Source organism: Rhodococcus sp. H36-A4 (assembly GCF_027158005.1).
In the GTDB taxonomy this organism is placed as follows: Bacteria; Actinomycetota; Actinomycetes; order Mycobacteriales; family Mycobacteriaceae; genus Rhodococcoides.
The window spans coordinates 282,723-340,393 of sequence record NZ_JAPVLQ010000004.1; the positions used below are offsets into that span (position 1 = coordinate 282,723).

52 protein-coding genes and 1 tRNA gene (1 of these 53 only partly in view) are annotated in these 57,671 nt (G+C 61.2%); 36 read left to right on the top strand and 17 right to left on the bottom strand.

All coding sequences use genetic code 11. From position 1 onward, the window contains the following. Nucleotides 1-113 precede the first annotated feature (113 nt). Together O1W68_RS13180 and O1W68_RS13185 are read right to left on the bottom strand one after the other, a co-directional pair. The gene (locus tag O1W68_RS13180) at nucleotides 114-1,241 is read right to left on the bottom strand and encodes an NDMA-dependent alcohol dehydrogenase (RefSeq protein ID WP_269304152.1); all 1,128 of its coding nucleotides are present in this window, start codon (nucleotides 1,239-1,241) and stop codon (nucleotides 114-116) included. 107 nt (nucleotides 1,242-1,348) lie between these two features. Continuing rightward, on the bottom strand, nucleotides 1,349-1,702 hold the full coding sequence (locus tag O1W68_RS13185) for a hemophore-related protein (RefSeq protein ID WP_269304154.1): 354 nt from the start codon (nucleotides 1,700-1,702) through the stop codon (nucleotides 1,349-1,351). Nucleotides 1,703-1,907: 205 nt separating this feature from the next. On the opposite strand from O1W68_RS13185, the gene O1W68_RS13190 reads away from it, so the two are divergent. The 4 genes from O1W68_RS13190 to O1W68_RS13205 all read left to right on the top strand — a co-directional run bounded on the left by O1W68_RS13190 (nucleotide 1,908) and on the right by O1W68_RS13205 (nucleotide 6,276). After that, nucleotides 1,908-4,046: a molybdopterin-dependent oxidoreductase gene (locus tag O1W68_RS13190; protein WP_269304156.1), complete on the top strand. Its 2,139-nt coding sequence runs from the start codon at nucleotides 1,908-1,910 to the stop codon at nucleotides 4,044-4,046. A 68-nt stretch (nucleotides 4,047-4,114) separates the two neighbouring features. Next, nucleotides 4,115-4,188, top strand: a tRNA-Ile gene (locus O1W68_RS13195). A 352-nt stretch (nucleotides 4,189-4,540) separates the two neighbouring features. Continuing rightward, nucleotides 4,541-5,113 (top strand): Ltp family lipoprotein, encoded by a 573-nt coding sequence (locus O1W68_RS13200; RefSeq protein ID WP_269304157.1) that lies wholly within the window; start codon nucleotides 4,541-4,543, stop codon nucleotides 5,111-5,113. Nucleotides 5,114-5,691: 578 nt separating this feature from the next. Continuing rightward, complete coding sequence (locus O1W68_RS13205) at nucleotides 5,692-6,276, top strand: hypothetical protein (protein WP_269304159.1); 585 nt, start codon at nucleotides 5,692-5,694, stop codon at nucleotides 6,274-6,276. 634 nt (nucleotides 6,277-6,910) lie between these two features. Here O1W68_RS13205 and O1W68_RS13210 read toward each other — a convergent pair. Further along, on the bottom strand, nucleotides 6,911-7,186 hold the full coding sequence (locus O1W68_RS13210; RefSeq protein ID WP_269304160.1) for a hypothetical protein: 276 nt from the start codon (nucleotides 7,184-7,186) through the stop codon (nucleotides 6,911-6,913). Nucleotides 7,187-7,460: 274 nt separating this feature from the next. Between O1W68_RS13210 and O1W68_RS13215 the strand changes: the two genes are divergently transcribed. The 3 genes from O1W68_RS13215 to O1W68_RS13225 all read left to right on the top strand — a co-directional run bounded on the left by O1W68_RS13215 (nucleotide 7,461) and on the right by O1W68_RS13225 (nucleotide 9,874). Next, nucleotides 7,461-7,991: a hypothetical protein gene (locus O1W68_RS13215; RefSeq protein ID WP_269304161.1), complete on the top strand. Its 531-nt coding sequence runs from the start codon at nucleotides 7,461-7,463 to the stop codon at nucleotides 7,989-7,991. A gap of 472 nt (nucleotides 7,992-8,463) precedes the next feature. After that, on the top strand, nucleotides 8,464-9,036 hold the full coding sequence (locus O1W68_RS13220; RefSeq protein ID WP_269304164.1) for a DUF3263 domain-containing protein: 573 nt from the start codon (nucleotides 8,464-8,466) through the stop codon (nucleotides 9,034-9,036). A gap of 79 nt (nucleotides 9,037-9,115) precedes the next feature. After that, complete coding sequence (locus tag O1W68_RS13225) at nucleotides 9,116-9,874, top strand: tyrosine-type recombinase/integrase (RefSeq protein ID WP_269304166.1); 759 nt, start codon at nucleotides 9,116-9,118, stop codon at nucleotides 9,872-9,874. A gap of 157 nt (nucleotides 9,875-10,031) precedes the next feature. Here the strand turns inward: O1W68_RS13225 and O1W68_RS13230 are convergent, their stop codons facing one another. Continuing rightward, the gene (locus tag O1W68_RS13230) at nucleotides 10,032-10,433 is read right to left on the bottom strand and encodes a universal stress protein (protein WP_269304532.1); all 402 of its coding nucleotides are present in this window, start codon (nucleotides 10,431-10,433) and stop codon (nucleotides 10,032-10,034) included. 185 nt (nucleotides 10,434-10,618) lie between these two features. Between O1W68_RS13230 and O1W68_RS13235 the strand changes: the two genes are divergently transcribed. Together O1W68_RS13235 and O1W68_RS13240 are read left to right on the top strand one after the other, a co-directional pair. Next, on the top strand, nucleotides 10,619-11,071 hold the full coding sequence (locus O1W68_RS13235; RefSeq protein ID WP_269304168.1) for a cupin domain-containing protein: 453 nt from the start codon (nucleotides 10,619-10,621) through the stop codon (nucleotides 11,069-11,071). 113 nt (nucleotides 11,072-11,184) lie between these two features. Next, on the top strand, nucleotides 11,185-11,925 hold the full coding sequence (locus O1W68_RS13240; protein ID WP_269304170.1) for a GAF and ANTAR domain-containing protein: 741 nt from the start codon (nucleotides 11,185-11,187) through the stop codon (nucleotides 11,923-11,925). 60 nt (nucleotides 11,926-11,985) lie between these two features. Here the strand turns inward: O1W68_RS13240 and O1W68_RS13245 are convergent, their stop codons facing one another. Together O1W68_RS13245 and O1W68_RS13250 are read right to left on the bottom strand one after the other, a co-directional pair. Next, the gene (locus O1W68_RS13245) at nucleotides 11,986-13,473 is read right to left on the bottom strand and encodes an MFS transporter (RefSeq protein WP_269304172.1); all 1,488 of its coding nucleotides are present in this window, start codon (nucleotides 13,471-13,473) and stop codon (nucleotides 11,986-11,988) included. Between the two features lie 20 nt (nucleotides 13,474-13,493). Beyond that, nucleotides 13,494-14,069 carry a PadR family transcriptional regulator gene (locus O1W68_RS13250; RefSeq protein ID WP_269304174.1) on the bottom strand — a complete coding sequence of 192 codons (576 nt, stop codon included), beginning with the start codon at nucleotides 14,067-14,069 and terminating at the stop codon, nucleotides 13,494-13,496. Between the two features lie 137 nt (nucleotides 14,070-14,206). Between O1W68_RS13250 and O1W68_RS13255 the strand changes: the two genes are divergently transcribed. Both O1W68_RS13255 and O1W68_RS13260 read left to right on the top strand, forming a co-directional pair. Continuing rightward, nucleotides 14,207-18,355, top strand: coding sequence for a molybdopterin-dependent oxidoreductase (locus O1W68_RS13255; RefSeq protein WP_442972370.1), 4,149 nt, complete (start codon nucleotides 14,207-14,209; stop codon nucleotides 18,353-18,355). 14 nt (nucleotides 18,356-18,369) lie between these two features. Next, complete coding sequence (locus tag O1W68_RS13260; protein WP_269304176.1) at nucleotides 18,370-18,918, top strand: isochorismatase family protein; 549 nt, start codon at nucleotides 18,370-18,372, stop codon at nucleotides 18,916-18,918. A gap of 17 nt (nucleotides 18,919-18,935) precedes the next feature. Here the strand turns inward: O1W68_RS13260 and O1W68_RS13265 are convergent, their stop codons facing one another. Beyond that, nucleotides 18,936-19,529 carry a cysteine hydrolase family protein gene (locus O1W68_RS13265; protein WP_269304178.1) on the bottom strand — a complete coding sequence of 198 codons (594 nt, stop codon included), beginning with the start codon at nucleotides 19,527-19,529 and terminating at the stop codon, nucleotides 18,936-18,938. Between the two features lie 89 nt (nucleotides 19,530-19,618). Then, nucleotides 19,619-20,461, bottom strand: a complete 843-nt coding sequence (dapA, locus tag O1W68_RS13270) for a 4-hydroxy-tetrahydrodipicolinate synthase (protein ID WP_442972354.1) — start codon at nucleotides 20,459-20,461, stop codon at nucleotides 19,619-19,621. A 241-nt stretch (nucleotides 20,462-20,702) separates the two neighbouring features. Here dapA and O1W68_RS13275 point away from each other — a divergent pair, with 241 nt between their 5' ends. Further along, nucleotides 20,703-21,812, top strand: a complete 1,110-nt coding sequence (locus O1W68_RS13275; protein ID WP_269304538.1) for a class I SAM-dependent methyltransferase — start codon at nucleotides 20,703-20,705, stop codon at nucleotides 21,810-21,812. A gap of 18 nt (nucleotides 21,813-21,830) precedes the next feature. Here the strand turns inward: O1W68_RS13275 and O1W68_RS13280 are convergent, their stop codons facing one another. From O1W68_RS13280 to O1W68_RS13295, 4 genes are all read right to left on the bottom strand, one after another. Then, a complete protein-coding gene (locus O1W68_RS13280; RefSeq protein ID WP_269304180.1) occupies nucleotides 21,831-22,772 on the bottom strand; it encodes a TAXI family TRAP transporter solute-binding subunit in 942 nt (313 codons plus the stop codon). Between the two features lie 25 nt (nucleotides 22,773-22,797). Further along, a complete protein-coding gene (locus O1W68_RS13285; protein ID WP_269304182.1) occupies nucleotides 22,798-24,162 on the bottom strand; it encodes an MFS transporter in 1,365 nt (454 codons plus the stop codon). Between the two features lie 114 nt (nucleotides 24,163-24,276). Next, a complete protein-coding gene (locus tag O1W68_RS13290) occupies nucleotides 24,277-25,668 on the bottom strand; it encodes a sensor histidine kinase (RefSeq protein ID WP_269304184.1) in 1,392 nt (463 codons plus the stop codon). A gap of 1 nt (nucleotide 25,669) precedes the next feature. After that, nucleotides 25,670-26,329, bottom strand: coding sequence for a response regulator transcription factor (locus tag O1W68_RS13295; RefSeq protein WP_269304186.1), 660 nt, complete (start codon nucleotides 26,327-26,329; stop codon nucleotides 25,670-25,672). A gap of 457 nt (nucleotides 26,330-26,786) precedes the next feature. Between O1W68_RS13295 and O1W68_RS13300 the strand changes: the two genes are divergently transcribed. Genes O1W68_RS13300 through O1W68_RS13315 form a run of 4 tightly spaced genes read left to right on the top strand, consistent with a single transcriptional unit; the run spans nucleotide 26,787 to nucleotide 30,526 of the window. Beyond that, nucleotides 26,787-28,043 carry a class I SAM-dependent methyltransferase gene (locus O1W68_RS13300; protein WP_269304189.1) on the top strand — a complete coding sequence of 419 codons (1,257 nt, stop codon included), beginning with the start codon at nucleotides 26,787-26,789 and terminating at the stop codon, nucleotides 28,041-28,043. Further along, entirely contained in the window at nucleotides 28,043-28,837 is a 795-nt protein-coding gene (locus O1W68_RS13305; protein WP_269304191.1) for a glucose-1-phosphate cytidylyltransferase, read from the top strand. Before O1W68_RS13300 ends, O1W68_RS13305 begins: the two co-directional genes overlap by 1 nt. Continuing rightward, complete coding sequence (locus O1W68_RS13310) at nucleotides 28,834-29,484, top strand: PIG-L deacetylase family protein (RefSeq protein WP_269304540.1); 651 nt, start codon at nucleotides 28,834-28,836, stop codon at nucleotides 29,482-29,484. The genes O1W68_RS13305 and O1W68_RS13310 overlap by 4 nt, the downstream gene beginning before the upstream one ends. Before the next feature lies 1 nt (nucleotide 29,485). Further along, nucleotides 29,486-30,526 carry an NAD-dependent epimerase/dehydratase family protein gene (locus O1W68_RS13315; RefSeq protein WP_269304192.1) on the top strand — a complete coding sequence of 347 codons (1,041 nt, stop codon included), beginning with the start codon at nucleotides 29,486-29,488 and terminating at the stop codon, nucleotides 30,524-30,526. A gap of 19 nt (nucleotides 30,527-30,545) precedes the next feature. On the opposite strand, the gene O1W68_RS13320 is transcribed toward O1W68_RS13315, so the two are convergent. Beyond that, nucleotides 30,546-31,118, bottom strand: coding sequence for a dTDP-4-dehydrorhamnose 3,5-epimerase family protein (locus O1W68_RS13320; protein ID WP_269304194.1), 573 nt, complete (start codon nucleotides 31,116-31,118; stop codon nucleotides 30,546-30,548). Between the two features lie 73 nt (nucleotides 31,119-31,191). Here O1W68_RS13320 and O1W68_RS13325 point away from each other — a divergent pair, with 73 nt between their 5' ends. Together O1W68_RS13325 and O1W68_RS13330 are read left to right on the top strand one after the other, a co-directional pair. Beyond that, nucleotides 31,192-32,337, top strand: coding sequence for a transferase (locus tag O1W68_RS13325; RefSeq protein WP_269304196.1), 1,146 nt, complete (start codon nucleotides 31,192-31,194; stop codon nucleotides 32,335-32,337). Beyond that, complete coding sequence (locus O1W68_RS13330) at nucleotides 32,334-33,782, top strand: sugar transferase (protein WP_269304198.1); 1,449 nt, start codon at nucleotides 32,334-32,336, stop codon at nucleotides 33,780-33,782. The genes O1W68_RS13325 and O1W68_RS13330 overlap by 4 nt, the downstream gene beginning before the upstream one ends. A gap of 23 nt (nucleotides 33,783-33,805) precedes the next feature. On the opposite strand, the gene O1W68_RS13335 is transcribed toward O1W68_RS13330, so the two are convergent. After that, a complete protein-coding gene (locus O1W68_RS13335) occupies nucleotides 33,806-34,645 on the bottom strand; it encodes a glycosyltransferase family 2 protein (RefSeq protein ID WP_269304200.1) in 840 nt (279 codons plus the stop codon). Between the two features lie 256 nt (nucleotides 34,646-34,901). Here O1W68_RS13335 and O1W68_RS13340 point away from each other — a divergent pair, with 256 nt between their 5' ends. The 7 genes from O1W68_RS13340 to O1W68_RS13370 are packed head-to-tail and all read left to right on the top strand — an operon-like array spanning nucleotide 34,902 to nucleotide 43,621. Then, entirely contained in the window at nucleotides 34,902-35,963 is a 1,062-nt protein-coding gene (locus tag O1W68_RS13340; RefSeq protein WP_269304202.1) for a glycosyltransferase family 4 protein, read from the top strand. Further along, the gene (locus tag O1W68_RS13345; RefSeq protein WP_269304204.1) at nucleotides 35,960-37,096 is read left to right on the top strand and encodes a glycosyltransferase family 4 protein; all 1,137 of its coding nucleotides are present in this window, start codon (nucleotides 35,960-35,962) and stop codon (nucleotides 37,094-37,096) included. The genes O1W68_RS13340 and O1W68_RS13345 overlap by 4 nt, the downstream gene beginning before the upstream one ends. Continuing rightward, nucleotides 37,093-38,394, top strand: a complete 1,302-nt coding sequence (locus tag O1W68_RS13350; protein WP_442972355.1) for a lipopolysaccharide biosynthesis protein — start codon at nucleotides 37,093-37,095, stop codon at nucleotides 38,392-38,394. Before O1W68_RS13345 ends, O1W68_RS13350 begins: the two co-directional genes overlap by 4 nt. Further along, nucleotides 38,391-39,395, top strand: a complete 1,005-nt coding sequence (locus O1W68_RS13355) for a CgeB family protein (protein ID WP_269304206.1) — start codon at nucleotides 38,391-38,393, stop codon at nucleotides 39,393-39,395. Before O1W68_RS13350 ends, O1W68_RS13355 begins: the two co-directional genes overlap by 4 nt. A 60-nt stretch (nucleotides 39,396-39,455) precedes the next feature. Continuing rightward, on the top strand, nucleotides 39,456-40,850 hold the full coding sequence (locus O1W68_RS13360) for a hypothetical protein (RefSeq protein WP_269304208.1): 1,395 nt from the start codon (nucleotides 39,456-39,458) through the stop codon (nucleotides 40,848-40,850). Nucleotides 40,851-40,853: 3 nt separating this feature from the next. Next, a complete protein-coding gene (locus O1W68_RS13365; protein WP_269304210.1) occupies nucleotides 40,854-42,248 on the top strand; it encodes a Wzz/FepE/Etk N-terminal domain-containing protein in 1,395 nt (464 codons plus the stop codon). Next, nucleotides 42,245-43,621, top strand: a complete 1,377-nt coding sequence (locus O1W68_RS13370; protein ID WP_269304212.1) for a glycosyl hydrolase family 28-related protein — start codon at nucleotides 42,245-42,247, stop codon at nucleotides 43,619-43,621. The genes O1W68_RS13365 and O1W68_RS13370 overlap by 4 nt, the downstream gene beginning before the upstream one ends. A gap of 1 nt (nucleotide 43,622) precedes the next feature. Here the strand turns inward: O1W68_RS13370 and O1W68_RS13375 are convergent, their stop codons facing one another. After that, nucleotides 43,623-44,732 (bottom strand): glycosyltransferase, encoded by a 1,110-nt coding sequence (locus tag O1W68_RS13375; RefSeq protein ID WP_269304544.1) that lies wholly within the window; start codon nucleotides 44,730-44,732, stop codon nucleotides 43,623-43,625. A 397-nt stretch (nucleotides 44,733-45,129) separates the two neighbouring features. On the opposite strand from O1W68_RS13375, the gene O1W68_RS13380 reads away from it, so the two are divergent. Then, nucleotides 45,130-45,828 carry a GNAT family N-acetyltransferase gene (locus O1W68_RS13380; RefSeq protein ID WP_269304214.1) on the top strand — a complete coding sequence of 233 codons (699 nt, stop codon included), beginning with the start codon at nucleotides 45,130-45,132 and terminating at the stop codon, nucleotides 45,826-45,828. On the opposite strand, the gene O1W68_RS13385 is transcribed toward O1W68_RS13380, so the two are convergent. Beyond that, nucleotides 45,770-47,182, bottom strand: a complete 1,413-nt coding sequence (locus O1W68_RS13385; protein WP_269304216.1) for a polysaccharide pyruvyl transferase family protein — start codon at nucleotides 47,180-47,182, stop codon at nucleotides 45,770-45,772. The two genes, O1W68_RS13380 and O1W68_RS13385, sit on opposite strands and share 59 nt — an antisense overlap. Nucleotides 47,183-47,360: 178 nt before the next feature. On the opposite strand from O1W68_RS13385, the gene O1W68_RS13390 reads away from it, so the two are divergent. From O1W68_RS13390 to O1W68_RS13420, 7 genes are all read left to right on the top strand, one after another. After that, a complete protein-coding gene (locus tag O1W68_RS13390) occupies nucleotides 47,361-48,710 on the top strand; it encodes a glutamate-1-semialdehyde 2,1-aminomutase (RefSeq protein ID WP_269304218.1) in 1,350 nt (449 codons plus the stop codon). Between the two features lie 176 nt (nucleotides 48,711-48,886). Beyond that, complete coding sequence (locus O1W68_RS13395) at nucleotides 48,887-49,282, top strand: GntR family transcriptional regulator (RefSeq protein ID WP_084346724.1); 396 nt, start codon at nucleotides 48,887-48,889, stop codon at nucleotides 49,280-49,282. Next, the gene (locus tag O1W68_RS13400; protein WP_269304220.1) at nucleotides 49,282-50,139 is read left to right on the top strand and encodes an ABC transporter ATP-binding protein; all 858 of its coding nucleotides are present in this window, start codon (nucleotides 49,282-49,284) and stop codon (nucleotides 50,137-50,139) included. The genes O1W68_RS13395 and O1W68_RS13400 overlap by 1 nt, the downstream gene beginning before the upstream one ends. Further along, nucleotides 50,136-51,188: an ABC transporter permease gene (locus O1W68_RS13405; protein ID WP_269304222.1), complete on the top strand. Its 1,053-nt coding sequence runs from the start codon at nucleotides 50,136-50,138 to the stop codon at nucleotides 51,186-51,188. Before O1W68_RS13400 ends, O1W68_RS13405 begins: the two co-directional genes overlap by 4 nt. Then, nucleotides 51,185-51,508 carry a hypothetical protein gene (locus tag O1W68_RS13410; protein ID WP_269304224.1) on the top strand — a complete coding sequence of 108 codons (324 nt, stop codon included), beginning with the start codon at nucleotides 51,185-51,187 and terminating at the stop codon, nucleotides 51,506-51,508. The genes O1W68_RS13405 and O1W68_RS13410 overlap by 4 nt, the downstream gene beginning before the upstream one ends. Before the next feature lie 99 nt (nucleotides 51,509-51,607). Further along, nucleotides 51,608-52,246, top strand: coding sequence for a hypothetical protein (locus O1W68_RS13415; RefSeq protein ID WP_269304226.1), 639 nt, complete (start codon nucleotides 51,608-51,610; stop codon nucleotides 52,244-52,246). 94 nt (nucleotides 52,247-52,340) lie between these two features. Then, nucleotides 52,341-53,627 carry a competence/damage-inducible protein A gene (locus tag O1W68_RS13420; RefSeq protein WP_269304228.1) on the top strand — a complete coding sequence of 429 codons (1,287 nt, stop codon included), beginning with the start codon at nucleotides 52,341-52,343 and terminating at the stop codon, nucleotides 53,625-53,627. Nucleotides 53,628-53,709: 82 nt separating this feature from the next. Here the strand turns inward: O1W68_RS13420 and O1W68_RS13425 are convergent, their stop codons facing one another. Continuing rightward, nucleotides 53,710-54,204 (bottom strand): hypothetical protein, encoded by a 495-nt coding sequence (locus tag O1W68_RS13425; protein ID WP_269304230.1) that lies wholly within the window; start codon nucleotides 54,202-54,204, stop codon nucleotides 53,710-53,712. Between the two features lie 344 nt (nucleotides 54,205-54,548). Here O1W68_RS13425 and O1W68_RS13430 point away from each other — a divergent pair, with 344 nt between their 5' ends. From O1W68_RS13430 to O1W68_RS13440, 3 genes are all read left to right on the top strand, one after another. Further along, a complete protein-coding gene (locus O1W68_RS13430) occupies nucleotides 54,549-54,722 on the top strand; it encodes a hypothetical protein (protein WP_269304232.1) in 174 nt (57 codons plus the stop codon). A gap of 623 nt (nucleotides 54,723-55,345) precedes the next feature. Continuing rightward, entirely contained in the window at nucleotides 55,346-56,350 is a 1,005-nt protein-coding gene (locus O1W68_RS13435; protein WP_269304234.1) for a hypothetical protein, read from the top strand. Beyond that, nucleotides 56,335-57,671 carry the beginning of a DEAD/DEAH box helicase gene (locus O1W68_RS13440; RefSeq protein WP_269304236.1) on the top strand. Its footprint extends 2,164 nt past the window's final position, so the window shows 1,337 of its 3,501 coding nt (coding positions 1-1,337); it begins with the start codon at nucleotides 56,335-56,337; the stop codon falls past the right edge of the window. The genes O1W68_RS13435 and O1W68_RS13440 overlap by 16 nt, the downstream gene beginning before the upstream one ends.

The window sequence follows — 57,671 nt, forward strand, 5'->3', positions numbered from 1 at the left end:
GTGGTGTGGGTGGGGGCGTCTGCCCGCACCGACTCGTCTGCCGAGGCCAAGCGCTTGAATGGTCCCGTCAATCCATCTGATCGTATGGATGTGTCATTCAAACGATCCGGTTACTACCGGTCGGCGTCGGTGAACTTGATGACGCCGCGAATGTTCTTCCCTTCGAGCATGTCCTGGTAGCCGGTGTTGATGTCGTCCAGTGCGTAGGTTTTGGTGACCATATCGTCGAGATTGAGCTGGCCGCTCTTGTACATCTTCAACAACAATGGGATGTCGTGACGAGGATTGCCACCGCCGAAGATCGCGCCCTGCAGGTCCTTCTGGAGCATCGTGAACAAGAACAAGTTCAGCTTGACGTCCATGTCCTCCATGCGTCCCATTGCAGTGACGACACAGCGGCCCGCCTTGGCCGTCAGCAAAAGTGCAGCCTCGATATCTTCGCCGGTGATCTCACCGACGGTGATGATGGTCTTGTCCGCCATCAGCCCCCAGGTCAGCTCCATCATCGGCATCAAAGCTTCGGCTGCCGTGGCATAAACGTGGGTGGCGCCGAATTTGAGTGCCTGATCTCGTTTGTACTGGACAGGATCGATCGCAATGATCTTGGATGCACCGGATTGCACGGCACCCTGGAGGGCGCTCATACCCACGCCACCGACACCGATGATCGCGACGGTGTCTCCTGGAGTCACCTTGGCGACGTTCACCGCCGATCCCCAACCCGTCGGTACCCCGCAACCGACCAAAGATGCGACCTCGAACGGGATGTGTTCGTCGATTTTGATGGCCTGGGTCTCGTGCACGGTCATGTACGGAGAGAAGGTGCCCAGCAGGCACATCGGGATCACGTCCTGCCCGCGGGCCTGAATGCGGTAAGTGCCGTCGCTGATGGCCATTCCACTGAGCAGGCCCATGCCGAGGTCGCAAAGGTTCTGGTGCCCGTTGGCGCACGCCGGACAATGCCCACACGAGGGGATGAAGGAGAGAACGACGTGGTCTCCCTCCTTCAATGTCTTCACCTCGGGGCCGGTCTTGATGACGACACCGGACCCCTCGTGTCCACCCATTACCGGGAACGACGGCATCGGCGTCGCACCTGTCACGATGTGGTGATCGGAGTGGCACATCCCCGCAGCCTCCATGCGGATCTGAACCTCGCCGGCCCTTGGGTCACCGATCTCGATTTCTTCTACCGACCATGGCTCGTTGAGGCCCCACAGCACAGCGCCTTTGGTTTTCATCGCGATTCGCCTTTCACACGCCGATAGACCCGATGTTCGGGCCACTTGATGTTGAGTTCGACGATAGTCATACGAACGCGAAATTGGAACACGTTCTAGATTTTTGGTCAGTAATCGACACAGGAAGCAAAGACCGTACGAGCGAGACCGGAACCGGGTCCTCCGAAGAATGCGTTGACCCTGTCGACGATGACTGGCTGCGAGGCAAGAATCGCTTGGCGCTGCCACACTGGTGCGGCCAGGAATGCCGCGAAACTTCCCGCCATCGGTGATGTGGCGAGCGCCGCTCCCTCTTCTTCGTCCTGTGCGTACGTGGCGGCAACGATCTGCGAGAACGAGCACGGTGTGTTGACCACGGTCTCGGCGGGTGTGGCTGTGGCGACGCCTCCGAAGAGCAGAGCTCCGACAGCAGTAGCGCCGAGCACGGTTGCGACCTTGGTTGTGGACGAGCGAGAGATCATGAATTTCCCCAATCGAGGTGAGCGTTGTGGTGGGATCGACAAGTGTTCGACAGCAACGATATCGGCAGGCCAGGCTTCGTGTCGCACTGGAGGACATACTGATAGAACGCCCGAAAACACCTATCTCGACGGGTTATCGGTCGGTTCGGCCGTGAGAGGGACGACTCTCGTCGATACGGTCGAGCCACTAGGGACAGGAGACCCGATGACGATCGCTTACGGCTCGTGCAATCTGTGTGAAGCGATGTGCGGACTCGAATTCACGGTCGAGGAGAATACGGTCACCTCGATTCGAGGCGACAAGCAAGACCCACTCTCTCGCGGGCACATCTGTCCAAAGGCACTGTCCTTGATCGATCTCCACACCGATCCCGATCGGTTGATCAAGCCTGTTCGACGCGAGGGCGCCGACTGGGTGGAGATCGAATGGAGCGAAGCATACGAACTGGTGGTCGACGGACTGGTTACCACCCGTGAGCAGTATGGGTCCAATGCTGTCGGTGTCTATCAGGGGAATCCGAACGTCCACAGCCTCGGTTCGATGACTCACGGAATTCCGTTCACCTCGATGCTGCGCACCCGCAATCGATACTCGGCTACCTCGCTCGACCAACTCCCTCATCAGCTCGTGAATCACCTGCTGTACGGCCACCAACTGGCTCTACCGATCCCAGATATCGACAACACCGACTTCTTTCTCGTCCTCGGCGGCAACCCGATGGCTTCGAACGGCAGCATGATGACCGTGCCGGATTTTGCACGTCGCGCCCACGATCTGCAGGCACGCGGCGGCACTCTCGTGGTGGTCGACCCCCGTAAGACCGAGACCGCGGACATCGCAGACGTTCACCACTTCATCCGGCCGGGTACCGATGCCCTGCTGCTCCTAGCGTTGATCAACGTCGTCACGGCGGACGGGGTGACCCGGGTTGCGAGCTACGTCGACGGCGCCGAGGAGGTGGCGAATCTGGTCCGCGATTTCACTCCCGACGCGGTCGCGCCCGTCGTGGGCATCGCGGCCGCCGACATCGTCTCGCTCGCGACGCAGTTCGCCCATGCGAAATCCGCAGTCGCCTACGGCCGAATGGGTGTGTCGACACAGCAGTTCGGCAGTCTCTGTCAGTGGGCGATTCAAGTACTCAACATCGTGACAGGCAATCTCGACCGGGTCGGTGGTGCACTGCTCACCGACCCGGCCGTAGATCTCATCGCGAAGAAGATCGTCGGCCAAGGGCATTTCGACAAGTGGCGCAGTCGTGTTCGAGATCTGCCCGAGTTCGCGGGTGAATTTCCGTGCTCGACCTTGGTCGACGAGATGACGACCCCCGGCGACGGTCAGATCAGGGCCATGGCGGTGTTTTCCGGCAATCCGGTGCTGTCCATGCCGGGCGGCGCCAGGTTGAACCAGGCCTTCGCCGACTTGGAGTTCATGGTGTCCTTCGACTTCTACATCAACGAGACATCACGGCACGCGAACGTGATTCTTCCGCCCACGATGTCGCTCGAGCGTGATCACTACGACCTCATCTTTCAGTCCTTCGCTGTCCGCAATACGGCGAAGTTCATGCCGGCAATCCTGACGAGAAAGCCTGGTGCGAAATCGGATTGGGAGATCTTCCGTGATCTCGGTATTCGCTATCGGGCACGGCTCGCCGGGTCGTCCATTTTCGACCGCCTTCGTACGCGCCTGACACCGAAATCGCTTGTCGCGGAAGCTCGGCTACGCCTGTCGCCACGACGAACGATCGATCTACTGCTCCGCAGTCACCGCGCCGGACTATCGGTGGCGAAGCTGAAGAAGTCTCCGCACGGCACCGATCTCGGACCGCTCCGCCCCGGATTTCCCGGAAAGCTGCAGACCCGGAACAAGCGAGTAGATCTGTTGCAGGACATCATCATCGCGGAACTACCGGCTCTGCGCGATCTCATGACATCGGCGGCGGTGCCCAGCGGAGACCAACTTCTGATGATCGGCCGACGGCACCTGCGCAGCAACAATTCCTGGATGCACAACTCTGCGAGACTGACGAAGGGCAAACCGCGCCATCAACTCTTGGCACACCCCGAAGATCTGCGTGCGCGCAACATCGAAGACGGTTCCGTGGTGTCGGTGGCCTCGACCGCCGGATCGGTGCAGATAGAGGTACTCGCGACCGACCGCATGATGCCCGGAGTGGTGAGCATGCCGCACGGGTTCGGACACCAACGCCCCGGCGTCGAATTATCTGTGGCGACGACGGTTGTGGGAGCGAGCGCCAACGACGTCACCGACCCACACCGGGTCGACGCGGTCTCGGCCAACGCGATCCTCAATGGAGTGCCCGTCACGATCTCGCCGACATGACCGACCCCGCGGGCACACGTCGGCGATGCTTTGAAGTAGCATTCGTCACGGCTCGCTCGGTGCGAGATGGGGCGGTAGCTCAGTCGGTTAGAGCCGTGGACTCATAATCCATTGGTCGCGGGTTCGAGCCCCGCCCGCCCCACTTGTATCTCTCAGTTCAAAGGCATAATCCAAGTCTCAGCTGATTTGTCGATCGCAATTCTTGTCCACGCTTTGCCCACAGGTACAGATGCTCATGCAGGCAAGGACTGCACTCGCTCTATCGCTTCGATGACGTCGTGGTCGTCCGGGTCGTACTCCCTCGTCGACGATCGCTGCCAGTGCCTCCGCATCCATACCTAATTGGACGGTGATGACACCCGTCCAGTTCCAGGAGTGGCGTGCCTCGATTTCGGGTCAGTCGAACGGATGACTGCGAATCGATCGTGAAATGAATTGTCCGATGGGACTGATATGAATTCCGAGACACTCCAGTCGAACAAAGAAGGTCGGCAATGACAAACCCCAATGATCCGAACCAGCCTTACGGCCAACAGCCCGGTCAGCCCTACGGGGCCCCTCAGGCGCCCGTGAAGAAGAAGCGCAAGTGGCCGTGGATTCTGCTCGCTGTCGTTGTGGTCATCATCGCGATCTCGGCTCTCGCAGGCGGCGGGAGCGACGACTCGGATTCGAAGACCGCGACTGTTGCGACAACAGCGGCCGTTGAGCCGGGCGGGGCCGACGCACCGGTTCCCCCGCCCGCTGAAGAGCCTGCCGCGGAGCCGGAGGCGCCCAAGGAGACCACGTCCCAGCGCAACGCCGTGCGATCTGCCGAGAACTACCTCGACGTCGGACCGTTCTCCCGCCAGGGCCTCATCACCCAGCTCGAGTTCGAGGACTACTCCACCGAAGATGCGACCTACGCAGTCGACAAGATCGCACCGGACTACAACGAGCAGGCCGCGAAGTCGGCTGAGAATTACTTGGACATCAGTGGCTTCTCACGGCAGGCCCTGATCGATCAGTTGGTATTCGAAAATTACACCCAGGAGCAGGCTGCGTTCGGCGCTGACAGCGTCGGTTTGTAAACCACGTGGCAGCTGGACGCAAGAAAGCGCCCCACCTCCCAAGAGGAGGTGGGGCGCTTTTTGTCTAGTGGCAGAAATAGCTATGCAGTCGGCCCACAGGAGATGCAGGCTCGACGGGACATCCTACGGCCATGACATGGTGACACCTCCGTGTGTTGGGGATCTGCTAACACCTTTATTCCGGGATGAGAGGAGGCCCATGCGTCTCGCACATGCGTTCGATTTCTGTTAGCTTGGAAGCAGCGGCACTCGGAGGGAAGCTGGGTCCCGCTTTTGCTTTCAGGAGGCGGCATGGACCACAACCGGCTCACTTTCAACAGCAGAGGCTGGGCGGAGGCGGCGCCGTCGCATTGCGTAAACAGACACGCTCTCGTCGGCGGCCGAATGCTTGTCGGGTCGCATGTCTGCTCGTGCGAGATCCATCATCACCGGACGCATCGTTGCCGCGAATGCGATTAACTCACATATACGCCGCCAATCGGACTGCCGTGTCGAGACAGCGCTTTCGACGGCCGTGGCGTCACGCGCACATAACCCGCCGATGGCCCAATTCGCTGCTTGCGGAATGCTGTCCACTCGTGAATCCAAACACCTTGAACGCCCGCCGTATCCGACGGCGCCCCACCGCTGCCTTTCTTTTCGGACTCTTCGTCGGGATTGGAATCGCCAGCGTGCGGTTGCCCGGCGCCGTGTTGAGGCAGGTGCAGGGATGGGATCTAACGCAACCGCAAGCCACCGCGGCTGCCGGCGCCCTGGCCGTTGTAGCTGCGTCGTTCGCCTATCTGGGAGTGTTGCGGCAGGTTCGAGATGCTCAAGCTCAGCGAGCTTTAGCCAAGGCTTACGCGGAGGTAACCAGGGTACATGTGAAGCTGAGGCCCTTCGTCGCTCAGCTTGGCGTCATCGAAAATATGGCTGCTCAGAGCGCCAAGCCGATCACGGTTGCATCCACCTGGCCGAGAGTTGCGAACGAGCTGGAGATGAAAGCATTTCTTCTGAAGGGGCTCAGGCTGGAGGCGAGCCACGATGTTCTGATTGCCTTCGCCGGACTCCTTCGCATTCAGTCGAAGTTGACGATGGCCAAGATCGACGATGATGCACTTGATCGCGCTGCGCGCGGAGTAATCGAGACCACGATCAGTGATCTGCAGTCGATTGTTAGGTAGCAAACTACTCAGACGCAACCTGCTCCGGGCTTGTGCCCGGGTCGTAGATCAAATCGTCGGAGCCGTCATACCGGTAAGCGCGCTGCCCTGTCGACAAGGGTGACCCAACCGGCTTGACCCTCGTCGGGCGCGGGACGGGACATGGTCGTGCTCGTCGGCCTTACCGTAAGTCTAGGAAGGCTGGATCGGCAGGGAGCACTTCGGGTCGGTTGTGTCGCACACCCACCGGTCTTGAAACTTCGCCACACCGCTGTAGTCGAAGTTGCTCCCCTTGGGCTTGATGCCAATCCGAAACCCGATCGAGTTCCCGCACTCCGCGCATGTCCGGTCCGTTTGCTGATCTGGCATAGCCGCCAGTATCGCAGAAGGCCAATCCTCTCTATGTCCAGTGTTCAATTTCGACCCGGCCCGGGGGGCACAGGCGGAGAATGGGCCGGATGGGAAGAACAATGGGGCGACCCCCTCCGGACGAACTCACGGACGCCGAGTTGATGACCGAACTCAGGTTCTGGCGCGAGAGGCTCCGCGTTGCAGTAGCGCGCAAAGAGCGCGATTACGTGCGCTCCAATAAAGAGGAGGTTGACAAATACGAAGCTGAGGCAAGTCGTCGCGGCTTGGTGTAGATGTACCGCTTTCAGACGCGCGGTTTCCGGTCGTTCGTGAGCCCGAAGATGGTGTCATCCATCGTCATTACGCGACCGTCTGCGGTACGAACTAACCACTCGCCCTTGTCTGCGATCGAGTTGCCAAGCGAGACGGCACCCTCCCGGTTGAACAAATGCAGTCCGTGACCCTTGCGCCACTCGACGATCTCGTCGGCGTTGTTGGCGTCGACGCAAATCGCTTCGACCTCACGCCCCGCGTAACGGTGTAGTTCTCCCTCGATTTCCCACTGCTGCTTTTCGCTCATGCCAAAATCCTTCCATCGCGGTCGGCTCCGAGTGGTCGTTCGAACGAATGAGTGACCGGCTCGCTGCACCCGTCCGTGCAATGATTCCGCTCATGTCGCAGTTGGGTGATCAGTTCCGAAGGCAAGTGAAATATCTGGAGACCTCGTCCCGACTCTTCGATGAAGGCGACGTCGACGAAGCGATGCGGCTGGCCGTGACAATCCGTGTACTCGTGCACGACACACCAAGAGCCATTCGCTGTTGAAGCAAATGGGCGTCAAGGACCAACTTCAGTTGCTTGACACAGCAGTCGTAGGTGAGGTTGAAGTCTTCTGTGGCCCCGTCGTGATGGTCTTGGAGTACGAGACCGAAGACGGTGAGATCAAACAAGCCCCATCCGGGCAAGACGGCCTCGTTGAGGTGGTGCCAGGCGATGACGGAATTTCCCCGGTCATCGTCGCTCCCAAAAGGCTGCGTGGGCACGAGTTGCGCACCGGATTCAACGCTTGGTGGACAAACAAAGTCATTGACTCCGCCGACGGCCATAAGACCTTCTCCCGGAGGCGAGTCGTCCTGGTTATGGCCAACAAGGACGGCGGCGCACACGTCGAACCGACGGGTCCAGATGCCGACTATCTGAAGTTCTCGGCCGATGGGCACGGGGGCATGTTCAGCCTTGACGCATCAGCAGGACTCGAAAGTTCCCAAGGCTTTCAGCCCTACCTGGGCAATGCAGCAGCGGAGACAGTCAGACAGATCGCGTGGGAGCTGACTGAGACCTTCAATGCGGACGACGCCATCGCCGCCTGGCTCGCGATCAACTAGCGGCCAGCATATCGAGTTGATCGCGAACGCGACCACCATCTGTTCCTCTGTCACAGGACGAACACGCTCGTGTCAATCGCCGGAACGAGTGTGGCGGACATAGCGGTCGGCGTGCACACCGTCATCGGTCGGTCGCCGGGTCGTCGTCCCGGTTGTCTTCCACTTTCCGGAACCGAGGGACGTCTCGGCCAGGATGCCGACATCGAAGATTCCCTTTGATCGGGTCCCGCATCGCCCGCACGGATCACGCCGCCACCTGACGCACCCGTGACAGCACCGACGAACGCGGTCGACATCGGTGCAAGGTCCCGAAGCCACTGGTTGAGTTCGTGGATCTTCGCGGAGCGGTCGGGGTCCAAGATTTGATCGGCGTCGGTTGCCCAGCCGTCAGCCGATGTCGTGCGCGGCAGCATTGTCGTCTGCCAAGTCTTGAGTCCTTGTTCGCCGAGGAACCGCCACACGATGATCTGGTTTGCCTTCCATAGAACTCGATCGTCTCGTCTACGTCCTCGCATGGAATCGGTACCGCATCGACGACGAGACCGCCGAAGAATTATGGGTCGACCTACCCACACTCACCACACACGTTCGGAATCACCGACGACGAACACTCATTCATCGACCGAGAACTATCGCGGAGGCAACCGTGACGCCACAACAAATCGAGATTCTTCAATTCGATCCGATGCTCGTCAAACGGCTACGGCGGATCCGCGACAGCCGCGAAACAACGAAGGGCGGGATGATGGCCACCGTTTCGAAATATCAGACCGCCAAAGGCGAGCGCTACCGTGTCCGCTACCGCACTCCAGATGGACGCTCGACAGACAAGCGCGGATTCCAATCCAAGGACGCCGCCGAGAAGTGGGCGAACCACGTCGAGGTCGACATGATGGCGGGCAAGTACGTCTCACCCGCAGCGGGCCTGGTCACCGCCAGGGCAACTCGCGCAGGAGTGGTACGACAGCAAGATCGACGTGAAACCATCCTTGCTGGAGCGATACCGGCAGACGCTCGAGCAACAGATACTCCCCCACTGAGATAACTGGAACGTCTCGAAGCTCACCCCGGCTGGACTTCAAGCGTGGATTAACAAGCTCTCACCAGACCGTGCGCCGTCGACGATGAAGAAGTCGCACCACGCCATGTCGATGATCCTCGACGTCGCGGTGCGTGACAATCGGATCGCGGCCAACCCCGCGGCGAAGCTGAACCTGCCTCGCTCACGACACGACGAGCCGACGTTCCTCACTCGGGACCAGGTGTTCACGCTCGCCGAGAAGGCCGGCCCCGGCGAGCTGGTCGTGTTGACGCTCGGATTCAACGTGCTGCGATGGGGCGAGATGGCGGCGCTCAAGGTTCGGCGGTGGGATGCGGCACGGCGCCGACTCACCGTCGCGGAGTCGGTGACCGAGATCAACGGGACTCCCAATTGGGGAACGCCGAAGACGCACGCCTCACGGACGATTCCTGTGCCGACGTGGCTCGCGGATCGGATCACCGAGAGCGTCGAAGGCAAGGGCCCGGACGATCTCTTGTTCTCGACGCGATCAGGCGGAGTTCTCCGCAACAAGAACGCGCGCAGATATTGGTTCGATCAGGCCGTCGTCGACGCCCGACTGCCGCGGGTCACCCCTCACGATCTGCGGCACACTGCGGCCTCGATTGCGATCTCGGTCGGGGCGAATGTAAAGGCCGTGCAGCGGATGCTCGGGCATGCTTCGGCGGCGATGACGCTCGATCTGTACGCGGGCTTGTTCGAGGATGATCTAAACGATGTCGCGGATCGCATCGAGGGTCCGTCGACTGCCTCGGTGACGGCGTTGCGTGTGGTTCGCGATGCCTTATTTTCTGCCCACATTTTGCCCACAAAAACGAGTTAACAATGGGGGTATAGGGGTAACACCGGTCGGTAAAGTCCCCGCTCACAAGGCATTCGGCGACCTGACCTGCACCCCGGTTCGATCTCATATCCATTGGTCGCGGGTTCGAGCCCCGCCCGCCCCACCATTTCTCGAACCAGCCCTCACTCACAGCGATCTACGGAACCACTGTGACGGGCCAGCGCCCAGTCTTCACCAACCGCACGGCGACAGACCCGAACATCCGGTGTCCTGCATGTTCGGATGCCCCGACGGCAATGGCGTCGACCCGTAGTTCATCCGCGATTGCGACAAGGCCGCTGTAGGGATCCCCCTGTGCGGTACGGAACTCCCATCGAATCGATTCCATCCGCGAGGTCGATTCTTTGATGTAGGCGAGCAGTTCTTCGGCGATCTGTTTGCCCGTCTCGACGAGCGGGATGCCGGTCTGACCCCATCCGGTTGTGAACAACTGCTGAACGTACGCGAGAACCAGCAAGGAGTCCTGGCGTCGCGCCAGGCCCGCGGCGTATGCGGCGGCTCTCCATGCGGAGTCCGACCCGTCGATGCCGGCGAGAATTGCTTTCGGCCCGTCGACACCGTATTCGAAGGCGTGCGCTTTATTACCGCGAGTTTCCGCTGACTCAGCTACGCATGCAGGTTACTCAGCAACACTACGTAACTCGCTGATACCTACACCAGACTCCATTGCCGGGTTCTAGTCTGGACTTCCGCTACCGGCCCGCCGACGAGAGGTTAATTTTCATGTCCAAGATCGTCCGCTCGGCCACGGTCGGGTTCTGCTTCATCGCTGCCGCGACGCTGTCTCCTGCGCTCGCCGATGCCACTCCGCCGTCGGGTGTCACGGCCGAGACGCTGGCACACGTATCTTTTCCGCTCATCCCCGGCAGTGTCGACCTGGCCGGAACCGACTTCACTGCACGCAAGATCACGATCGCGCCCGGTGGCACTACTGGATGGCATTTTCATGACGGCCCGGTCTACGCGTATGTCGAGTCCGGTGTCCTGACCAGAATTCTGACGGATTGCAGCGAGGTGTCGACCCCGGCAGGTAACGTCGTCGCAGAGGATGTCGGGAGCAACCACGTACACGAGGGCATCAATGCCGGGACTGTTCCGGTCGTTCTGTACGCGGCGTACATCGAGCCTCCCGGTAAGCCGTTCGCAGAGGATGCGCCTGCTCCGCCGTGCGCCTGAGCCACCTGACGCTGGATCGGAGCTGTGCGGTCGGTACCCTTGTATGTCGGATGTGGCTCCTCGAGAAACGGGCAGCGCACGGAAAGCATTATTTTTTTTCGAACGGAGTCTAGATGAACGACGACTCGATTCTCGACAAATCGGCCACGGCCGACCCTGCTACGGTCTTCGCCGCACTTGCGGACATCGTCTATCGCGGTCGGGCAGCTGAGGAGGTCTACACGGCCATCTGCGTGGCGGCGACGCTGCTGGTGCCCGGGTGCGATCATGCCAGCCTGATGCTGACCGGTCGGGGCAAGCCGGTGACGGTTGCGGCTTCGGATCAGATCGCACGGGTCGTCGACGATATCGAGCGCGCTACCGGCGAAGGACCCTGTCTCGACGCAATCATCAGTGAGGCAGCCCAGATCGAACCGGACTTCAACACTCCAGGGCCGTGGCCCGCACTTGCCCGCGGGGTCCTTGCGCGGACGCCCGTGCGTGGCGCCATGGGTTTTCGATTGATGCTCGACAGCAAGAAGGTTGGCGCACTCAATCTGTTCAGCGATACCGCCGGCCGATTCGACAGCGACACCGCTGACCGAGCCATCGTGGTCGCAGCGTTCGCGGCTGTCACAGTTGCCGCCATCATCAAAGGCGAACAGGCCGACACTCTGCGTCTCGGTCTCGAGAGCAACAGGGAAATCGGGAAGGCCATCGGCTTGTTGATGGCCATGCACGACGTCACCGACGATCAGGCTTTCGATATGCTGCGCAAGACCTCTCAGGATATGAATGTCAAGATTGCAGCGCTGGCACGATCGGTCATCGAGTCGCACACCCAAAGCCTGCACACCCAGAGCCTGCAGCCCTGAGGGCCTGACCGCTCGGGTTGTGTGCGGCCAGTCGCCGGACTGCACACAACCCCGTGCGGGTTACTCGCTCGGAACCATCGGCCCGGGAGCGTCGACGCGCTTGGGCAACGCAAACACCAGCAGCAGTGCCACTACTCCGAAGGCCGCGCTGACAGACATCGCAATCGACGCCCCGTGCATAAATCCGCTGGCCACAGTGTCGGGTCCGGTGATGGTCAGATTGCCGAACAGAACGCTGCCGATTACCGCGATACCGACGGCGCTGCCGATTCGCTGCATCGTGGCAATGACGCCGCTCGCTGCGCCTGCATCTGCGCGGTCGACGGTTGCCACGATGAATTGAGCGTTCGGCGCGATGAATGCGCCGTTGCCCAGACCGCCGATCAGCATGGGCAGCAACAATTTCCAGTTGGTCAGATCGGCAGCGTCGGTGGTAGCCAAGATGAGCCACATCCAGATCAGGCTGATCGCCACGAACGAGGTACCGATCAACAGAACTGTACGACCGAGCCGCTCTGTGAGCCGGTTGCTCTGGGACGCGGCGATGATGCTGCCGATTGCGAAGGGAAGCATCACGATGCCGGATGACAGCGCAGAGTTTCCGAGCCCGCTCTGCCACAGCAGTGAGATAGTGAAGAAGATGCTGGTGAACGACGCGAAATAGACGAGCGCAAGGATTGTCCCACCGGTGAAGGCGGGGTGCGCGAACAGCTTCGGCGGCACCAACGGGTTGTCGCGACGCTTGGTGTAGAACACTTCCCACGCAGCGAATACTGCGATGAGAACTACACCCGCCACGATCGAGACATAGGTCCACACCGGCCAACCCTGGTCCTGTCCTTCGATGAGCGGGACCAACAGCGCGACCAGACCTGCGGTGATGAGGATTAGTCCGATCCAGTCAATCCCGGTCTTGGCCGCGACCGTTCGGTTCTCCGGGCGTCCTGGAAGCAACAGTGCAGCAGCAACGAGTCCGACGATTCCGATCGGCAGGTTCACCCAGAACACGCCACGCCAGCCGTTTTCATCCCCGAAGGCTTCGATGATGAGACCGCCCGCAATCGGCCCCAAGGCCGTCGAGACACCGATGACTGCCCCCATGATCGCGAAGGCTTTGCCGCGCACCTGAGCTGGGAACAGGAGTTGAATAAAGGCCGTCACGGCGGGGACGAAGATTCCGCCTGCGAGTCCCTGCACGATTCGTGCGATGACCAATTGAAGGTCGTTCTGTGCGAGGCCGCAGGCAAAACTGGCGACGGTGAACAGTGCCAGTCCGGTGAAAAAGACCCACTTGTGGCCGATACGGTCGCCGATTTTTCCTGCGGGAATCAATGCCAGCCCGAAAGCAAGAGCGTATCCGGAGATGATCCACGAAAGAGTTGACTCGGAGGCGTCGAGGCTCGTGCTGATCGTCGGAAGCGCAACGTTGACGATGGTCGTGTCCAGCAATGCCATGAACATCCCGAGCAGCAGGACAATCAGTGCCTGCCATGCGCGACGTGGCACTTCGACGGGAGGCGCCGATACCCGTGAGCTGTTGTCGGTCATCTTGTCTCGCTGTTCTGTGTTCAGGTGGGAAGTGGGGGATGAATTCTATGTCGTTCTTCGGCGAGAATGCCCGGTAGTGCAGCGACGAACCCTTCGTGCCATTCGATCTCTGCCCGCAGACGGTGTTCGCGATGCTCGAGCGCGTAGGTTTCGGTCAACGTCAGATGCGGATGCGCTCGCTCGTTCGCATCGACGGTGGTCCGAAGTAGTTCGTTCAACAGTCGGACCCGTTCCGCGATCACCTCGGGTAGATGGTCGAGCCGGTCAGGGTCGAGCCTGGTCAGAGCCAAGTCGAACGGGTCGGGGCGAAGCACGAAATTGGACAGGCCCTCGCTTTGCAAGGCTCGCAGCTGCTCGCGCCCACGATTGGTGATCGCATACACCTGCCTGGCCGGGAAGTTTCCATCCTGCTCGGTCCGCACATCCTCGATCAGACCCTCGGCATGAAGTCTCTTCAGCGCACCGTAGAGGCCCCCCACCGAAATATCTGTCCACATCTGCACATGTTCTTCTTCGGCCAAGAGACGGAGTTGGTGACCATGCATCTCGCCTCGTTGCGCGAACGAGCCGAGAATGAACAATCGGATCGAAGACACGCGAGTACTCTTGCACGAGTACTTATTGGTGTCAAAATCCGCTTCACGATCACTGCACCGTCTCTGTGAGGACAACGTCACGTCGGGCTAACTGATGCGTCATCGACGTGAATCGTCCAATGCGCATCGTGGGAGTCGTGTTACCGACGCCCATCGATATCTCCCCAATCGATATCTCAGTAGTCACGCGCACCGTCAAGACGGTGTGCGCGTATTGCGGCGTCGGTTGCGGGATGAAACTCGAGATCGAACAACGCCAGAACCAACCGTCCACAGTCACCACATCGGTCGGCGACAAGTCCCACCCTGCCAATTTCGGGCGTCTCTGCACCAAGGGCTCGACGACGTCGGACATGCTCGCTGCGCCCGGACGCCTCGACGCCGCGCGTGTACGGGCCAATCGCGGCGATGATCCGCAACCGGCGGACACGAGAAAAACGATCGAGCGAACGGCGCGGAAGCTGCGCGCGCTGATCGACGAGCACGGTCCCGACGCTTTTGCGCTGTATGTCTCGGGGCAGATGTCCATCGAGGCGCAGTATCTCTCCAACAAGTTGGCCAAGGGTTTCATCGGAACCAATCAGATCGAATCGAACTCTCGCCTCTGCATGGCGAGCGCGGGCACCGGTTACAAGCTCTCGCTCGGTGCCGACGGGCCGCCCGGGTCGTACGAGGATTTCGATCATGCCGATGTCTTTCTGGTGACCGGGGCGAATATGGCCGACTGTCATCCGATTTTGTTTCTGCGAATGATGGACCGCGTCAAGCGCGGCGCGAAGTTGATCGTCGTCGACCCTCGGCGGAACGCGACTGCCGACAAAGCCGATCTTCACCTGAAGCTCGCTCCGGGGACGGACTTGGACCTGCTCAACGGAGTGCTGCACATCCTGCTCGCGGAGGGGCTCACCGACGACCGGTTCATCGCCGAGTTCACCGACGGCTGGGACGTTATGGGGGACTTCCTGGCCGACTACACACCGTCTCGCGTGAGTGCCAAGACGGGTATTCCCGAGGCCGATCTGTACACGGTCGCGCGGTGGATCGGCGAGGCAGAGAACTGGATGAGCTGCTGGACAATGGGACTCAATCAGTCGACGCATGGGACGTGGAACACCAATGCACTGGTCAATGTGCACTTGGCGACCGGTGCGATCTGCAAGCGTGGAAGCGGGCCGTTTTCGCTCACCGGCCAACCGAACGCCATGGGCGGCCGCGAAATGGGTTACATGGGACCTGGGCTTCCCGGCCAGCGGACCGTGTTGGTCGACGAGGATCGAGCATTCGTCGAGGACAAGTGGAACCTCCCCTCAGACACGTTGCGTCCCGACGTCGGTGCCGGCACCATCGACATGTTCTCCCGGATGGCAGACGGAGAGATCAAGGCATGTTGGATCATCTGTACCAATCCTGTTGCGTCGGTTGCTAATCGAAAGACGGTCATCGCCGGTCTCGAGCGGGCCGAATTGGTGATCACCCAGGACGCGTTCGCCGACACGGAAACCAACGGCTATGCCGACGTCATCCTTCCGGCGGCCCTGTGGACCGAGTCCGAGGGAGTCATGATCAATTCCGAACGAAATCTCACTTTGTTCCAGAAGGCCGTCGAGGCTCCCGGCCAAGCACTTCCGGATTGGCAGATCATCGCGCTGATGGCGTGCGAGCTCGGTTACTCCGATGCGTTCACCTATTCGTGCGCAGAGGAGATATTCGAGGAAATCAAGGAGTTCTCCAACCCCAAGACCGGATACGACTTACGCGGTGTCACCTACGAGCGACTCAGTACGACGCCGCTGCAGTGGCCGTGCCCGCCGGACGACGACGAGGATCGCCACCCGATCAGATACCTCAACGACGGCGTCAGCCAACCTCTGCGCACGCTCGACGATGGTAGTACCCCGCGCCTGTCCTTTCCCACGCCATCCGGTCGGGCCCAGTTCTTCGCCCGACCATCGATGTCGCCGGCTGAGATGCCGGACGACGACTATCCCTTCCTGCTCAATACCGGTCGCCTGCAACATCAATGGCACACGATGACCAAGACCGGGAAAGTGGCGAAGCTCAACAAGCTCAACCCTGGTCCGTTCGTCGAGATCCATCCGCGCGACGCCGAGTTCCTCGGCTGCGAGTCAGGTGACCGGGTCGAGGTCGCATCGCGCCGCGGGCGAGCAGTACTGCCCGCACTCGTCAGCGATCGGGTGAGGCCGGGTGACTGCTTCGCACCGTTCCACTGGAACGATTCGTTCGGTGAATACCTTTCGATCAATGCGGTGACCAACGACGCGGTCGATCCGTACTCACAGCAGCCGGAATTCAAGATCTGTGCGGTCACTTTGACCAAGGTTCCTGCAGCGGAATCTCAGTCACATTCCGGTCCAGAACATGGAGGAGACGCCATGTCGCCGATCGACGCCTTTGCCGACCTCGTGGGCGAAGTTTCCGGGCCCTCGCTCCCCCTTCCGCTGATCGAGCAGCGTTATGTGGCGGGCCTGTTGGCCGGATTACGGACGGACGCCGGCCGCAGTGCCGCAGGAGTTCCCACTCTGCCGACGACGACGCCGTTGTCCGCAGAAACTCACGCCTGGATCGGCGGCATGCTCGCCGGCCTGTTCTCACGCAGCGCCACGACTGCGACGCCGCAGACACCTGTTCTCCTCGACTCGGCCAGCGATGGCGAACCACCGGTACTCGTACTGTGGGCTTCCCAGACGGGGACGGCAGAAGAATTCGCGTCCAGCTGCGTCGAGCATCTCCGGTCGACTGGTCTTGTCGTCGAAGAGCACGTCATGGAGAACTTCGCACCAACCGAGCTGGTGCGATACCGCGATGTGCTCCTGATCAGCAGTACTACGGGCGACGGTGACGCCCCGGACAACGGCACGTCCTTCCTCGACGGACTGTCCGGCGACTGCGCTCCTGATCTGTCCGGAAACAGATTCGCTGTTCTCGCCCTGGGTGATTCGAGCTACGACGATTTCTGCGGGAACGGTCGCCGTCTCGACAGTCGATTCGCCGAACTGGGTGCGCAGCGTCTGGTGGGACGCGTCGATTGCGAGCCGGAATTCGAGGAAGCGGCGTCGGTGTGGCTGGACCGCGTGGTGTCCAAATTGGGCATGCCACCGCCAGCGCAACCCGTCGCCTCCGCTGGAACCACGGTCGAGATGGTCCCGACCTACGGTAAGAAAGCTCCGCTGGCAGCGGCTCTGGTGCGCAACACTGTTCTGACGGCGACCGGGTCGCGAAAGGATGTCCGCCAGTTCGGATTCCACCTTCCCGACGGGACGTTGAGATACGAGGCAGGCGATGCGCTCGGTGTGTGGCCGCGCAACAGCATTGCCCTGGTGGACGAGTGGCTCGAATTGACCGAGCTCGACGGCGACAGCGTCGTAGACATTGCCGGGCACGATGCGATGCCGCTTCGCAACGCCCTACGCGAGCGGTTGGAGATCGCGAAGATCTCCCCGGATCTGTTGAAGTTCGTCCATTCCCGCACGCACGACGACGATCTGGAACGCTTGTTGATGCCGGAGAGCAAGAAGGACCTGCAGGATTGGATCTGGGGCCGTCAGGCGGTCGACGTCCTCACGCATCTTCCGGTGCGGGCGGGGATCGATGAATGGCTCGGTGTCCTCAAACCGCTTCAGCCGCGACTGTATTCGATTTCTTCGAGTCCTAAGGAGAATCCGCGCGAAGTACAGCTGACAGTGTCCACGGTGCGCTACAACATCCATGGCGTCCCTCGACGTGGTGTCTGCTCGACCTATCTGGCCGATCACGCCGAAGGTGAAGACGTCAGCATTTTCGTGCAGAAGTCGGCGCACTTCAAACCACCGGAGGACCCGGCCGCGCCGATGATCATGGTCGGGCCAGGCACCGGCGTCGCCCCGTTCCGCGCATTCCTTCACGAGCGCCGAGCACGCGGACACACCGGACCGAACTGGTTGTTCTTCGGCGAACAGCATGCCTCCACGGACTTCTACTATCGCGAGGAACTGACCACGATGCTCGACGACGGGTCGCTGACCCGGCTGGATCTGGCTTTCTCGCGTGATCAGAGCGCGAAGGTCTACGTGCAGGATCGAATGAGCGAACATGGTGCGCAGCTGTGGGAATGGCTTCAGCGTGGTGCGCACTTCTACGTATGCGGCGATGCTTCACGAATGGCAAAAGATGTCGACAATGCCCTGAAAGGCGTTGTTGCTCAACATGGTCGACTCGCTCCCGCCAGCGCGGAGGCCTACGTCAAAGCATTGGCGGCAGAAAAGCGTTACGTGCGGGACGTGTACTGACTATCCTCGTTCTCGTGACCACGCTGCCCGGCCGTCCCAATACCGCACTGCTCGTCGTCGACGTGCAGATCGATGTCATGGCCAGTTCGATCGGGTCCGAGGCTATTATCGCCAACATCGTCAGGTTGGTGGACAAGGCACGCGCGCACGATGTTCGGGTCGTCTGGGTGCAACACTCCTCCGATCAGCTCCCCCGGGGCAGTGCTGGATGGGAGTACGTCCCCGAACTCGTGCGGAAGACTTCGGAACCGCTGGTCCACAAAATCTACGGGGACGCGTTCGAAGACACCGACCTCGAGTCCGTCCTGGCCGAGGCTGCAGTAGGACGATTGATCGTGGCAGGCGCGCAAACGGACCAGTGCATTCGGAGCAGCCTGCATGGCGCCGTTACACGCGGTTACGACACCATTCTCGTCAGCGATGCGCACGCGACGGAAGACCTCACCAAGTGGGGAGCCCCTCCCCCGGCAGAGGTCGTCTCGCACACCAACCTGTACTGGAGTTTCCAGACCGCACCGGGACGGGAAGCAGGGACGATCGACACCGAATCCGTCGTGTTCTGACGCGAACCGGCTGAACGTCAGTCCGGGATTGCTGCCACGTCCGGGGCGACGACGCCGAACAGATCTGCGATCGACGCCAGGCTCGCGGCCTGGAGTGCGCCGGCGTCGACGCCGCCTGCACCGGGCAAGGATCGGGTGGCTGTGGTGCTGGCGACGACTGTCGGGCTGTAGCCCAGACTGAACGCTCCCCGGGCGGTGGAGTTGACGCACATGTGTGTCATGAATCCGGCGAGCAACAGATTTTCCATTCCGAGTGCACGCAACCTCTCGTCGAGGTCGGTGCTCACGAATGAGTTCGGGTAGTTCTTCACGATCACCGATTCATCGCCGCGGGGAGCGACTCGCTCGACGATCTGACCGATGTCGGCGCTGATGTCGTACGGACTTCCTACCCCGGCGTCGTGCATGATGTGGAAGATCGGGGTACCGGCACTACGAGCCCGCTCGAGCAGGTCGGCAGCAGCATCCAGTGCAGGTTGAACCCCGACGAGTTCCAAGACACCCTGGGTGTAAGTGTTTTGAAGATCGATCATGATCAAAGCCGAATTGGCGAGCGCAGAAGGCGCGTCGGGCATTCCGGTCAGTTGGCGAAGTGTCGCGTTGTCGGCCATTCTTACATCCTCCTGGACGCTCGGAACTCGGACACCGAACCTAAATCCGCGCAGGTTGCTTCCACGTTGCAACCCACGCCGATCGAGCGTCAGGCCAGCAGACCCGCAGTACGAAGCGCTGCCCGAACGTCCTCGTAATGCCACTCGTCGAGCGGAACCAGGGGAAGCCTGATGCCTCCGGGCATCAATCCCATCTCCGCCAGCGCCCACTTCACCGGAATGGGGTTCGGTTCGGCGAACAAGGCTGTGTGCAGGCCGACGAGCTTCGCATCGATTTCCGACGCGCCCTCGGAGTCACCTGCCAGGGCTGCCGCGCACATCCGAGCCATTGCTTGCGGTGCAACGTTCGCGGTCACCGAAATGTTGCCGTGGAACCCGGCCAACATGCTGGCCCTGGCCGTACCGTCGTCACCCGAATACAACGCGAATTCTCCGAGTTCGAGAGCAACCAATTCGCGGACGCGATCCAGGTCGCCTGCGGCCTCTTTCAGGCCGACGATGTTCGGGATTTCCGCGAGCCTGGAGACGGTCGACGGCAGCATGTCGCAGCCCGTACGCGAGGGCACGTTGTAGAGGTATTGAGGTATGTCGACGGCTTCTGCGACCGCACGGAAGTGTCGGTACAGGCCCTCTTGCGGGGGCTTGTTGTAGTACGGAGTGACCAGAAGCGCACCATCGGCTCCGGCAGCCTTGGCAGCCCTGGTGAGATGAATCGCCTCGGACGTCGAATTCGCGCCGGTCCCCGCAATGACCGGAATACGCCCGGCAACCACGTTGATGGTTTCTCGAATGATCTCGGTGTGCTCGGCCACCGAGAGCGTCGACGATTCGCCGGTTGTTCCAGCTGCAACGATCGCCGACGTTCCGCCACTGACCTGGCGCTCGACTAGTTCAGCGAACGATGCATGGTCGATCTCGCCGCTATCGGTCATAGGCGTGACAATTGCAACGATGCTTCCGGTGATCACAGCGTGACGCCTTCCGTCCAGAGTTCGATCTACGTCGGGAATGGTAGACGAACGCGCCGGTGCCCGGGCTTCGGCCATGTCCCCCGTGTTCGCGGCGCCGCTGGCCCGGCCGATTCCGGTCGTTGTGGTTGACTTGATTTTCAACCGAAGGGGCCCTGTGAACCAGCTCAACGTCGCAGCCACAACGCGGCCGCTCGAAAGCCCGATGGTCGTGTGGACCGAGAACGGGCAGGAACGCTCGGCGCGGTGGCGTTCGGAGAACAACGCTCCGCCGCCCAAGGCCATCCATATCATCGGCGACGACATCACCGCTGACGTTGCGTACAAACGCGCGTCGATCGGTGAGTCTTTACTGTGGCGTGGCGATTTCAACAATGCACGCCAATTGCTGAAGGCGATCACCCGCAGGGCCGAGCCCCGGGCACGACGGCCGTCGTCTACTCCGGCAGAAGACTTTCATCTCCACCGCCAGGATCAGGCTCGGCGGGCGCGCACTCTCGGAATGCTGCTGGTCGAGCTCGATCCGAACTACGTTTTGGACTACGGCAGAGCCCCCGATGTCGCACTCGCAGCCCGTGAGGTCTACGGCGAGGCCTCGACGCCCTCGCTGTTGTCTCTTCGAGAACTGCTCAGTCTCATCGGCGCACACGAATGGCGACGCAAGGGTGTTCGCATTCCCGCGCTGGACGCCACCATCGAGCCACACTTCGGCGTCTTCTCGCCGCTGCGTGGCGAATACGTGCAGCTGGTAGCAGACACTCCCTTTCCCGGCGGAACGACCACGGCCTTCGACATCGGTACCGGCACAGGAGTTTTGGCTGCAGTCCTGGCACGGCGCGGTGTCACCGACATCGTCGCGACGGATCGGGACCCTCGGGCGGTTGCGTGCGCCACATCCAATCTCGAGCGACTGGGTTTCGCCGACAGCGTCGATGTGCAGCTCACCGACATCTTTCCTGCCGGACGCGCATCGCTCGTAGTGTGCAATCCGCCGTGGATCCCAACAAAGCCGACCTCGGGGATAGAACACGCGATCTACGACCCGGGAAGCCGCATGCTGCGGGCTTTCCTGGATCGATTGCCCAAGCATCTCGAACCCGGCGGCGAGGCCTGGCTGGTGATCTCCGATCTGGCCGAACTCCTCGGGCTCGCGACACGCGAGGATCTCCTCTCGGCAATCGACCGCGCCGGCCTGGACGTACTCGGCAGAGCGGACACCGCGCCGACGCATTCCCGTGCACGCGACACCGACGATCTCTTCCACGCCGCCCGGTCACGCGAGACGACCTCGCTGTGGCGGCTGGCTGCGCGCTGACCGACCGACCTGGTCATCTCACCCGTGCCGCCTGCGATACTCCGCTTCGGCCCCGGGATGGAGAGGGATGGCGCCGGTCATGACGAGCGACCGGGCGTCGAGGAATTGGCTACCGATCGCCTGTCGAGGTACCAGCGAGGACGACTGATCGAGCAGCAGGCTCACCAATTCCGCCACAGTCCGATCCGGCACGTCCGGGTGGGCCAGCAGCAGGTTCGGGATTCCGACGGTCGTCACTTCCGGATGTTCGCCGTACACGTTCGCCGGCACCAGCACCGCTTCGTACGCCGTCCCGAACTCACGCCGCAAGTCTGCGACCACGGCGCCCAGATCGAGTAACCGGATCGCCATCGGCGGGTCGGCGAACGCCGGGGTCGGCAATCCCCCAGCCCACATCACGGCATCGATCTCGTTGTCGGACAACGCATGTGCCGCGGAACTCATCGACATCTGGACTTCACGGACCGCACCGGGACCGGACAGACCCGTCGCGTCGAAAATGCGCTGGGATACCAGCGTGGCGCCGGATCCCGGGGCGCCGACGCTCACCGGCCGCCCCCGCAGATCACCCACCGTCTCGATGCCCGAGTCTGCTCGCACGGCGACCTGGAAGTAGTTCTCGTACACGCACCCCACCGCCGCCAAATCTCGACTCGGGTGGCTGTAGGCGGCGTCGGCCAACGTTAGTGCCAGCTCGGCACGTCGCGAATCCAAGGCTTCCAGGTTGTCGAGGGAGCCCGCCGTCGTCAGCGGAACGACTTCCGAAGTAGCCGTCGCGGCGGCCGCGTCGGCGAGCAGGCCCGCGAACTCCCAGAAGAAGCCGCCGACCTCCCCTGATGCGAGACGGAGTTGCGGTGGAGGATCCGACGCGCAGGCAGTGCCCACCGCGGCGGCGCTCACAGCCAGCAGTCCCGCCCGCAGCGCTGCTCTGCGGGAGAGCAACGCTGCGGGCGGGACCATGTTCGTCACTGTAAGGCGTGGCAGATCACTCGAACGCTCGACCCTGCTCCCGGTCGAGGACGGTCTCGGACTTGTTCCGCAGAACGAAGATGTAGACCAGCAGCGATACTGCGATCACCACCGTCACGTAGACGATGAACCAGGTGACCTGCCCGCTGTTCTTCGCTGCCTGGTAGATCAGCGGGGCGGTGCCGCCGAATGCAGAGTTGGCGAGCGCGTAGCCGAGACCGACGCCGAGTGCGCGCACGTGAGAGGGGAACAACTCGGCTTTGACGATCGCGTTGATCGAGGTGTAGCCGGTCAGGATGATGTAACCCACGCACACCAGGGTGACCGATGCGAATACGGACGTCGCCGTCGGGAGATACGTGATGAGGAAGTAGGTGTACAGCACGCCGCCGATTCCGAAGAAGACGAGGAGTGGTTTGCGACCCACCTTGTCGCTGATCATCCCACCGATCGGTTGCAGAAGCATGAGGAAGACCAGGCCGAAGAGGTTGATCCAGGTTCCGGTCATCCCCCGGTCCTCGTACGCGGTCCTGATCATCGAGGGCGCGTTGACGCTGTAGGTGTAGAAAGCGATGGTGCCACCGGCCGTCACCAAGAAGCAGACGAGAAGTGCGCGCCAATGGTTGCTGAGAAGTTCCTTCATCGAACCGGAGGCTCGGTCGACTCCGCTGCGAACGGCGTCGAGCTGATCCTTCGTCAGCGATTCGTCCATGCTGCGCCGCAGCCAGAAGACGACCACGGCCGCGACACCGCCGATGAAGAACGCGATGCGCCAGCCGAATTCCTCCATCTGCCCGCGATCGAGGAACACCTGCATGATCAACAGGGTCACCTGCGCGAGAACATGTCCGCCGACCAGCGTCACGTACTGGAACGAAGAGAAGAAGCCGCGACGCTCACGGGTGGCGGCCTCGGACATGTAGGTCGCCGACGCACCGTACTCACCGCCAGTGGCGAAGCCCTGGACCAGACGGCTCAGAATGAGGATGACCGCCGCCCATACTCCGATGCTCTCCCGCCCCGGGGTGAGCGAGATGACCAGCGAGCACGCGGCCATCAACGAGACACTGAACGTGAGTGCAGCGCGTCGACCGTTCCTGTCCGCGTAGCGGCCGAAGAACCACGAGCCGACCGGTCGCATCAGGAAGGTGACCGCGAAGATCGCGTACACGTAGAGGGTCGAATTCTTGTCCGCCGAATCGAAGAACTGATTCTCGAAGTACGTCGCGAAGACGGTGTAGACGTACACGTCGTACCACTCGACGAGATTGCCCGACGATCCCCGCAACGTGTTGTACACGGCGCGACGAGTGGCAGCGGGAGAGGAGACAGGCGGGGTCGGGCGCGACGGATCGGCGATCGAGGTGGCCTCGTTGGCCATGGGCTGGTCCTTCCACAGAGTGCTGTTGGGCGGATTGCCATGGAGCGAAGCGGCAACCGGAGTCCCCATACTGTGACCGCAGGCACAGCCCGAAACCAAGCTGTTTCGACTTTCCTAACACTCCCTTAGGAAAGTGAGCTCTATCTTCAAGCCCGAGGGTCGACGCGCACTCACTTCGATGGTTCCGCCGGCCCGCTCGGTCAGCGCCTGGACGATCGACAAGCCGAGACCGGTGCCTTCACCGTGGGCGCTCGACGCTCGGAAGAACCGGTCGACGATTTTCGGGAGTTCGTCGGCGGGCACGCCCGGCCCGCTATCGGACACCCAGACGGTGATGTGGCCTTCGCCTGTTCGGTGGCCGATCTCGACGTCTGCACCGGCGCCTGCGTATTTCGTCGCGTTGCTGAGTAAGGCGTCGAGAATTCGAATCAGATCGTCTTCCGATATCGCGGCAAGAGTGTTCTCCTCGGGGCTTTCTACGTGCACACCGATCCCCGCCACTGTCATTGTGCTCGACCAGAATTCGACACGATCGGCAATCGTCGCGCCCACGTCGCACCCTGCTGTTTGCGTAGCGAAAGGTGTCTCAGCGGCAGCGAGGACGAGCAGATCTTCGACGACGGTAGTCAGCCGGTCGACTTCGCGTGTGGTCTTGAGGTGTGCGCCGATTGCCGAATCCGGCACTTTCATGCCCAACACATCCAATCGGATTCTCAGTGCCGCCAACGGGTTACGAAGTGCGTGGGCGGTGTCCGCCACCAGTCGGCGCTGCGCAGCCGTCGCCGCTTCGACGTCGTCTGCCATGCCGTCGAACGCGCTGGATAATTCTCGGACTTCCGGCGGCCCCACGTACTCGGCGGGCTTCGGCATGCGGGAATCTGCAGTCGGCAGCTGATCGTGGAACCTGTCGCCGAACGAATGCACACGCGAGGACAATGCGGTCAATGGGCGAACGACCCAGCGCGACAAGACAGCGGCGATCACCGCGACGGTAGCTAGAATCAGCAGAGCGCCGAAGGCGATGGCTACCCACGCCACAGCGACGTCCCTGCGTACGGCATCGGTGGACGCGGCGATCACTACGGCGCCGTCGACCTGCGTGCCCCCGCCGACCGGAGCGGCAATCAACACCGAGGACCGAGACCATGGCGTCACACTCGACGGGAGGTATCCACGTTGGTTCCGCAACGCTCCTGCCACCGCCTGCTGCACGTCGGCGCGCTCGATGTCCACGCCCGCCAGTGCACGCGGTTCTCCGGTGCGATCGACGATGACGATCCCCTCGTCGTACAGACTGTTGTAGCGCTGTACAGACTCTCGGAGCCGAGGTACGCCGGATGCGCCCTCTCGTGAACTGAGTTCGGCGAAGAACGTTGCTGCAGCGGCTCGGTTCTCTCCGAATCGTTGCGCGCGTTCGCGGCCTACCAGCAACCCAAGGGGCACCGACAGTGCGAGGACGACGACGGTGGAATAGATCATCAGCACCACCAGGACACGGCGCCGCATCTCACGTGTCCCAGCGGTAGCCGAAGCCGCGGATGGTGACGATGGTGCCGGGTCGCCCGAGCTTGGAACGCAACGCCGTCATGTGCACGTCGAGTGTCCGCGAAATCGCGACATAGGCGTCACCCCAGATGGCATCCATCAACTGCTCCCGGCTGACCGCTTCACCGCGTCGCGTCACAAGATGAGCGAGGAGTTCGAACTCCTTGGTCGTCAGCGCAATATCCCGTCCGTCGACTTCCGCACTCCGGCCGACGAGATCGACGACGATGTCGCCGATAACCAGACCGTCGGTGGCAGGTTCGCTCGACGCGCTTCGACGCCGCGCCGCAACCTGTAGACGTGCGTGCAATTCCCCCAACCGAGCAGGTTTGACCACATAATCGTCGGCGCCACCGCGAAGGGCTCGAACTACCGAGCGTTCGTCGTCACGCGCAGTCAGCACCACCACCGGGACCGAACTCAATGTCCGAAGCTTGCGGAGAACCTCCAGGCCGTCCATATCCGGCAGACCGAGATCGAGCAGTACGACATCCATATAGTGGTAGCCGAGCAGCAGGTCGGCGCCGCGGCGCATGCGGACAGGCGCGTGCCCGACCTCGGTCAGCGCGTCGAACAGCGCGTCACCGACTCCGTCGTCGTCCTCCACCACCGCAATGCGCATTCACGCCAACATAGGCCAGCACGGCAGTCCGTTCGCCAGCGCCTCCTTCGAAACGGTGACAGAGAAAATGGAGAGCCAGTTCCTCGGTCCGTCACTCGACATGCGCTTACCGATCGGCACCAGCGAAACCTGTGTCGAGTAAAACAGTTCGGCCACAGGTCGATTCGCACAGTGTGACCGGCGAGTCTTGACGTTCGCAACGTGCTGGTCGAGGACATGTTCTTCGGAGTGCGAGAAGCCGGAATTCGCGGTCGGCCCGAATCGCACGGACATAGTGCACTCGCGCTTCAGTAGTCCAAAGTCGGCCATGTTTCAGTTTTTTTCAGAAACTCGGGCTATTTGCCCGTTTACGCCTTGAATAGCAACCCCGAGTGTGGTTCATTAGTGAACAGAAGAACGAATGTGATCGAAGTCACATTCAAACGGCCGTCGGGGGTCGACTCTGGGAGGGGTCAGTGTGCGCTGCCGACTGTGCAATTCCGACCGCATGCGTAGCATTTTAGATCTTGGCGCTACGCCGCCGTGCGAACTCTTCCTCACAGAGTCGGGCCTGGACATGCCCGAAATTACGTACCCGTTACATCTGCGGTTGTGCGAAGACTGTCTACTGCTGCAGATCCCGGCCTTGATAACTCCGGAGGCCACATTCACCGATTACGCTTACTATTCATCGTTTTCGGATTCCTGGGTCGAACACGCCCGTCAGTTCGTCGTCTCCTCGGTCTCCCGCCTCCACCTGGACAGTGCATCCCTGATCGTGGAGGTCGCCAGTAACGACGGGTACCTGTTGCAACACTGCAACGACACCGGTATCCGCTGTCTTGGAATCGAGCCGTCGCACAACGTGAGCGAAGCTGCTCGTGAACGTGGAGTACCCACTCTCACAGCATTTCTCGACGAAGACCTCGCGGGTCATGTCCGAGCCGAGTACGGACCGGCCGACCTGGTGGTCGCCAACAACGTCTACGCCCACATTCCCGATCTGCTCGGCTTCACACGCGCACTTCGCACCCTGCTAGCCGACGATGGTTGGTTGAGCATCGAGGTTCACCACGCCTTGAATCTCGTCGGAAAAGCACAGTTCGACACCGTTTACCATGAGCACTTCCAGTACTACACAGTGTTGTCCGCCTCCCGGGCACTCGCGACGGCGGGCCTTGCGGTCGTCGACGTGGAGCTGCTCGACACTCACGGCGGATCGATTCGGGTGTGGGCACGTCCCGATGCTGCTCGGGGAATACCGACCCCACGCGTCGCCGAGGTACTGAAGCAGGAGGAGTCGGCGGGATTGCACGATGTCGGTGGTTACGCCGCACTGGAACCGCGGGCTCGCGCGGTGCGGCAGGAGATACTCCAGTTCCTGCTCGAGTGCCGTACCGAGAACAAAACCGTCGTGGGCTACGGCGCTCCAGGTAAGGGAAACACCCTTCTGAACTACTGCGGGATCCGCCCGGATCTACTCGAGTACACAGTGGACCGCAACCCATACAAACACGGACGCTTCACGCCCGGCACCCGAATACCGATTCTCGATCCGAGGATGATCCGAAAGGATCGACCCGACGTCGTGCTCGCGCTTCCCTGGAATCTCGAAGTCGAATTGACCGAACAACTGCGCTTCATCACGGAGTGGGGCGGGGAGTTGGTTTTTCCGCTCCCCTCACTGCATCGCGCTTCATTCGAATCTCCCACCGAGTCAAGGAGTCTGACGTAATGAAGGTAGTCCTGTTCTGCGGTGGGTACGGCATGCGTATGCGCAATGATCGCAATGACACAATTCCCAAACCGATGCAGATGGTGGGGCCACGACCCCTTCTCTGGCACGTGATGCACTATTACGCCCATTTCGGACACACCGAGTTCATCCTGTGTCTCGGCTATGGTGCGGATGCGATAAAGAGCTTCTTCCTCGACTATCGTGAAGCAGAATCGAACGATTTCGTGATGCATGGCAACAGGATCGAGCTGTTGCACTCCGACATCGCCGACTGGTCCATCACTTTCGTCGATACCGGCTTGGAATCGGCTATAGGCGAACGCCTCCGCCGTGTCAGGGAGCACCTCGGTGGAGACAAGTGCTTTCTTGCAAACTATGCGGACGTCCTTACCGACGCTCCCCTGGACGATGTCATCGCGCAGTTCCACGAGTCCGGTGCCGCCGCGTCGATGCTCGTCGTCCCGCCGCAGTCCTCGTTTCACTGCGTACACGTAGCAGAAAACGGCGAGGTGAAAGAGATCATTCCGGTCGGCCAACTACCTGTCTGGGAAAACGGCGGATACTTCGTCCTGACCGATGAGATCTTCGACTTTCTCCCACCTGGTGGTGACCTGGTTGCGGACGTATGCGGAACACTTGCGGGAGAAGGCCGCCTGTTCGGATACCGACACGGCGGATTCTGGAAGCCTGCGGACACCTTCAAGGAACGCGCCGAACTGGACGCCAACTACTCCAAAGGTATTCATCCGTGGATGGTGTGGGATCACCCGTTGCCGGTGCCGAGCTCATGATCGAGTTGCGCACGTCCGAGCTCAGCGAAGTGGCGGTGCTCGGCGCGCATTGCGACGACATTGCAATCGGGCTCGGTGGAACCCTGCTCATGCTGGCGTCCACCAACCCCGGACTCCGCGTCCACGCTTTCGTTCTGTCCGGCAGTGATTCTCGTCGCGAAATCGAGGAACGGCACGCATTGGCCGCCTTGTGTCCAGGAGCCGACCTGGAGTTCACCATTCTCGACATTCCCGATGGCCACGCTCCCGCGTACTGGGACCCGATCAAGTCCGGGCTCGAAGGGTTTCGACGATCCTGCGAGCCTGACGTGGTGTTCACCCCACACCGAGGCGACGCGCACCAGGATCACCGACTCCTGGCCGAACTGGCACCGACAGTGTTCCGTGACCATCTGGTGCTGGGGTACGAAATCCTCAAGTGGGAGGCCGATACCCCACAACCGACGATCTTCCATCCCCTCACACGCACGGCGGCTGAGGAGAAGGCGCGATTGCTCATGAAGCACTATCCATCACAGACTTTCCACGACTGGTTCGACGAGGAAGCGTTTCTCGGGCTCTCCCGGTTGCGGGGAGTGCAGTGCCGGCAAATCCACGCGGAGGCGTTCACAGTCGAGAAGGCCACCATCCGATTCGGAAGGAACTGACATGCGCGTACTCGTCACAGGCCATCGCGGCTACATCGGGTCGATCATGATTCCCCTCCTGCGTGCCGCCGGCCACGACGTCGTCGGACTCGATTCAGGGTTGTTCGCTTTGTGTCTACTCGGGCCGCCGCCCGACAGCCCCCCGGAATTCGACGTCGACATCCGTGACGTCACCGAGGCCCATCTGCAAGGAATCGACGCGGTGATCCACCTCGCGGCATTGTCGAACGACCCACTCGGGTCGCTTGCCCCCCAGATCACCCATGACATCAATCATCACGCGTCGGTCCGGTTGGCCCACCTCGCGAAGGAGGCAGGCGTCCGGCGATTTCTGTATGCCTCGACCTGCTCGGTGTATGGCTCGGCGGGTGCTGACCTGGTAAAGGAGGACGCTCCACTCCGCCCCTTGACTCCCTATGCGGAGAGCAAGGTTCGCGTCGAGGACGACGTCGCAGCCATCGCGGACTCGGGGTTCTCACCCGTGTTCTTACGAAACGCCACAGCGTTCGGATTCTCGCCGTGTCTACGCGCCGACATCGTGCTCAACAATCTCGTCGGAAGGGCGGTGTTGACCGGCACCGTCCGAGTGCTGTCGGACGGAACACCGTGGCGACCGCTGGTGCATGTGCAGGACATCGCGTCCGCGTTCATGTGTGCCCTTGCGGCACCGATCGACAAAATTCACTGTGCCGCATACAACGTCGGCACCGAGGTCAACAACATGACGGTGGAACAGATTGCGAGAGCCGCGGCGGCCGCGGTACCCGGATCCACGGTCCTTGTCACAGGCGATACCGGACCTGACCCGAGGTCCTACCGGGTGGACTTCTCCGCAATCCGCTCCGCCTTCGACGAATACGACCCCCAGTGGACCGTAGCGAACGGTGCCGCGGAACTGTACGAGAATTACACGCGCTGGGGACTCACCGAATACCTGTTCTCGGAACGATTCACCCGCCTGGTGCATCTCGAAAAACTTTTGGCTGCAGGCGTTCTCGACGCATCGCTCCGGGTTCAGTTGATCGGTGCGGGTTGTGAATGACATGCGGGGCCGCCGACGTTTACACCGACTCCATGAGCTGGGACCAACTGCCCGCAGAAGCATCCCGCGTGCTGATATGCGTTACCGGCAACGGCCAGGGAATCGCGAGCTCGGAATCGGCGTATGCCACCGCTATGTCTTCCCGGGGGTCATGCTTCCGATCGATCCGATAGCAGACATCGGCGGTCGGGGTCAGCGCCTGGAAACCGTGCAGAAACCCCGAGGGAACGTAGAGAAGCGCGAACGCTACATCGTCGAGAGTGAAAGCCTGCTGCATACCGAAAGTCGGCGATTCCCTTCTGATGTCGACCAGCACGTCGAATACTGTTCCGTGCGCGCATCGTACGAGTTTGGCCTCTCCGCGTCCCGACCGTCCGTGCATTCCGCGAACCACGCCCCGATTCGATCTCGACTGCGAATCCTCGATGAAGTCGTCGGCGCGCGTCGGCACTCGCCGATCTCGTTGATACTTCGAGAGTTCCGAGTCGAACAGACGCGATTCGAAGGTCCGGGTGAACAATCCACGCTCGTCCCTGAATGGTTCAGGGGTGAACAGCAACACGTCCGCGAGTTCAACAGTTTCGACACGCATGTCGTCATTCTGCCGCATTTCAGCAGGCGAAACAGGCAGATCCGGCCCGTTCGGACATCGAAAGTGTGACGCAATGGTCTGCAGAGGCTGCTCGTGCACCGAAACCGACCGCGTACTCGACCTCGGACGGGTGCCGGCTACGGATTGCTTTCCGCTCGCATCCACTCCGATCTCATCGGAGGAATCGGTACATCCGCTCGCGATGGCGCTGTGCCGGGCCTGCGGTCTCGCGCAGCTTGCAGACGACGACACCACAGCTGACGAACCACGCGGTGTCGAACCGCAAGCTTTGAAGGATCAGGCCGCCCAAGCCGTTCGACTCGTCAGCGAAGCGGGCGCTCTCACCGGCGATACGGTCATCGAATTCGGCAGCCCGCACGGCGGAAGCTGGCTCCCCTTGCTCGCCGAGCGGGGTCTTCGGTCACCGGTGCACACCACCAAAGCTGCGGTGGTAGTCGACTGTTTCGGAGCGATGCACGAACCAGACCAGCGTGCGGCCTTCCGACAGCGGGCCGCAGCCACAGCCGACGATGGTGTGCTTCTGATCCAGTTCCATTCTCTACGCGCGATCGTCGGCGGCGGACAGTGGAATGCACTGCGCCACGGTCACTTCGCGTACTACTCCCTGACCGTCCTGAGCCGTCTGCTCGAGGACGTCGGAATGTTTGTCACGGCCGTATGGGAGTTCGATCTGTACGGGGGCACCGTTTTGGTGGCGGCCCGCCACCGGCCTGACGGACCGCTGTCGGCCGACGTTCGTTGCATACTCACCGCCGAACACACTGTAGGTCTCGCCGACCCTGTTGTGCTTCGTTCCCTGCAGCGCGCTGCGAACGAGCAAACTGCCGCGCTGCACGAGTGGCTGACGCTGATGGCACGTCGGAATCTACGCATCTTCGCGTACGGAGCCGCGTCTCGCGCCGTGCCGTTGTTCGCCAAAGCCGGTGTCGATCGCACCCTCGTCACCGCCGTCGCCGACGTCTCGCACGCCAAGCAAACGCGACGGATGCCTGGCACCGATGTGCCGATCATCTCCCCCGAGCAGCTGGTCGAAGCTCGCCCGGACCACGTTCTGCTCACCCTGCCCGAACTCCTCCCCGAGGTGCAACGTCGAATTCCGGCACTCACCGGTCGATGGATGGTCCCCCCGACGCACGCAGTCGGAGATGGATTCGATGCATACCGTACGACCGGTGTCCGAATGGCGGTGGAATCATGACCACAGCGTCCCGCCGGACAGCGCTCGGTGCACCTGTTTCCCATGCCCGGACCGTTGCGACCTCCCCAGCCCACCGGGCCACCGGCATCGTCCCGATTGCCTCGGGCACACCCAGCCGACTGAGCAGCCGGATCGGTGCACATGTCGACCTCTACCCGCTGGCCGGTGATCTAGTCGTCCTCTTCTTGGTCTGTTCGCTCGTTCGGATCGATTACCCCGTGCCGGCAGCTGTGGTGCTGGTGTCGGCCATGGCAGTGATGGGCGAGTACCGCACACACCTGACGCTGTCGGTTCTCGACGTCCTGCCGCGGACCGCGATGGCCAGTGTATTGGCGGCCGTATGCACTCAATTGGTGTTGGCGTCACGGACCGAGCTGACGGACGCGATAATGGTGACCGCCCTCGTGCTTGCTGCGGTGATACTTTCGCGAAACCTCACCTATGGAGCAGAACGATTCCTCAGGAGGAAGCTCAATCGTAGACACCGCACGGTGATAGTAGGCAGCGGTTCGATCAGTTCCATGCTTGCGGACAACATGGTTGCGGAGCGCTCCTGCGGACTGGAGCTGATCGGGGTACTCGACGACTCTCCACACATCATGACCGACAAGCGATCGGTGCCGGTCCTCCCCTTGCGTGGCAACCTCTGCAGGTTCCTCACCACCGAACACGTAGAGGCGGTCGTACTCGCGTTTTCCACGATCCGTGACAGCGATATGTTGAGCATTCTGCGGACGTGCGATCGTATCGACTGCGACATCTTCGTCGTGCCCCGGTTGTGGGAGATGACAGCAGTATCCGGTGACATGGACCGCATCGGCGCGATCCCATTGACCAAAGTTCGCAGAGCAGCGCATCGGTCACCGACATGGGGCGTGAAGCTGTGGACGAGTCGTGTACTGAGCGCAGCGCTGCTTTTGTTGTTGTCGCCGCTGCTCCTCGCCACCGCTGCCGCAGTCTATTTCTCCGACCGTTCGGCACCGATCTTGTTCCGACAGGAACGTATCGGTCTGGATGACCGCGAGTTCGAGCTACTCAAATTTCGCACGATGAAACCAACGAACGAGGATGAGTCGGCGACGAACTGGTGCATTGCCCACGACCCGCGCGTCGGGCGCCTCGGTCGGATCATGCGAGCGACCTCGCTCGACGAATTGCCCCAGTTGTGGAATGTCGTCCGCGGCGACATGACTCTGGTCGGACCACGACCGGAACGTCCGTATTTCGTCGCAAAGTTCTGTGGAACCATCCCCAACTATTCGGCCCGCCATCGGGTACCAGCCGGACTGACGGGGTGGGCCGCTGTGAACGGGTTCCGCGGAGATACATCCATCGAGGAGCGCGCTCGCTACGACAACTACTACATCGAAAACTGGGGACTGTGGTTGGACGTCAAGATCATGCTCCGGACGTTGTCCGCGGTCCTGATGATGAAAGGTCGATAATGCATCGACGGAGCGCGATCGACTCACACACCGACTGCGGGGTGACGCGATACGAGGGCGTTGGTTCGCACCACCACCCGCGCGAAAGCGGCTCGCAACAAACGCACGTCACCCGCCATTACGTCGGCACCGGTTACGAATTCGGGGTATTCGCGCGCGATGCGATGATGAAATCGCAGCAAATCCGACAACTTGCTGTAGGTCGAGGTTTGGCTACACAGATTGAACCTCGAGTCGCGCCACGCCGCGAGACGTTCCGAAATCCCGAAGAACATGCCGTACACACAGACTCGCGCAAACAGGTCCACATCCATGGGAAACACAAGGTCTCCGCGAAATCCACCTACACTGTCGAAGTCCTCTCGCCGGAACATCGCAGCAGCTGTAGGACCGAAGTCGGCGGGGCCTCGACGAACGATGACTCGCATGAGTGAACGCGGGGTTTGGAGCCCCTCCAGGCCCGGTACACCGAGTCCCGTTTCCTGTACTCCACCGTCCTCGTCGATCACGTCGAACCGGGCGGACGATATCGCGATTCCTTTGTCTTCCATCACGCGTACCTGTGACTCCAAAGATCCAGGGAGCAGAATATCGTCCGCGCAGACCACCTTGACCAGCCTGCCGGTGGAGAGCGCGACGGCTTTGTTCCAGTTGTCACCGATGGACAACACGACATCGTTGCGGATTACTCGCACGCGAGAATCGTCGACGGAATGCGCAATCACGCCGGTGCCGTCCCGGCTCGCGTTGTCGAGTACAACCACCTCGACATCGACATCCTGCTCGAGAATCGACCGTAAGGTCGTATCGAGGGTGCGGCCGGCATTGTATGCGGGGACGCAGACAGAGACCGAAGCAACCATTGCGCTACTCCCACTTGCCGATTGCGCATCGAGATCGTACCGAAGGATAACACGCGCCGCCGCATTCATGCATTCGAAAAGTGCGTGGCAAAAGTTTACAACGGATGTCGCACAACGACATCGAACGCCAGTGCGCCGCGGTAGAGTTCGATCATCCGGTTCCGAACGGACCGAAACTGCAGCACCCGACAACGACAGCCGTCCGATGAGACCTCACTCGTATTCCGCGCAGACCTCGAGAATTCTCCGGCTCCACATGACTGGATCGGAGTGGAACTCGGCGGTTCCCGGTGGATTGAATCGATATTTCACCGACTTGTACTGCGCACTGGATCGACGCTCCGACATCGAGGTCTCTGCGGTGGCGTTCGGTAGCCCCGCACGAGGAGGGCGGTCATGGGGCAGCGTCGGCGGATCGACACTGCGCCGCTGCTCGGCAGCTTTTCTGGACCGCACGGCGCTACCCCGTCGTGCTGTCATCGATCGACACTTCTGCCTCTATGGGCGCGCGGTGAAGACGTACCCCGGCAATCATCGGCTCGTGGTGCATTTTCACGGCCCTTGGGCAGACGAAAGCCGAATGGTGGGTTCGACGGAGACCGCGGCGCGGGCCAAGTACATGATCGAGCGGGTTCGATACGCCGGAGCCGACCGAGTGGTCGTGCTGTCCAACCACTTCCGGCAACTGCTCGTCGAGCACTATGGTGTACCAACAGGCGACATCAGTGTTATTCCACCCGGTGTCGATCTCGACCGCTTTCGCTCGACCGACCGAGAGAATCCCGCACCGACGGTGCTGTGCGTCCGACGCCTGGAGCGCAGGATGGGAATCCATGTGCTCATCCGGGCCTGGCGATCGGTCGTGACGGCACACCCCGATGCTCGCCTCGTCATCGTCGGTACCGGCACTCAGGAATTCGCGTTACGCTCCCAAGCCACGGAATCCGGTTGTGGGAATTCGATTTCGTTCGAAGGCCATGCCACCGACGAACGACTGACCCGGTTGTACGAGCAAGCAGCCCTGACCGTCATCCCCTCGGTCGCGTTGGAGGGGTTCGGTCTCTTCGCACTGGAATCCTTGGCCTCCGGTCGCGCCCCGATCGTGACCGAGTGCGGTGGCCTTCCCGATTCGGTCAGAGCACTCGACGCCTCCCTGATCGTTCCCGCCTCAGACGCGGAAGCGCTCGGAGATCGAATCGTTCGTGGTTTGAACGGTCAGGTTCCCGGACCACAGCAGTGTCGGGCCCAGGCGGAGTCGTTCTCGTGGGAATCGAGCTCTGCGCGCCACATTTCGATGTACAAGGAACTGAGCTCATGACCAAGGTCCTTTTCGTCACCCACACTGCCGCGCCGTCCGGTGCAGAGTTGGCCACACTTCGCTTGGCAATTTCGCTGCACGACATCGACGTCGGTGCAGTGTTCACCGAAGACGGACCGATGGTCGCGCGCATGCGTGCCCAGGGAATCGACACTCGTGTCCTGCGCAACACGTTCGACAGCCGCTCGATCACAATCGCGAATCGGACACCTCTTCGCCTCGTTGCCGGCTTTGTCGGTCTCGCCAAAGTGGGCTGGGGGGTCGGCGCAGCCGCCAGGGATTTCGGGGCGACCGTCTTGGTTGCGGAGAGCACCAAAGCACTGGTAGTCGCTGCCGTCGCGGCCCGACGTGCGCACATACCGCTTGTCTGGCACGTGCACGATCGGATTTCCGTTGCGTACTTCGGGCGCATGCTGTCCGTCCTCATTCGGGTATTCGGATGGGTGGTCAGCCGCGGATATATTGCCAACAGCAGATCCACGATGAGTCTGCTCTTCACCTGGCGCAGAAAATCGCTCGTCGCCTACCCCGGCGTGCTTCTCGACGATCTCGACGATCGAGAAAGTCAACGCAACCCGACAGAAACGATCATCGCCGTGGTGGGCCGCCTGACACCGTGGAAGGGTCAGGACCTCTTCCTGCGCGCACTTGCCGATGTGAAAGTGCGTCCTAGACACGTCTACCTCGTCGGGGGCACCTTCTTCGGCGAGGAGGCATTCCGTGACGAACTCAGGCGCCTTACTACGAAACTCGACCTGCCCGTTACGTTCACCGGGCACGTCGACCACCCTGGTGAGTTCATGGGACGCGCCGACATTCTGGTCCACTGTTCGGTCGTGGCAGAGCCATTCGGGCAAGTCGTGGTGGAAGGCATGCACGCCGGCTGCGCGGTCATCGCTACGCAACCGGGGGGTACTACCGAAATCGTCGACTCCGGCGTGAACGGGTTGTTGGTCGATGGTGGTGATCAGCAACAACTCACCGATGCTCTGAACGCCTTGATCGGAGACCGTGAACTACGTCAGCGACTGACCGTCGCAGGGCAACTGCGTGCCGAACAGTTCGACGTCTGCGTCTCTGCTCGCGCAGTGGGACTGTTCCTCGAGGACATCGCTTCGCCCGTGGCGTCATGAGAGGGGCAGGGATGCGCGAGGATCGGACCCTGACCCGCGTTGTTGCAATCGTGCGCGACATCAGTTTCGTCAGCTTCGGGAAGTACGGCCAATATCTCGTCACGGTCGTGACTCTCCCCCTGGCTGCGAGACTGCTCGGCACCGAAGGGCTCGGCTTGCTGGCAATCGGCATGGCGTCCTACTTCATCGGTTCCATGCTCGTCGATCTGGGCATCACGACATTTCTTGCCGCAATGATGAACAGCGCAAACGTCAATCAGCTTCGGGGTAGCTATCTGGCAATCCGAGTGGGCACCCTCGGAGCTATCGGACTCGGCCTGATCACGAGCATGGTGATCGGCGTCGACATCCACGTTCACATGGTCTTGCTCGGAATGTTCGCCGGTGGGTTCTGGTCCATGTCGGAAGACTGGGTTCTGATCGGGCAGGGTCGGTTCGGCGCCTCCATGGCTTACCAGGGCGTGGGACGACTCGGGTACCTCGTTCTACTGGTGATCTTCCTGCCGCGACTCCCCTCTGCATCGATCGCAATCCTGTGCCTCCTTGCCTCATCCACCCTTACTGTGTCGCTGACCTGGCGAGACTCCTTCAAGAAGTTCGGTCGTCCGGAGCGTCCGCGTCAGGTCAAGAAGATTCTCAGAATTGGCGCACCGGTTCTCACGTCGCGATTGCTGGTGACGAGCTACGGACAGGGGGCTGCGGCGGTGTATTCGTCCGTACTCGCCGCGTCTTCGCTCGGACTCTTCGCGGCCGGGGACAGGCTCGTACGCGCAGTCCAGTCGTTGCTCGATCCGATCGGCTTCGCGATGCTTCCGCGGATGGCACGCAACAGCCAAGACACTCTGTTCTGGCGACGCGCAGTCCAAGCACTACTTGCGTGCGTATGTGCAGCAGCCCTGGCGACTGCCGCATTATGGATCGCCGCACCGACGCTGATCGACATGGTCTTCGGCAGCGCCTTCGCCGACGCTGTCCCGCTGCTGCGGGCCGAAGTACTCATTCTCCCCGCGACCGCTGTGTCCTCATTCATCACCACCGCCATACTGCCGGTGCGACAAGACACTTCCGGTGTACTGATCGGCGCAATCATCGGAACCTCCGTAGCCGCTGTCGCGCTGTATTTCGCGTTTCGAACACACTCGGTCTGGGCGCTGGTCTACGGCACGTTGTGCTGCGAATTTCTCGTCGCGTGCTGGTATCTCCTGAGGTTGAGGAGGCTCGTCGTGCGTGACAGGAGTGCGCGGAGAACCGGGCCAGATTTGGTCCACAGCTCCGTTCTCGAGGAGCATCTCCGATGAAAATCCTGTATGTCGGTGACGACTGGGTCGGGAGCAATGCGCGTTCTCTTGCCAACGGCTTTCGCCAGGCAGGCCATGAAGTCATCATGATCGACTCGACGCCGGTGACACTTCCAAGGCGATTGTCGCCACCCTGGATCTACTCGAAGATCAAGCATCGACGCGCATCGTGGAGCGTCGATGCAGTTCACTCCCTGATCGACGACATCGCTGACGAATTCCGGCCGGACATGGTCTTCGGCTTCAAGGCGATCCATCTGGACCAGCAACGACTTCTCGATATTCCGGCCAGACTGCACGTCCATTACAGTCCTGACGACGTTTTCAACCAGTGCAACACCACTCCCGGTTACCTCGAGTTCGAGGGCGAGTGGGACCTCATCGTCACGACCAAACGTTACAACGCACCCGAGTTGCTCGAACGCGGTGCGCGGGCAGTGAAATTCGTCATGAGCGCTTACGACCCGGCGTGGCACCACCTCGCCGCGCGCCATGACCGGCGGCGGTACCTGATCGGCTTCATCGGCACATGCCGTCCCGATCGTCGCGATCACGTTGTTTCGCTCGCGCGACAGTACGGCGCTGCGATGCTTGTCCGAGGACCGGGTTGGCGACGTGTTCCGGAGTTGCAGAGTACGCGAGCCAGAGTCGGGGGGCCGGTGTACGGCGAGGACTTCTCCTCCGAGATATCCTCCGTAACAGCTAATCTCGTACTTCTCAACTCGAACAATCGCGATACTCACACGTGTAGGACATTCGAAGTCCCGGCGTCGGGCGGCCTTTTCGTCGGTGAACGAACCGCAGAACATGCAGACCTTCTCGCGGACGGCACAGAATGCGTTCTCTTCTCGAACCAGGACGAGCTGAGGGCCATCGTGGACATGTGCGAAAAATGGCCTGACCGAGCGCACAAGATCGCCGAATCGGGTTACCGGCGCATCGTGGGGGGCAGTCACCGATATGTGGATCGCGCCCGGGAGATAGTCGATGCGATCGGGTAGCGCTAGTACTTTGGGCAGCGACTGGAGCTTCGACAGCGCCCGAAAGTCGGGGCCCCAGCGATGAACGATGCCGTATACGACGTACTGCTCATAGCCGGAGCGCTGACGACGATCACGGTAGCTGCGATGTGGATCAAGGGAATCGTCCGTGTCTTTCTCATCGCACAAGCTGTGTATTGGAGCTTGTCCTACGTCGTGCGACCGATCGTTCTCTTGTGGGTGCAACCCCAGCCGACGTACGGCGATAGTGTGGCCGACCCGCGGTTGTCCACGATCGGGTACGACCATGGGATTTCGTCGGTCCTTCAACCAGTGGTGTTCGGATTGTGGACGTACGCGACCGTTGTTGTCGGATACACATTCTGGATTCGACGACGGTCGGGTAGCAACCGGAACACAGTCGCTCGGCCGCGATCCCTCGCGGATAAAAATTTCATCCCTACCCTCTGGACAGTATTCGGGATCGGGATGGTCGGACGCGCGCTCCTCTACGCAACCGGTTCGAGCGCCTCAGCCGGGCAGACACAAAGTTCGAGCCCAATCCTGAGTTTCATCACGCTGATGGCAGTCATCGGCACCCTGGGCCTGATCGTCTTCCTCCGCTTCGACGATCCCAGGATGACTTTTGCAGTTATCGGATGTCTGACGGTCATGGAGCTACTGTGGACTGTCGCAGTCGAATCGAAGACACCGATCATGGGTGCCGCCCTGGCGATCGCAGTTCGGTTCGCGCTCACTGGGTGGACGAGGGTCAAGCTTGCTGCGATCGCAGCGATTTCGGTTGTGGGAATCGCTGCCTTCGGCTGGCTTCAATCCTTCAAAGCATCTGATGTGGCGAAATCACAATCCGCGGTCCTGGATGCAAGCTATCCACCGATCTTGCAGCCGTTTCTGAGTATTCTGCGCCGATTCGACCTCTTGGAGGCAGCGACGGACAGCTACTACATGGGCGGCCGTCCATGGCTCACCATGACAGAAGTCGCCCACAATGTGATCTTCAGTTTCGTGCCCGAACAGCTGGTCGGGGGAAACAAGTTTCATGCCGGAACCGCGTGGGCGAACGAGGTTCGTGGCGCGTCCGTCGATATGACGAACGTGTCGGTCTCGCTCGCCGAGGGAAACATCAACGAGGGATTCGTCCTCGGCGGATACCCGGGGGTGGTTGTGGGCGTAATCCTCACGTTCGTCTTGCTGCTGAGTTGTGTGTGGGCGCTGCAGACCCGACACATATTTCTCATCTCCCTGGGTCTGTTGATGATCGAAGTTCCGGTCTTCTTCGAACGAGGAATTTTCGGCAGCGCGGAACTGCTCGGGAAGTCGGTCCAAGCAGCGGTGTTGGTCTGGATCGTTTATCTAGCAGTCGGGGAAGTTCGAAGACGTCCTGAGCGATTTTCGACCGACCACTCGTCGTATTCGGGTACACAGCTCATCGATACGACGCGAGAGAAGGAGTAAGCGATGCGATTGATCGACTATTGGCACATAGCCCGCAGGCGCTGGATGATCATTGTGGCGATCACGCTACTTTGTCCCCTCGCTATCGTCGGCTACAGCGCTTCCCAGCCGACTACATATCAGTCGTCGAGTCGTGTCTACGTGACGATGGCGACCGGAACGTCGGTGAACGATGTGTACCAGGGCGGGCTTGCAGCGCAGCAACGCGTCACGTCCTATGTCAACCTGGTCAACAGTTCCATTGTCGCCCAGCGGGTCATCGATTCACTGTCGTTGCCGCTGACCGTAGGCGAGTTGCAGAGCAAGATCCATGCCTCGTTTCCGCCCGCAACAGCGCTTCTCGACATCAATGTCACGGACTCGACAGCCGAGGGCGCCAAGCTTCTGACCGACGCGGTCGTGGCCGAGCTGAAGACCCTGGTCGGTCAACTGGAAACCATACAAGCGGACGCTGCCCCTGCCGCGAGGGTTTCTGTGGTCGATCCCGCCGCCACGCCCATAACGTCCACCGGCCCGAGCACCACACGACTTTTGGCGCTCGGGCTTCTCACCGGACTCGTATTAGGTTGCGTGGCTGCGCTTGTCCGTGATCGTACCGACCGCAGACTAAGTACCTCGAACCAGCTCGAGGACGTTCTACCGGTTCCCGTTCTCGCTATCGTCGATGTGGGTGAACCCGGGGCGATCGGCGAGGTGCGGCGACTACGCGCTCGGTTGTCGCGAGCGATGGGTGACATCCGAGGTATGACCACGATGCTCACGAGTTTCTCGGCACGTTCCCAACCGGACATTGCGGTGGACCTCTCGAAGTCATTCGCTGATACCGGCCGGCAGGTCGTGGTCATCGATGCCGACACATCGGGTCACGGAATCTCCGAACACCTGTGCATGGAGACGGATCCGGGCCTGGCGGAATTGCTTCGCACGACGTCGTCGCCGATCGAGGCGTTGTCGACCTGCTCGATACCCGGAATCAGTGTGCTGTGCCTCGGCTCGGCCGACGACCAGACCTGCGATCTGCTGGCATCCGACCGGTTCGCTGAAATCCTGACCATCCTCCGAGGCACGTTCGACCACGTATTTATCGGCACCGCTCCGATAGCGGCTGCGGCAGGGGCACTCTCGGTCTCCGCACTGTGCGACGCGACAGTTGCCGTCGTCGAACTCGGGAATACGACGTCACCCGAGGTGATGGGAGCCCTGTCGACATTCGAGCAGGGCGGTTCCGGGCTGATCGGCGTCGTCGCGGTCTCGAGAAGGTCGTCGAAGTGGTTCAGCAAGGGTTTCCGACGGTCGGAATCAGGGCAGCGAGCAGCGCATAAGATCGCCGATACCCACCATGAATCGGTCGTGAGCGACGACCAGGAATCAGTCGATACGTTTCCGGCGAACCGGTGAACGACGATATCGTCTCGCGCCGACGACTGCTTGCGGCTTCGCTGGGTGCCGCAGCAGCATTACCGCTCGTTGCAGCGTGTGCGTCGCAGTCCACAAGGCCCGGAAACGAAAATTCCGACAACGCGTTCGAATCACCGCACGTAACGGATGCGCCCTCTGCGCGTAACGTCCGGGACTTCGGAGCCGTCGGCGACGGAGCGGCTGACGATACCGCGGCGATTGCACGGGCATGCGCCGGTGGCGACGAGGCCTTGGTCCTGTACATACCCGCTGGTACCTACCGAGTAACGGAATGGCCCGAACTTGTCGACTACGCAACGATACTCGGAGACGGTCGTGATGTGACTACGATCGAATATGCTGGCGACCGCCCATTGATCACCCTCCGCGGTGTACACCGAGTGAGTTTTGCGCGCCTCGGCATCTATGTGACAGGAACGAAGGGCGCAGCGGTGTCCTTGTCCGGGTGTTTCGGATGCTCGTTCGATTCGGTCGTACTGCGCGGTGGTCACGTCAGTGAGAATTATCCTGAGTTCGCCGAACAGCGCGGGGTGATTCTCGACGAGAACACTGGTGGCACAGCATTTATCAACTGCAACATCAGCAACTTCGGCTTCGGACTCACCACCAGTTGCATTCAGAACTACGTCACGTCTTCGAGGTTCGCAGGAAACTACATCGGTGTGTTGGGAACAGGTAACGATCACAATGCGGGACTATCGATGGTCAACGTCGAGTTCGTCTCCGACACCGATCCGAACACAACCGACAAACATGTGTTCGTCGACGGCGCCGCGAACGATTGGTGGCTCACCAATGTGTGGTTCGAAGGCGCCGACGTCGCGTTGTCCATCGGCGATATCGAACGCGGTGGACCAGCGCAATTCGGGTTGGTCAATTGCAAAATTGCGGCCCGCACGGTCTGCGTGGACTTCGTCTATTGTCGACAACCTTATCTCGCCAACATCCAATTCGATTCCGATACCGACAGTCCCGCAATCGAATTGCGGATCGATTCCCAAGGGTGCCCAGAGGGCACGGCGGTGAATCTGCTCTCCAGCACCTCATCCGACATCGATCCATCATCATTCCCCAAGGGGTGGAATGTCACCGGCCGGGGACGAATCAGCGGTGCCACATTCATCGGGACCGTGGCCACAGTCGCAGGGTCGGACAACGCGGACCTTTTACAGGCCCAGGACTCGCAGGGTGCGGTGCTTTCTGCGGTTCTGGCGAATGGGGCGTGGCTGTGCGAACGGCCCGACAGTGGCGTGATCCTCAAAGACTCGGGAAACAAATACTGGCGACTATCGGTATCGACCGATGGCAGCCTCGAGACCTCTCCCCTGGGCGAGCAACGACCGTCCGGTTGAGTCAGGTTCCACACACCTCGTCGACGACCGCCTGCATCTTCTGCCGAAAGGCTTGGTGCGAAAACTGTTCGGCGTGCGCACGGATGACGGCCTCGTCATAGATCGAGCCGTCGAACGCAAGCATCGCCGACGCGAACTCCGTGACCAGTTCATGATCGGATTCACCTCGAACGAATTGGCCTGTCACACCAGGAATTACACTATCGAGGACTCCCCCGCTGCCGAGCGCTATAACCGGTGTACCGCAAGCCATTGCTTCGACAGGGACTATTCCGAAATCTTCGACACACGGCATGAGAAGCGCGCGGGTCCGACGATGCAAGCTCAACAACTGCGAATGCGTCACGTGGCCGAGGAAGGTAACAGTCGGACCCGCAATACTTCGGCAATAGTCGAGGCTGCGGCCATCGCCGGCAACCACCAGGCGCATTCTTGCGTTGTTCGCTGCCAGGATCGCCATATCCGGCCGCTTGTACGGCACCAATCTTCCGGCGAGCAAGAAGAAGTCCTCACGGGAGATACCCGGGTCGGGTGTGAATGCTTCGGTGTCCACGGGTGGGTGCACAACGGCCGCTTCACGATTCCAGCACTGCTCGATGCGCTGTTTGACCAACGTGGAGTTCGCCACCAAGCGACTCAATCGCGGGGCGGCAGAGATCTCAGCTCGACGGGCCGATGAGGCCAACATAGTCAGGGCCGCTGCACCCACCCTTCCGCCTGCTTCTCCCCGCCGTAATGATGCGTTCCATGCCCAACGCGCTGGGCTGTGAACATACGCAATGGTGGCAGCCGAAGTCGCGAAGGCCGCTTGGGTGGCGAAGGCGTGATGGCTGATGATCACAACTTCCGCGTCGTCGAAGTCGATCCGCCGAAAGAAGCTGGGCATCAAGGGCATCAAGGGTGCGTACGAACGCTCACCACAGCAACGGTACAACCGGTTGAGAAGTGCGGTTTCCGGCGTACTTCGCAGTCCCGCAGGGATTCCGCAAGCGCGAACGATCGGAACGTGTACCCGGGCTTCCGGCCATTGTTTCGATAACTGTTCGACAACCTTCTCCGAACCGGCCACTTCGGTGAATCGCTCGTGAACCAACGCGATACGCGGTGTCATCGTCGCGCACCGAAAACGCCGGTGCCACAGCAGATGGATGACGATATCTTCCACCGTGATTTTGTACACCGCACGCATGAGCCGACAGTCGGAAGCACGCCGTCCATCCCTCTCGAATTACGTACCCGACCATCACCGAGAACATTACCCGCACACAGTGCTCACCACGTCACTTCAGCGTGGACGCAACTATCTTCACGGCACCGGATGGAATCGGAAAGCGACGAAATTGCGTCCGAAGTCCCTTCTCCGCTGGGTACACTATGTTCTCGTTGCGGGTGGAATTGCCCTTCGATTCTACGGTCGATAGATAACTGCAGTGAGTGTCCGACTGCAGTTGGTGTTCGCGATGCAGCACCACCTGTTCAGTCCGACCCGTTGTGGCGAGAGGTGAAGCATGAAGCCCTACCGTCCACTGGTTGTACTCGGCGCCGTCTGCAAGTTCTATTCGAGGCCGATCAGACATTGGGCCGAATCCCACGGCGGCCGGGGACCGAACTTTCGGCTCGGCCCGCGCACCCCGCCGGGCCATCGGTTGATTCTTCGGTCCCCACGCCTGTCGGACGCTTCGGCATGGCGATTCCTCCGATTACGCGATCAGCAGTCGATAGAGCCGTTCTGGGTGTCATCGACTCGCGCCTGGGCGGAACGCCACACAGTGGACGCGTGGGTGGACGACTTGCTGTATATGCGCCGGGAGGCTCGTGCAGGTCGCGCCCTATCTCTTGTCATCGAAGTCGACGGTCGATTCGCCGGCCAACTCAACCTCGATCACATCGACAGATGTGCCAAGAACGCCGAGATGGGAATCTGGCTCGACTCGGAATGCAGAAATTTGGGAATGGCCACTACTGCCTGCAACCTGCTCTTCGACTACGTGTTCGGCACCCTCGGACTGCGCAGAGTCACCGCTCCCGTGTGTGTCGACAATCGACTGGCTGCGCACAGCGCGAAGCAGTTCGGGTTTCGCCGCGAGGGCACGATGGTGAGCTACCTCGACGTCGGCGGGCAGCGCAAGGATCACGACCTGTGGGCGATCACTTCGGAAATGTGGGCGGTTCGATCCGGCGGTGGTTCGTTTCCCTCGGGGCAGTAGCGTCGCGCTCGACCAATTCGGCAGCACGTGCGAAAGCGAGACGGCTCGCGTCGATTTGTTCGACAGCACGGGCGAGCAACACCGACCTCGCCTCGTGCGCCGCGTCCCAGGCGTTGCGCATTGCCCGTGTCAATAGATCGTCGACGTCTTCCCGGTCGAGCCTCACGACGTCTATACCGCTCCCGAACATCGAGCCCAAGCCGCCGAACTTGTCGTCGTAATAGCTGGACGTCGACAGCGCGACCACCGGAATTCCCTGTGACAGCGCGAATACCGCGACGTGATAGGCACCGGTGACTACAATCCTGCATCTGCCGACCTCACGCGCGACGGCGCGGGCCGGGGCGAAACGCCCGAGTGGGCGTGCCACCGCAGGGAACCCGGTAAGGAGGGGAAGAGTCGAGCGGCGGTCTTCCGAGTCGTGCTCGGAGACGATGAGGGGCACCAACATAGCGCCTGTTTCGGCGGCCACACCACGAACAATGCGCCCCACTGTGTCCTGCACCGAGGCGCCGACCGGTGCGTAGTCTGCAACTCGCAAGCACACGCCGATGTCTGTCCCGAGTTCCTGTCTCCGCGTGGAATAAGCAAGTTCGACGGCGTCGTCACCTGTCACCACGATGTGCTCGGACCGTACACCGAGCGAACGTAGAAGATCCGGACCCCGTCGGTCCTCGCGGACCGCGATGAAGTCGACTTTGGGTAGCACTGCCGCCGCACGTTCGATCAGGTCGGGGTCGTGTATCGGGCCTATCCCCTGTCCCAACATCACCGCAGGGATCCGATGCATGACTGCGTATTCGAGGAGATCCAGGGTGCGCATGGTCTGAAACTTGTCCACGTCGGCCAGATACCCGCCGCCGATCGCGATCACCAAAGAAGCGTCGGCCACCGCATTCGGTAACCGACCACCATCGCGGCTCAATGCAACTCTGGCCGGATTTTTCGTATTCGACGACTCGCTCGCACTGGGCTTCACTGCACGCACTGGAGCGGCTGCGGTCCGCACCAATCTCTCGATACGCGTCATCGCGGCGACAGATACACGCAAGACGGGCCCAGCCACAGTCGGTCCGAAAAATCCTGGAACTCGTCCCAGTCGATTCCATTTCGACCATTCGCCACCCGGCAGATAATTGACGGGTTCGGCATCGGGCTCGAACGCTCTGAGTAGAGAAGGCCTGCTCGTGAGAACGCCGATCCGTGCAGAAGGCCACCGCTGCGCGATCCTACGAATTGTGATGTCGAGAATTGCTAGGTCGCCCTTGTTGCTGAGCCAATACTCACCGTTCTCCAGGAGAATGCGCAGCTCGCGCTGATCCGCTGACATCGAAGGAGCCTCGCTACTCGCCATGGCAACAACTCCTTGGACTTCCGACGACTCGACTCGAAGATACCGCAGGTCTCGCCCAACCGCCGCGGTTCGAACGCAGGAAGCATGTTCCGCACTGGCACATCTCCGGTTCACCACAGGGATCGGTATCGCTGGTGCCAGAATAGGAACGAACGCCCCTCGAGCTGGGAGCTCGTCCATGACCTATACCCCCGCCGGCACACCTCGATCGTTCGATCGCTCCGACACGATGCAGTCGCGTCTACACCACTTGGTTCCCGGCGGCGCCCACACCTATTCCCGTGGTGCCGATCAGTATCCCGAGCACATGGCTCCGATTCTGGTGGGCGGGTCAGGTGCTCGGGTGTGGGACGTCGACGGTAATAGTTTCGTCGAATACGGCATGGGTCTGAGATCGGTGACCCTGGGCCACGGGTACAGACCTGTCGTCGATGCGGTGTCCGCCGCTATCGCCAACGGCACCAATTTCAGCCGGCCGACCGAACTGGAACTGCAGGCAGCGGAGGACTTCCTCGAACTCGTTCCAGGGGCCGACATGGTCAAGTTCGCCAAGAACGGATCGGACACGACGACCGCTGCAGTGCGACTCGCCCGCGCTGTGACGGGCCGAACCGTGGTCGCGGTCTGCGATCAGCCGTTCTTCTCTGTCGACGATTGGTTCATCGGCACCACTCCCATGAACGCTGGGATTCCCACCGAGCAGGTGAGCTCGACCGTCCGATTCCAATTCAACGATCTCGAGTCCCTCTCTCGTGTGTTGGCCCTGCATCGAGTTGCGTGTGTCGTGCTCGAGGCTGCAACGGCCACAGCCGAACCAGCTCCCGGATTCCTCGAGGGCGTTCGCCGCCTGTGCGACAGTCACGGTGCGCTGTTGATCTTCGATGAAATGATCACCGGATTCCGGTGGTCGGAGCACGGCGCGCAGTCCGTGTACGGGGTCCGGCCCGACCTTTCGTGCTGGGGAAAAGCAATGGGAAACGGATTTCCCGTAGCGGCGCTGGCGGGGCGGCGGGAGTTCATGGAACTCGGCGGCCTCAGAACAGACGAGGATCGCGTGTTCTTACTGTCCACTACCCATGGCCCCGAAACCGGTGCGCTGGCAGCATTCCGTGCTGTCGTCCGCGCGTACGCCGACGAGGATCCGATCGGACGGATGGAGCGCGCCGGCCGAAGGCTCGCCGACGGTGTCACTGCCGCAGCCGAGGAATTGGGATTGGGCAAGTACTTCCAAGTGTCGGGTAGGCCGTCGTGCCTGCTGTTCGTGACCCGTGGCCCCGACCTCGAGCGCTCCCAGGAATACCGAACCCTATTTCTGCAAGAGATTCTGTCCCACGGGGTGCTGGCCCAGTCTTTCGTGACGTCGGCGGCCCACACGGACGCCGACATAGACCTCACCATCGAAGCGACGCGGTCGGCACTGAAGGTGTATCGCAGGGCAATCGACTCGGGCAGCGTATCGGGCTATCTCAGAGGACGACCGGTAGCACCGGCGTTGAGAACAAGCGCCTACCCCAGGCGAATCGACTGACCGCGGTAGAGGATTGCGCGTTCACCACGACAATCCCGTGATCGGAGATGTTCTGGCAGAGCGTCGCGAGACAATCGGATACGCACCGACTCGAAGTCCGGTGTCATCGTGACCATCCTGGTTCGGCGACGTGTGTCATACTTATTCAACTAACATACTAGTGGAATGTGGGGCTCATGATCGTCTACCGGATCGACCGGCGTTCCGGTATCCCCACGTATGTGCAACTGGTCCTACAGACCAAACAAGCACTTCGCCGCGGCGAGTTGGCCGTCGGAGATCAACTCCCCACCGCGAAGGACGTAGTCGGCGCACTCACGATCAATCCCAATACCGTTCTGAAGGCTTACCGGGAGCTCGAACGCGAGGGGTTGGTCGAGCCGCACCCCGGGGTCGGGACCTTCGTCGTTGCCACTCTCGCAAAACCTGGCATGGCCGAGAAGACCGCTCTGCAACGAGAGCTGAACCGATGGTTGGACCGTGGCATCTCGGCCGGCTTGGACAGAGCCGACTTCGAAGCTCTGGTTGCCTCTGCGCTCGACTCCCGCTACCAAAATGAAGGAGAGCAGTAATGACCGACACGGTTCTGTCCATGGCGGGCGTCGACAAATCGTTTCGCCGCACCACTGTCCTGAACGACTGCACGTTCTCGGTCGAACGTGGCACCGTCACAGCACTTGTGGGGCCGAACGGAGCCGGTAAGTCGACGATCATGTCGCTCACAGTCGGGCTGCTCGCCCCTGACCGAGGAGACGTCACCGTGCTGGGTCAGCGCGTCGGGCAACGCGGGATCACTCCCGGATTGTCCTACCTCGCTCAACACAAGCCACTGTATCCGCGGTTCACGGTCAAAGAAATTCTCCGCTTCGGACGACGTACCAATCCTTCCTGGGACCAGGACTACGCGACCGAACTTGTCGAGGCAGCCGAAGTCCCGATGTCGGCGCGCGTGAAATCGCTATCACCCGGACATCGCACGCGCGTCGCACTTGCGCTCGCTCTCGGACGTCGACCAGAAGTGCTTCTGCTCGACGAACCCCTCGCCGACCTGGACCCCGTTGCCCGACGCGACGTCGCGCGGACCTTGATGCGTGACGCCGCAGAGCACGGCACCACCATCATCCTGTCCTCACATGTTCTGTCCGAACTCGTCGACGTCGCAGACCAATTATTACTGCTGCGCGACAACAGAATTCGACTTACCGGCGCAATCGACGATGTCACCGACGACCATTACGTGCTGGTCGGGTCAGGCGATCCTGCAGCCGCCGCTAATGTCGGCTCAGTAATTGCCGAGGTCCAAGGTTCCGGCGGCACTGCGTTCGTAGTGCGCGGACCTCGGCCCTCGGCGGCACCTGGGTGGCAGGTCGACGACGCCTCGCTCGACGACGTCGTGCTCGCCCACCTCACAGTCAGGAGTGCGTCGTGATCTGGGTGACATGGAGGCAGTTCCGCGGGACTATCCTGCTGGGAGTCTTGACGCCGCTGTTGCTGGCGGCTGCCATCGCGGCAGTAACTTTCCTCGCGGACCGCATCGGGTCGAATTATGTGTTGTTCCGGTGCTTCGGTCTGTCGACCACGACGTGCCTGACGGAGTCCTCACTCACTCTTGCAAGTGTGGCGACCATTGCTCTGCCCGTTGTCCTCGGTGTGTTCGTGGGCGTGACGGTTTTCTCTCGCGACATCGAACGCCGAACTCACGTACTGGGTTTGACCCAGGCAGTCGGGCGAATGCGGTGGTATTGGACGCGCGTGCTTGTCGTATTCACGCCGATCGTCTTGGCGATGGTGGTTCTGGGTTACGTAGTGCTGTGGTCCCGGTTCGGGACAAGTCCATTCGGGTCCAGCTTCGTCGACGCGTTCTATTCACGCCTGGAATTTCCCACCTTCGGTACCATAGGCGTCGTTCCCGCCGGTTACACCGCACTCGGGTTGGCCATCGGTAGCACGGCAGCACTGTTGCTACGCAACACGATCGGCGCGATGGTGGTCACCATGGTTGCGACCGTCGCTGTCATCGTTGCTTTTCCGAGTCTGGTTCGAGAGCACTACGCGACGCCCGAGGTGGACCGCCTCGCCCTCGAGATGAGCGAATCCGGTCGAAGCGTCGCGTACGAGGTGGCCCCATCCGATGTGCAGCGTGCGAGCTGGATGGTCGACTCCTATTACGCCGACGTCGCAGGGAGGCGCATCGATCTGCCGTACGACGCGTGTTCGAGCGAGGACGACATCTGGCCTGATCCGCGCGAGGACGAGACCACCGCGGACTACAACGACCGAGTGGACGCGTTCTTGACCGCCCGTTCAGAGGCGCGCGTCGCATGTCTGACCGAGCTGGGCGCCGACCACTACGAGCACTTGCTGTTCGAGGACCGGATGTTGTGGCGGTTCCAGTTCACCGAAGCTGCTCTGTGCCTGCTTCTTTCGTTTGCTCTCGCCGGAGGTTCGACCCTCGCGGTTCGACGGTTGCGACCGTGATCTGGTCGGCGTGGCGTCTCAACCGGGTGCCTCTGCTGCTCTCGCTGACATTCATCGCAATCTTGATCGTGGCAGTGTTGACGGCGGGGGTCTACATTCCGGATTATCCGAAGTGGACCTGGTCGTTCGGGGGCATCTGTTCGCGTTGGAACGACGTCGGGCCGTGCAGGCCAGAAACAGCATTGACGTTGTCGACGCTGTTCGCGCTGCTGCTGCCGTTACTGTTCGGCATGTTCGTCGGCGTCCCCACGTTCGCCCGTGAAGTGGATTCCCAAATGCACGTATTGTCGCTGACGCAATCGACAAGCAGAATTCAGTAGTACTTCGCACGCATTGTTGTGGTCTTCTTGCCGATCTCGGGTGCAATGTTGTGTCTCGGGTTGGCATTGCACTGGGCCGCGGGTCCATCACGAGATTCAATGAGCACGAGTGGCACGCCGTCCGTCAAGTTCTCGTTGTTCGATTTTCCGCACTTCGAAACAGCCGGTGTCGTTCTCGGCGCGTACACACTCGTCGTATTGCTCATCGGTAGCACTCTGGCACTCGTGTTCCGCAGCGGGATCATGGCCATGCTCGCCACGCTGTTCGTATTCCTTTTCGTCCCTGTCGCTTTCACGTGGATCGCACGTGAGCACTACGGAACACCCACGGTCCGAAGCGAGGCGATAGACGGTCTGTACCGCGAATCCGAATACCCTCCGAACCCGTACTACACCACGGACGGAACCTGGGTAATCGACGCCGGCTATGTCGACGCGAGTGGTGCAACTGTAAGGCCCGAAACCACACGCTGTCAGCCGCAATACCAGGATGGATCCGGAGAAAAGCGTGCCGATGAGTCGGACGAGCAGCGCGCGGAGCGGGCGCGACTCGACAGAAAGAACCGTGCCGATCGATTCGATGCGTGTCTCACGGACCAAGGCGTCGAGGGCTTCGACATTCGCTACTACACCGAGGACGACTTCTGGCGGTTCCAAGCCATTGAAACTGGGCTGATGCTTACCTTCAGCGTCGCCATAGGTGCTATCGGACTGTTACAGGTCCGCCGTCTCAGCTGAACTCGAGGCGACCGGTCCTACTGAGAACATCGGTCGTCGTTACACCGGAGACGGCTATCCGCGTAGATATGACGGTCGCCAGTATGGTCGAGGAATGACTGTGCGTGCGGGTGTTGTGGTTACGGGAACCGAAGTTCTGGCCGGACGGGTCACCGACAGGAACGGCCCTTGGGTGGCCCAGCGACTACTGGAGATGGGAGTGGACGTTGCCCACATCACGATCTGCGGTGACCGCCCCGAGGACCTGACGGCGCAACTGAAATTTCTCGCGGATCAGCGCGTCGACTTGATCGTCACCACCGGAGGCTTGGGCCCGACCGCTGACGATCTCACCGTGGAAACCGTTGCTGCTCTGTACGGCCGCGAATTGCACCTCGACGACGAACTCGAACAACGCATCCACGCAATCGTGCAACGATGGCGGAGCCGGTTGAGTTCTGCAACCGACCCAGAGCCGTTGCTGGCAGGTATTCGCAAGCAGGCAATGGTTCCGCACGGTGCGTATTCCATTCCACCGACCGGAACCGCTCCCGGTGTCGCAATACCTGCCGGAGACTCCGGGGCACTGCCCGCTGTCATGATATTGCCCGGCCCGCCTCGCGAACTGCAGGCGATGTGGCCAGAGGCACTCGATACCGCGCCGGTCGCCGAGGTCCTGGCCCGAAGCACTCGAATCCGTCAGGACACCATACGTGCGTACGGGCTGTCCGAAGCCGACCTCGCTGCAACGCTACGGACGGCGGAGCACCAGATCACGGGATTCGGTGATCTCGAAATCACCACCTGTCTGCAGCTCGGCGAGCTCGAGATGGTGACCCGCTATGCAGAGCCTGCCGCAACCGCATTCGCGGATCTTGCTGCTCTCATCGACAAACATCATGGCTCGCAGGTCTTTTCGATCGACGGATCCACCATTGACGACATCGTCGCGAACCGGTTGGCCGGCCATCGAATTGCCACCGCAGAATCGTGCACCGGTGGCATGATCGCCGCACGCCTCACCGATCGCGCGGGATCGTCGGCCTACGTCATCGGCGCGGTCGTGTCCTACGCGAACGAGGCGAAGACCGGCCTCCTCGACGTCCCTGCCGAGATGATCGAAGAACACGGTGCTGTCAGTGAAAAAGTGGCGGCCCAGATGGCGGAAGGCGCACGAAGCAGACTCGGCGTCGACATCGCGGTATCCACCAGTGGCGTCGCAGGACCGGGGGGTGGCACCGACCTCAAACCGGTCGGCACTGTCTGCTTCGCAATCGCCTCTGCCGACCGACCAACCATGACGCGCACACTCCGGCTCCCCGGCGACCGCGCAAGCGTGCGTGCGCTTTCCACCACCGCGGCGATGCACATGCTCGCCGACGCGTTGGCGCCTGTGAATTGACCGCCATCGTTCGCGCGCGGTGGTCGAGAGCCAAGGGGACGTGGGTTACACCGTGCGCGAATCACTTTGATGCTCAACGCATTCAGTGACTCGGTAACCGTTCGGTCGAGCCGGCGACCAAAGCAACAGTGACATGGTCGATACCGTCCCTGACGATCCGGCCGTAGCCGTCGTCGGAAAGCACTCCCAGCCGGCGCTTCGCTTCGTCCAAGTGCCGCGTGGCAGCGGCGAACGAGCTGAGCCGGCGATAGTTGTCGGCCAAATTGAGGTGCAGCGAGGGATAGAACCCGGCGACGTTCAACGACGCATGGTGTGCTTTGACTCGGTCGTCGGTCAACGTGTCCGCAGCGTCCAACGCACGGATATCCCAAGTCAGCGCCTCCGCCGCATCGTCACACACGTCGGCCAAATAGTGGCCGATCGTGCATCGATGCAATGGATCTCCGCCGGCACCGACGCGCTCCCACAGCGCGAGCAGCCTTTCGCGCCACTCGGCCACTCCCGCGGTCTGCTTCGCTACGGCGATAGCCGCCATCGTTTCGTCTGGTCCAGTGCCATTTTCGGTGGAGTCTGCCATTCGGACAACCTAGCCAGCACGACCGACAGAATCTCCGAACGCGTGGATCAGCAACACCTCGGTAAACATCGATGCGCATGACTCCCGAACCGTTGGAATCGCTCGCCCTACTTCTCAACAGGACGATAGGAAAACCCTTGGCAAGCGCGCCGGGTTTGGCCGCGATTGGCCGAACCGCGGGCCGAACGCCACGCAGATAGGCAATGGTTCTGAGTTTATTTCGCATGTGCTGCAACCATTTTGACGGACCGATGCATTCTTCAGCCCGCCGCACGACTCGAACGGCAACAGCGGACAGAACCGGCTGCCTACGCCGATGCCTTACCGTAAACCACCAGCGAACCTTGATTGACCTAGTTGACCGCAGTACCGAACTCACCGCACGCGCGGTCACACGGTTGGCGATAGTCGACTCACGTTCGCTCGCGGATCTGACATCGAACACTGCCGCGCAATTCGGCGTCACCGCAGAGATTTTCAGTACCAGGAACTATCAGCTGACACAGCTACGGGCATAGGCGTTTCGTAGTGCAGGGTTTTCCGGGATCCGGTGCTGGGCCCGGCACGACCTCGCGCACACCTACGCCTGCATGGCCTTGTTCGGTACCTCCGGCGCCCACTCATCAACGAGTGAGGGTCCAAGGAACTACGAAGTGACCGAGACCGACACTCTCTCCGAACGACCGGACCTTATCGACGCACTAAAACGCGACACCGGCATCACCGTTCTTCCCGTTCCACTGTCTCTCTGAGGCGGCTAGGACTGACGAGCATGCAGCGAGCTGTTCACATGCCGTCCCATTGTTCAAACGGTATACATCGGTCGGCTGGGGTCATTCGAACAGCGGACGGCCTCGGCCGGCGCGGATGCTGCGTAAACGACAGTTATCGCACCGTCAAGCTGTGTTGACGATCTTGCAAAATTTTCTCCTCAACGCGGCGTCGCCGATACTTAGATTAAGTCAACCTGTCATGAAGGCTCTTGCGGCGAATAGTCTTGCGCGAAATCGTGTGCCAGTGGTGGCTTATGTCGGGGTTGGGACGGCGGCCTTGAGCCATTGCTGCTGTGTCAACGAATTGCAGCAGCGCTGCTGTGCCTTCAGGGGTCTGTGACTACTGTGTCGGTTGCAACTGCATCTCATTGACGTTGCTGATCAGCCAAGAGATCCAGGTCGAAGGATGTCTTAGTGCTGGCGACCCGCGCACGTACACACCGGAGGCAGCAGTGACCACAGCCCAGGCGCCCGCCGACGAATGGGTGGCCGCGCTCACTGGACTGTGCCCTGCGCAGTCCGAAGAGTATGCCCGCACCCATCACCGACTCAACGTCCACAACTACTTGCCCCGGACCTCCCATGACGGTGGTCCAGGGGCGGGTAAGTGTGAGTGGAGCTCGCACACCGGCACCAGCCTTATCCCCGAGGAGGGTGGCGCGCTCGCATGGGTGCTCATCGACACGATCATGCGTGCCCGCTTCGGCGTAGCCATGGGCTGGTACGACTCGTGGCGCGAACACACTCTCAATGGCACCAAATTGTCACCACGGGACACTAAAGTCGTCGCCGCGTTCATCGAACCGGTCTTCGGGCTACCGACGAAGCCGAAAAGTACGGATCATCTGCACGGACACATCGCCGAGTGGCTCCTGCATTTGCTCACGAAGAACAACGCAGCCGTTCGGCTTCAACCCGACCCCAAAGGCGACGTCACGGATGCCGGCGCCGACGCGTTCTCAATCTACGAAAATTCCGCCGGCGCGCTGCGGTTTCGGCTGTGGGAAAGCAAGAAGAACACCGGCAACGGGCCGCTGTCTGCAAGCTCTAGCAAGGCGTATAAGCAGATCACCGACGAGGGCCAGCGTTACGTTGGGAAGCTTGTTAGCACTTTTCAGCGGGACTCGCACAGTGCCGAGATAATTACTTTGATCGAACAGTTACCCGCCGCGTGGGTGCAAGGAGATGCGCTCGTCGGCGCTGGGGTATCTCTAGCAACCCAACAGCCGCTGTCAGCGCAGCCATTCAAGAAAATGAGCGAAAAGCTGCCGCTGCTGAGCAAACCCGGTCAGCTACGCGGACTGGCCACCAGCATCAGCTGCTACAAAGAACTCGCTGAAACGGTACGGAGATACGCGTGGACCGCGCTCTAGCCGCCGAACACCTCAACGCCGCGTTCGGCGACGATCAACTCACTGAGCTCCCTACCGTTGATGAGCTCACTAACCTGATTGCCGAACTCGAGATTGAACTTGTTCGCGGCCTCACCGACACTGGGTTCCGCGCAGACCTCACGCAACTACGTCGCACCGCCTGGTATCTGCACGGGATCGCCTCCACAGCAGACGGTCGCCGGTACCCCCAGGAGCAGCGGCGCCGAGCGTTCGCCGTCAGCGCTCATGTCCACGACCTTCTCCTCGACGACCCAACCGAAACGGGCCTTCAGCACATGGCAACCGCGTTCGCAGCCCAGGTTGGTTACCACCGCGCCGACGAGAGCCCCAACGCCGGTGCCATCTACCGCAGGATGCGCCCTGTCGTCGACGTGCCGGCCGCTTTCAGCGACAGCGCAGACGTCGCTCTTCAAGCCGGGATACTGTTCCTCGGCCTCGATATGACCACCCTCAACCAGCGGTTGAGCACCTGGGGCTTCGCCGCGACCTCCCTGACCCGAAGTGCCGAACTCGAAAGCCTGGACGGCACGATGTTCGGCCCGACCCAACGGCTCCTTCGCGGTGTCACCGGCCTTGTCCAGTATCTGCGGGAAGGCAGCAGCGAGGCGCTTGAAACCGCCCGCGGACACCTCCGCGTCGTCATCGATGACGAAGTCGGCCTCAGTGACCTCGACACCCGTTGGGTAGCAGGACACCTCGTCGCCCTCGCTGACGGGCTTGAGGCCAGCAGCATCTGGGCAGTCCTACCACCCGACCTCCCCCCAGCGGTCAAGCAGGCGTTCACTCTCGACCCGCAGCCCATCTTGACCCTGTGGCCGCCACAGCGCGACCTCATCTCTCATTCGACGCTCAGCCCTCTTAGCCCAACGACCTCCAGGTTGCTCGTCTCCGTCCCGACCAGCGCCGGCAAGACGCTGCTCGCACAGCTCATCATCTGTGCCCACACCGCCCGCGACGACCGCGATGTCTGCTACGTGACCCCGTTGCGCAGCCTCGGACGAGAAATGCGTCAAGGGCTCCGGCCGCGCCTGCGATACCTCGATCGCCGCCTCGGCGCAGATCTCCCCGACGGCTTCGGCACCCAGGACCTCTTCGGCGACGACACGATTGCAAGCGAGGACAACACAGTCCATCAGCCACAGGTCGAGGTGATGACGCCCGAACGACTCATGAACGCCCTGCGGCAGAACCCCGGCGAAGTACTGAGCCGGTTCAGTCTGTTCGTCATCGACGAGGTCCACCTCATCGCCCAGTCCGGTGGCCGCGGACTGCTGCTCGAAGGACTGTTGGCGCTGCTCGA

Excerpts from the sequence above, each read along its gene's own strand:
- O1W68_RS13315 (WP_269304192.1), top strand. The coding sequence starts at position 29,486 with ATGCGCGTACTCGTCACAGGCCATCGCGGCTACATCGGGTCGATCATG.
- O1W68_RS13320 (WP_269304194.1), bottom strand. The coding sequence starts at position 31,118 with ATGCGTGTCGAAACTGTTGAACTCGCGGACGTGTTGCTGTTCACCCCT.
- O1W68_RS13400 (WP_269304220.1), top strand. The coding sequence starts at position 49,282 with ATGACCGACACGGTTCTGTCCATGGCGGGCGTCGACAAATCGTTTCGC.
- O1W68_RS13325 (WP_269304196.1), top strand. The coding sequence starts at position 31,192 with ATGGTCTGCAGAGGCTGCTCGTGCACCGAAACCGACCGCGTACTCGAC.
- O1W68_RS13425 (WP_269304230.1), bottom strand. The coding sequence starts at position 54,204 with ATGGCAGACTCCACCGAAAATGGCACTGGACCAGACGAAACGATGGCG.
- O1W68_RS13305 (WP_269304191.1), top strand. The coding sequence starts at position 28,043 with ATGAAGGTAGTCCTGTTCTGCGGTGGGTACGGCATGCGTATGCGCAAT.
- O1W68_RS13210 (WP_269304160.1), bottom strand. The coding sequence starts at position 7,186 with ATGAGCGAAAAGCAGCAGTGGGAAATCGAGGGAGAACTACACCGTTAC.
- O1W68_RS13340 (WP_269304202.1), top strand. The coding sequence starts at position 34,902 with ATGACTGGATCGGAGTGGAACTCGGCGGTTCCCGGTGGATTGAATCGA.
- O1W68_RS13235 (WP_269304168.1), top strand. The coding sequence starts at position 10,619 with ATGTCCAAGATCGTCCGCTCGGCCACGGTCGGGTTCTGCTTCATCGCT.
- O1W68_RS13365 (WP_269304210.1), top strand. The coding sequence starts at position 40,854 with ATGCGATTGATCGACTATTGGCACATAGCCCGCAGGCGCTGGATGATC.
- O1W68_RS13265 (WP_269304178.1), bottom strand. The coding sequence starts at position 19,529 with ATGGCCGACAACGCGACACTTCGCCAACTGACCGGAATGCCCGACGCG.
- O1W68_RS13420 (WP_269304228.1), top strand. The coding sequence starts at position 52,341 with ATGACTGTGCGTGCGGGTGTTGTGGTTACGGGAACCGAAGTTCTGGCC.
- O1W68_RS13355 (WP_269304206.1), top strand. The coding sequence starts at position 38,391 with ATGAAAATCCTGTATGTCGGTGACGACTGGGTCGGGAGCAATGCGCGT.
- O1W68_RS13225 (WP_269304166.1), top strand. The coding sequence starts at position 9,116 with ATGAAGAAGTCGCACCACGCCATGTCGATGATCCTCGACGTCGCGGTG.
- O1W68_RS13275 (WP_269304538.1), top strand. The coding sequence starts at position 20,703 with ATGGTCGTGTGGACCGAGAACGGGCAGGAACGCTCGGCGCGGTGGCGT.
- O1W68_RS13285 (WP_269304182.1), bottom strand. The coding sequence starts at position 24,162 with ATGGCCAACGAGGCCACCTCGATCGCCGATCCGTCGCGCCCGACCCCG.
- O1W68_RS13200 (WP_269304157.1), top strand. The coding sequence starts at position 4,541 with ATGACAAACCCCAATGATCCGAACCAGCCTTACGGCCAACAGCCCGGT.
- O1W68_RS13360 (WP_269304208.1), top strand. The coding sequence starts at position 39,456 with ATGAACGATGCCGTATACGACGTACTGCTCATAGCCGGAGCGCTGACG.
- O1W68_RS13280 (WP_269304180.1), bottom strand. The coding sequence starts at position 22,772 with ATGGTCCCGCCCGCAGCGTTGCTCTCCCGCAGAGCAGCGCTGCGGGCG.
- O1W68_RS13385 (WP_269304216.1), bottom strand. The coding sequence starts at position 47,182 with ATGGCGAGTAGCGAGGCTCCTTCGATGTCAGCGGATCAGCGCGAGCTG.
- O1W68_RS13295 (WP_269304186.1), bottom strand. The coding sequence starts at position 26,329 with ATGCGCATTGCGGTGGTGGAGGACGACGACGGAGTCGGTGACGCGCTG.
- dapA (WP_442972354.1), bottom strand. The coding sequence starts at position 20,461 with ATGACCGATAGCGGCGAGATCGACCATGCATCGTTCGCTGAACTAGTC.
- O1W68_RS13395 (WP_084346724.1), top strand. The coding sequence starts at position 48,887 with ATGATCGTCTACCGGATCGACCGGCGTTCCGGTATCCCCACGTATGTG.
- O1W68_RS13240 (WP_269304170.1), top strand. The coding sequence starts at position 11,185 with ATGAACGACGACTCGATTCTCGACAAATCGGCCACGGCCGACCCTGCT.
- O1W68_RS13350 (WP_442972355.1), top strand. The coding sequence starts at position 37,093 with ATGAGAGGGGCAGGGATGCGCGAGGATCGGACCCTGACCCGCGTTGTT.
- O1W68_RS13185 (WP_269304154.1), bottom strand. The coding sequence starts at position 1,702 with ATGATCTCTCGCTCGTCCACAACCAAGGTCGCAACCGTGCTCGGCGCT.
- O1W68_RS13335 (WP_269304200.1), bottom strand. The coding sequence starts at position 34,645 with ATGGTTGCTTCGGTCTCTGTCTGCGTCCCCGCATACAATGCCGGCCGC.
- O1W68_RS13415 (WP_269304226.1), top strand. The coding sequence starts at position 51,608 with ATGAGCACGAGTGGCACGCCGTCCGTCAAGTTCTCGTTGTTCGATTTT.
- O1W68_RS13180 (WP_269304152.1), bottom strand. The coding sequence starts at position 1,241 with ATGAAAACCAAAGGCGCTGTGCTGTGGGGCCTCAACGAGCCATGGTCG.
- O1W68_RS13345 (WP_269304204.1), top strand. The coding sequence starts at position 35,960 with ATGACCAAGGTCCTTTTCGTCACCCACACTGCCGCGCCGTCCGGTGCA.
- O1W68_RS13245 (WP_269304172.1), bottom strand. The coding sequence starts at position 13,473 with ATGACCGACAACAGCTCACGGGTATCGGCGCCTCCCGTCGAAGTGCCA.
- O1W68_RS13290 (WP_269304184.1), bottom strand. The coding sequence starts at position 25,668 with ATGCGGCGCCGTGTCCTGGTGGTGCTGATGATCTATTCCACCGTCGTC.
- O1W68_RS13190 (WP_269304156.1), top strand. The coding sequence starts at position 1,908 with ATGACGATCGCTTACGGCTCGTGCAATCTGTGTGAAGCGATGTGCGGA.
- O1W68_RS13375 (WP_269304544.1), bottom strand. The coding sequence starts at position 44,732 with ATGACACCGCGTATCGCGTTGGTTCACGAGCGATTCACCGAAGTGGCC.
- O1W68_RS13390 (WP_269304218.1), top strand. The coding sequence starts at position 47,361 with ATGACCTATACCCCCGCCGGCACACCTCGATCGTTCGATCGCTCCGAC.
- O1W68_RS13380 (WP_269304214.1), top strand. The coding sequence starts at position 45,130 with ATGAAGCCCTACCGTCCACTGGTTGTACTCGGCGCCGTCTGCAAGTTC.
- O1W68_RS13310 (WP_269304540.1), top strand. The coding sequence starts at position 28,834 with ATGATCGAGTTGCGCACGTCCGAGCTCAGCGAAGTGGCGGTGCTCGGC.
- O1W68_RS13330 (WP_269304198.1), top strand. The coding sequence starts at position 32,334 with ATGACCACAGCGTCCCGCCGGACAGCGCTCGGTGCACCTGTTTCCCAT.